The following is a 55,986-nucleotide window of genomic DNA, read 5'->3' as shown; positions in this document are numbered from 1 at the left end:
CCGGCGCGCAGGTAGCCGCCATCCAGCGAATATCCGTCGCGCAGGACGATGTTCAGGGCGCCGGCCACGGCGTCGCCGCTGCGGTTGGCGGACGAGGACCGGACGATCTCGACGCGCTCGATCAGCTCCGCCGGAATGCGGTCCACGAAGAAGGAGCGGTCGACACCTGCGCCAGGCACCCGCTCGCCGTTGATCAGGATCTGGGTGTAGCCGGGGTCCAGGCCGCGCAGCCGCGCGCCGTCCGATTCGAGCACGTCGGAGAGAAACGCGACGCTGGGGACCCGCTTCATCGCGTCGCCCGCCGTCAGCGGTTCGAACCGCTGGAAGTACTCGAGGTCGTAGGACAGGACGGGAGCCGGGGTTTCAACCCGATTGCGGAACACGATCTCGCCGGACACCACCAGCTCGGACACCGCCGGCGCATCGGCCGCGGTCGTCGTGTCGATGGCCGCATCTCCAGCGTAGGCATGCGTTGCGAGAGCCAGCGGCGCAAATGCGACCGCCAGGAAGTGAGCCGTCTTGAACATGTCTATCCCCCAGAACGCAGCAGGATTGACCAAGTAGTCTGCTGCGCATATCGGAGCCGCCGATTAGATTTGCCGATCAACGGGGGCCAGTGATGTTTTCGTGCCGATTTCACTACAGTTTTGTGACGGTCTCGGCGGCCTCGTTGCTTCTGGCGTCTTGTGCTGTATTTGATCCCGAGCTGCGTTCGGACTCTCGCGGCATGACTGTGGGAGCCGGAACGCCGGTTCCGGTGGCGGCGGAGACGCCGACCCTGGGCGTCCGGGGCGAGGATTCGGCCGATGACCCCGAGATCTGGGTCGATGCACGCGACCCTTCGCGTGGCGTGATCCTCGGCACCGACAAGCAGTCTGGGCTCTACGTCTACGACCTGGCGGGCCGGCAGCTCAATTACCTGCCGGGCGGCAAGCCCAACAACGTCGACCTGCGCGAGGGTTTTCCCACACCGGCCGGAGAGCGGGTGCTGGTGGCCGCCAGTGACCGCGGTCGCAACGGCGCGGCGCTGTTTCTGCTGGACCCCGCCAGCCTGAAGGTCACCTTCTGGGCCACCATCCCCGTCGACCTGGTCGAGCCCTATGGCCTGTGCACCGCGCGGGTCGGCGAGGCCTTCTACGTGATCGTCAACGGAACGGACGGTCAGGTGCGTCAGCTGCGGGTGTCAGCCGGCGCCGACAACAAGCCCCGCTGGGTCGAGGAGCGCCGGTTTGGTCTCGCCACCCAGACCGAGGGCTGCGTCGCCGACGAGGCCAAGGGCGCGCTCTACATCGGCGAAGAGAACCGCGGCATCTGGCGCTTTCCGCTCACCGGACCCGCCGGCGCTGGCGAGCTGATCGCCCAGGCGCCCTCCGATATGCTGCAGCCTGACGTGGAAGGGCTTACCATCCTGCGGGACGGCCAGGCCTCATGGCTGATCGCTTCGAGCCAAGGCGACAGCGCCTTTGCGGTTTGGCGGATCGACGGCGACGCCCCAGTCTACCGTGGCCGGTTCTCCGGCGTCGCGGCCAACGGGGTGGACGGCGTGACCGGCACGGACGGTGTGGCGGCGCATGGCGGCGTCGTGGGCGCCTTCCCCGAAGGTCTGGTGGTCGCCCAGGATGACGAGGATCAGGGCGCTGATCAGCCGGGGCGCCAGAACTTCAAGCTGATCGACTGGCGTGAGGTGAAGCGCGCTCTGGGACTCTAGGGCAACGCTTGGTCGGAAAAAGCGTCGCTGGACGGGAACTTTTCGCAGTGCGAGACAGTGCGTCGCAGTTCCCGTCGATTCGGCCCGAGTCCCTGTGGAACAAGCGTATTTTTCCCTCTGGCACAGCTCGACGCCGCTCCGACTCGGAGTATGCGGTTAACTCTCGATTAAGGATGGCGGTCGCTACATAAACCCATCCTTAAGGGGAGCGTGCGGCGGGCGGGTCGTCGTGCGCTCAGACCGTTTTTGGGAAGGACGCAGGGGTCCCATGGCCATTTCGCTTACAGCGCCGCGCGCGACAGAACTGAAGCCGCGCATCGTTGTCTTCGGCGTCGGCGGCGCCGGCGGCAACGCCGTCAACAACATGATCGAGGCGGGGCTGGAAGGCGTCGAGTTCGTCGTCGCCAACACCGATGCTCAACAGCTGCAGTTCGCCAAGACGGACCGGCGGATCCAGCTCGGCGTTCAGGTGACGCAAGGCCTGGGCGCCGGCGCGCATCCGGAAGTCGGCATGAGCGCGGCCGAGGAGTCGATCCCCGAGATCGGCGAACACCTCGACGGCGCCCACATGGTGTTCATCACCGCCGGCATGGGAGGCGGCACCGGCACCGGGGCTGCCCCGATCATCGCAAAGTGCGCCCGCGAGCGTGGCATCCTGACCGTCGGCGTCGTGACCAAGCCCTTCCACTTCGAAGGCCGTCACCGCATGCGTCTGGCCGACGCCGGCATCAATGAACTGCAACGGTATGTCGACACCCTGATCGTCATCCCGAACCAGAACCTCTTCCGCGTCGCCAACGAGCGGACCACCTTCGCCGAAGCCTTCGGCATGGCCGACCAGGTCCTGCACTCGGGCGTGCGCTCCATCACCGACCTGATGGTGCTGCCGGGCCTGATCAACCTCGACTTCGCCGACGTCCGCACCGTCATGACCGAAATGGGCAAGGCGATGATGGGCACGGGCGAAGCCCAGGGCGACGACCGCGCCCTGATGGCCGCCCAGAACGCCATCCAGAACCCGCTGCTGGACGAAGTCTCCCTGAAGGGCGCCAAGGCTGTGCTGGTGAACGTCACCGGCGGCCTCGACATGACCCTGCTGGAAGTCGACGAGGCGGCCAACGCCATCGCCGAGCAGGTCGATCCGGAAGCCAACATCATCTTCGGCGCGGCCTTCGATCCGTCGCTGGACGGCATGATCCGCGTGTCGGTGGTCGCCACCGGCATGGACGGCGCGTCCATCGCCGCCATCGAACCTAAGGTCGAGCGTCGGGCCAACACCACGGCCCAGCCCCTGCGCGCCGACACCGGCCGCACGGCCGAACCCGCGCCGGCTCCGCAACCCGCGCAGCAGGCGATCTATGCCCAGCGCGCAGCTGCGACCCAGGCCGCTCTCGCCCCGCAGCCGCAGCCCGTCGCATACGCGCCGGAGCCCGCGCCTCAGGTCCAGTACGAAGACGAGCAGCCCGACCTCTACGCCGCTCCGGCGCCTGCGCCGCAGCCGCAGGTGGCCGCCCCGCAGGTCTCCCGCATTGTGGACCCGGCGGTGGCCGACGATCAGGACGAGCCGCTGTTCGCCGAGCCCGCTTACGAGGCCCGGCGCCCGCGCGGCGGCTTCCTGAGCCTGTTCGGCGGCCGCCCGCGCTATGACGCCCCCGCGGCGGCTCCTGCGCCGGCTCCGGCGCCTCGCGCCTCGGCCGCTCGCGGCGGCGCCCAGCCGATTGAAGCGCCTGCCCCCATCGAGCAGGCGGACGCTGGCGAGGATCTCGAAATCCCCTCCTTTCTTCGCCGCCTCGCGAACTAAGAGGCCGTTCAAGCAATAGTGTAGCCGGGCGAACGCTGTTTCGCTTAAGCTCCCCTCCCGATGGTCTCCGTCGGGAGGGGTCGGCATGTCTGGTGGGTACAGGATCACTGTGGCGCCGGTGGCGGGCGGATGGTCCGTCCGATGCGACGGCGGCCTGCAGCCGCTCCACTTCCTTTCGGGCGCCCGGGCCGAGCAGCAGGCGAGGGCGCTTGCCGAGCGGCTGAGCCTTTCAGGGCGCGATGCCCAAGTGCTGGTCCACGACCGCACCCTGGCGCTGGTCGGCGCCGCCCGCTACCATGCTGCAGCGCAGCGAGACGCCCCTCCGATCTAAGTCGATCTGGCCAGGTCTGAGTGCTCCGCTCAGGTATGCGCCTCGTTAACCTGTCCCAAACCGAAACATTGCGAAACACCAGTTGTTTTGCTGCGTCGCCGCAAAGCCATTAATCGGCGAGCTGGGGCGACGTCGATTGTCGCCGCCAACACTTGAGTTTCACAGGAAGGTCCGAGCGTGGCCGCAGACGCTTTCCAGCACGGGTCTTTCCAGCACACCGTCCGCACGCCGGCTCTGTTCGCCGGCATCGGCGTGCACACGGGCGCCTACACCCGCGTGGCCGTTCGGCCCGCCCCGGCGGACACCGGCATCGTCTACGTCCGCACCGACGTTCAGGACCGTGACAACCGCGTGCCCGCGACCGGCGAAGCGGTTTGCAAGACTCAGCTGGGCACCGTGATCGGCAACGCCGCCGGCGTCACCGTTTCCACCATCGAGCACCTGATGGCAGCCTTCGCCATGCTGGGCGTGGACAACGCCGTGGTGGAGCTGGACGGGCCCGAGATGCCGATCATGGACGGCTCTTCCCTGCCGTTCGTGCAGATCCTCGACCGCGCCGGTAAGCGGGCGCAGGAGCGGCCCCGCCGGTTCATCCACATCTTGGACGCCGTGGAAGTGGTGGACGGCGACAAGCGCGCCGCCCTGAAGCCGAGCGCGCGCTTCGAGATGGCGTTCGAAATCCGCTTCCCCAGCGCCGTAATCGGCCGCCAGGCGATCGACATGGGCATGGACGAAGCCGCCTTCCGTCGCGAGCTCGCCGACTGCCGCACGTTCGGCTTCCTGCACGAAGTCGAGGCGCTGCGCCGCATGGGCCTGGCGCGCGGCGGCAGCCTGGACAACGCGGTGGTGATCGAGGGCGATCGGATCCTCAACCCGGAAGGTCTGCGCCGCTCCGACGAGTTCGTGCGCCACAAGGCGCTGGACGCCATTGGCGACCTCTATGTGCTCGGCATGCCGATCCTGGGCCGGTTCGAAGGCGAGCTGGCCGGGCACGCCCTGAACAACCAGCTGGTTCGCGCTCTGCTGGCCCGGCCGGACGCCTGGCAGGTGATCACCTTGGTGGACGAGATCGCCGAGGCGGTCTGACCTCGCGCGTCCTCCGCGGCGCTGACTCTTCCTTTCCCCCTACGACCCTGTCGCTGTTGCATACAAGTCGGCGGGCGGCGATGCTTCGCTGTCAATCAGTGAAGGCGGTGCAACGACGCCGCAGGGAAGGAACAGGATGAAGGCCATCTTCAAGCTCGGGGCCGCCGTCGCGGCGCTTCTCACAGCCGGCGCCATGGCGACCGGCGCAGCGGCTCAGTTCACGCCGCAAAAGGAAGACATGCCCACCACGGCGCAATCGATGCCGCAGGAGTACTGGGCGCCCAAGCCGACCACCGCCACCCCCTACCGCGCACCCAACAAGGCGCACTGGAAGCTCTCGGAAATCCTGGCGAGCCACCGGGGCAAGACGGACTGGACGCAGCCGATCATCCGCAACGCCGAGCAGGAGGCGGACTACATCTCCCTGGGCGTGGGCAAGAAGACCAAGGCCCGGATGTATGCAGACGACCGCGTGGTCTGGATCGTCCAGGACGGCGCCATGCGCGTGACGATCGAGGGCATGGAGCCGTTCGTCGCCACCAAGGGCTTCATGGTCAGCGTGCCGTTCCGCCACGCCTACTCCATGGAAACCGTGGGCGATAAGCCGTCCCTGCGCTTCGAGGTGCGCCAGACGGGCTCGATCCCGCTGTATCCCCTGACCGAAACGCCGGATCCCTATCCGGGTCGGACCTACGTCCGCGCCAGGGGTACGCCGGGTCCTGCGGTGCTGACCGAGAACCCGATCGCCGTCGACTTCTTCAAGCAAATCGCCTCAGGCAACGAGCCGTACAATGGCAAGTTCGTGTGGGACGATCACTGGACCACTAACATCCTGCGCGGCAAGGAACAGGCGATGCCGCCGGCCACCAACAAGGGCCACTTCCACGTCGACTGGACCGAGTTCTGGTTCGTGATGGAAGGCCGCATCGGCTACCTGATCGAAGGCGTGCCCTATTTCGAAGCCGAGCCGGGCGACATCGTCACGGCGGCGGAGGGGCGCTGGCATCGCGCGGCGAACGCTCCGGGCGCGCCGATGTCGACCCGCATCCCGTTCAACCCGCGTCCGCCGATCCTGCACAACTGGGAACCGGCGCACTGATAAGAGGCGAGGCGGCCTGATCGTCAGGCCGCCTCCGCCGTCTCCGCTTTCTGAGGCTGCGCGCCTTTTGCGGTCTGGCGCGCGCGCCGTAGCGCCTTCTTCACCGCCTTGGCCGCATGGATCAGCGGCGCGGACGCCTTGGTCAGGGCGCCCACCTCCACGATCGGATCCTGCCGGTCGGAGTAGTGCGAGCCCAGCTGCTTGCGGTGCGTGAACGGGTTGCCGAAGATGCTGTACTGCAGCCCGATCTCGGTCGCGTCCGAGATCTGCCGATGCGGATGGCGCGCGCGCAGCGGCTCGATCGCCAACGCATAGGGAATGGGTCCGCTAAGCCTCAGCACGCCATGCTGGCCGGCCCCGTTCAGCGCCGGGTTGTAGCGGTCGATGTTGCGCAAAACCCGCTGGATCACCGCCCGCAGGAACGGATGGCCGGGCGCGGCCACGATGTGCCACTGTTCGTACTCGCCCCGGGGCATGTGGCTGAGCTCCTTGTGGAAGCCGAAGCCGGCGAAGTCCTCGGTCTCGCCATTGCGCCAGTGGGACAGGATGAAGCGATCGTCGGGCCCCAGCACCTCGTCAAGCGGCAGGGTCGGGCGGCTCTTGCAGTCCAGGTAGACGCCGCCGGCCTGGTACATCAGCAGGTACTTGAACAGGTCGACTTTCACGACCGGATAGGCCGGGCTGATCCGTTCGAAGTAGCGGACCATGCGCTGGCCGTAGTGCTCACGCACAAAGTTCAGGATGGCGGTCTCGTCGTAGAAGCGATGCTCCCAGTGGGGATGCGAGTTGCGCACCCACTCCACGTTTTCGGCCAACTCCTTGGGGAGATTGGCCGCGGGCCAATAAGCCTGATGGAGCACCCGCGGTATGCGCGCGGCTTCCGGAAAGGACGGGACCATCGGGCTTTCTCGTGAACAGGTACGGCACAGGACGAGCCGGATGAACGGCTCGGGCTTTTGGGGCCGCCACCTGAAACTGCTTGAGCGCAGGAAAGTTCGCTGCCCCGCAACAAAAGCCACGCCTGTTAACGCGGCGCCGTCCTAAGCGGCGCTTGGCGCCTTCGGGCGGTCAACGGAGACTCGGCCGGAAGGTTCTGGCCTGACCGTCCGCGGGATCTGATGTTCAGCCCAACCAAGGGTGAGAACCGCTGCCCGGCTGCAATAATCGCGGGCAGGCGGCGCACGCAATCGGTGCCCAGGCTCCGCCATATGCGAGATAACTGAGCATGTCGTTCGCTGAACGACGTGCGGCGTTGCCGACCCCGATCGGTTGAGGAAGCGTATTCGGCAGAGCCTGCGCACTCGTTTGTGCGGCCAATGCAAAAAAGCGGGGTCGAAGCGCCTTGAGGGAAAGAACAGCCATGACCTAACAACTGAACTGGGGATCAGAGATGGGGATTTGTTCCAGGCGAGTCCTGCTGTGCGGGATGTCGGCCGCCGCCCTTCTTGGGCTCGCAGCTGCCGCTTCCGCCCAAACGGCTGCTCCAGGCGGCGCCGAGGCCGAACTCGACACGGTGATCGTCACCGGCACTCGGATGAGCGGCCTGCGCGCGGTCGACAGCCCCGCCCCGGTGCAGGTGCTGGATGCAACCGCGCTTCAGCGGGTCGGCCAGTCCGATCTGATCCAGGCGATCGCCCAGAACGTGCCGTCCTTCAATGCTCAAGCGTTCGGCGGCGACACCGCCAACCTGACGCTTTCCGCCCGTCTTCGCGGTCTGTCTCCCAACCACGCTCTGGTGCTTGTGAACGGCAAGCGTCGCCACGGGACGGCGAACCTGGCGGTGCTGGGCGGGCCCTTCCAGGGCGGCGCGGCCGCCGACCTGAACTTCATCCCGCTGAACGCCATCGACCACGTCGAAGTGCTGCAGGACGGGGCCGCCGCCCAGTACGGCACCGACGCCATCGCCGGCGTGATCAACCTGATCCTCAAGGACAAGGGTGAAGGCGGCAACATCATCGTCACCGGCGGCCAGTACTTCGACAAGGGCGGCAAGACCGGCGACATCACCGCCAGCCTGGGCATGACGCCCGTCGAGAACAGCTACCTCGACTTGTCCTTCGAGAGCCGTTGGCACGGGCACAGCAACCGCGGCGACTTCGATCCGCGCGTTCTGGCGCCCGGCTTCGCCGCCCAATACCCGGCGGTGGCCGCCTTACCCAACTACCCGTACGTGAACCTGATCGCGGGAGACGCGGAGTACCGGCTGAACATCGGCTCCTTCAACTTCGGCTACCAGTTCAGCGAGGCTTTGGAATTCTACAGCTTCGGCACCTACGGGAAGAAGTACGCGGCCGCGTTCGAAAACTATCGGGTTCCGGGGCGCGTGGTGAACGCGGCCGGCGCGCCGCTCTTCCCGGCTGGCTTCAATCCCAAGGAAGCCATCTGGGAGGACGACTACGCGATCAGCGGCGGACTGCGGGGAACGGCCGGCGGGTGGAACTGGGACCTGTCGACCACCTGGGGCAAGGACGACATCAGCATCAACACCTTGGCGTCGGCCAATGCGTCGCTCTACCTCGACACCGGCTTCACCCCCACTGACTTCCATGCGGGTGACTTCATCAACACCCAGTGGACCACCACGCTTGACCTTGCCCACGAGTACGACGTCGGCATGGCCAAGCCGCTGACCCTGGCCCTTGGCGCGGAATACCGGGAAGAGACCTACGAGATCCTGCCTGGCGACCTCGCCTCGCGGTACAAGGAAGGCTCGCAATCCTACCCTGGCTTTGCGCTGACCGACGCGGGCAAGCACGAACGGCGCAACTGGGCTGTCTACGCCGATGTGGCCTTGTCGCCGGTGGAAGCGCTTCAACTCGACTTCGCGGTGCGCCACGAGGACTTCAGCGACTTCGGCGACACCACGGTGGCCAAAGCGACAGGCCGCTACGACTTCAACGACATGCTGGCCATCCGTGGCACCGCGAGCACCGGCTTCCGGGCGCCAACCCTGGCGGAGCAATACTATTCGGCGACCAACGTGGGGCCGAACACCGCCTTCGTGCAGCTGCCGCCCAACTCGCCCGCGGCGCGCCTGGTGGGCGTCAACGGGCTGCAGGCCGAGAAGTCGATCAACTACAGCGTGGGTTTCGTGGCCCACCCCGGCTGGGGCGTCACCGCGACCCTCGATCTCTACCAGATCGAGATCGAGGACCGGATCGTCGGTTCGGGCACGCTGTACGGCTCCGGCGGCACGCCCACGATCCCCGCCGTCGCCGAGGCGATCGTCGCCAATGGCAACGTGCTGGACAGCACCGTAACCTTCACGGGCATCAACATCTTCACCAACGGGCTGGATACCCGCACCCGCGGCGCGGACCTCGTGGTTACAGCCACCACGGGCATGCTCGACAAGGGCTCGGTCCAATGGACCCTCACGGCCAATTGGAATGAGACAGAGGTCACCAAGATCGCCGCTCCGCCTGCGCAGTTGGCCGGCGCCTCGCTGTTCGACCCATCGGCCCTCTACACCCTGGAGAAGGCGTCGCCGAAGTTCCGGCTTGGCGCTGGGGCGGTTTGGACGTGGGACAAGCTGTCGGTGAACCTCAAGGAGTCGCTCTATGGACCGGCCAAGAGCGTCGACAGCTACGATGGGAGCACCTGGTACCAGTCGCGCATCAAGACGGCGCTCATCACCGATCTGGAGGTCGCCTATCAGGTGACGGACAGCGTCCGCGCCGCCGTGGGTGCGAACAATCTGTTCAACACCTACCCGGACCGCCTGAACGGTATTTACCGTCAGCAATTCCTGTCGAACACCGACAACGGCTACGTGGGCCAGTATCCGACCTTCTCTCCGTTCGGCATCAACGGCGGCTACTACTACGGCCGCCTCACCTACACGTTCTAACCTGACCCACGTGTTCTAAACGGTCGCGGGGCGGGCCTGAGCTGAAGGTCCGCCCTCATTCCGCCGCAGGGCTCCGCGCTATTCCGTTCCGTTTGCGCGGGCCCGGGCGTGGTGTAGAAGCATCGCACGCAAGCCGGGGGGCGCGCGTTGGTCCTTTGAGGTGAAGGTGTCCGTGCTTCGCAATACGTGGGCTCGCCCGGTTCTGGTCGCTGGTGTCTGTGCGCTGGCCTTGGCGGGGTGCGCCGGGACCAAGAAGCCGAAGACCCGGCTCGCCTATGAAGAGCGCCCGGTGGAGCTGCTCTACGCCACGGGCGCCGATCGCCTGGACCGTCGCCAATGGGGCACGGCTGTCGACTACTTCCGCGAAGTGGAACGCCAGCACCCCTATTCGGAATGGTCGCGCCGCGCGGTCCTGATGCAGGCCTACGCCCACTACCAGGGCAACGACTATCCCGAAGCCATCGCCGACGCCGACCGGTTCATTCAGCTCTATCCGGGCAACCCGGCGGCCGCCTACGCGCACTACATCAAGGCCGTCTGCTACTTCGAACAGATCGTCGACGTGGGCCGGGATCAGGCCGCCACGGGCCAGGCGCTCGACGCCCTGCGCAATGTCGTCCAGCGCTACCCGAACACCGAATACGCGCAGGACGCCCGCCTGAAGATCGACATGGTCAACGACCAGCTGGCCGGCAAGGAAATGACTATCGGTCGCTGGTACCTGCGCCAGGGCGATACCCTGGCCGCCATCGGCCGCTTCAAGACCGTGGTCGACCGCTATCAAACCACCAGCCACACGCCCGAGGCGCTCTACCGCCTCGTCGAGTCCTATCTGACGCTCGGCCTCATGGAAGAGGCCAAGCGGAACGGGTCGGTGCTCGGCTACAACTACCCGGGCGACGGCTGGTACTCCGACGCCTACAGCCTGCTGACCGACCGCGGTCTGCGCCCGGCCGTGGAGCCCAGCGGCGGCGGCCAGCGTCGCGGCCTGATCCGCATCCCGTTCATGAAGCGCAAGTCGACGACCATCGCTCCGCCGGCGGCCGTCAGCGCGAACGAGGCGCAGCAGCAGACTGCGGCCGCGGAACCTAAGTAGAACTCAGCTCTTTCCGACAGCTCCGATTCCGGGTGATCTTGCGCCGATGCTGATCGGACTGTGGATCCGCGACGTGGTGCTGATCGAGGCCCTGGACCTGTCCATCGGGCCGGGTCTCACCGCGCTTACCGGTGAGACGGGCGCGGGCAAGTCGATCATCCTCGACAGTCTGGGCCTGGCCACCGGCGCGCGCGCCGACGCCGGGCTGGTGCGCCGGGGCGCTGCCCAGGCGGCGGTGTCCGCCGTGTTCGCGCCGCCTCCGCAGCACCCGGTTTGGGATCTGCTGGAAGACAAGGGGCTGTCCTACGCCCGCGACGAGGATCTCGTCCTGCGCCGCACCTTGTCGGCCGATGGGCGGAGCCGCGCCTTCGTGAACGATCAGGCGACCGGCGTCGGCGTCCTCAAGGAGATCGGCGAGCTGCTGCTGGAGGTCCATGGTCAGCACGAGACTGTGGGCCTGCTGGACGCTCGCACCCACCGGCCCCTGCTGGACACCTTCGGCGGCTTGGACGCGCAGAGCGGGAAGGTTGCGGAGCGCTGGCGCACCTGGCGTGAGGCGCGCGAACGCGTCGATGCCTTGCGGGCCGACGTGGATCGCGCCGCCGCGGAAACCGAAGAGCTCACCTTGCGCCTGGCGGAGATCGAACGCCTCGACCCGCGCGAGGGCGAGGAGACGGAGCTGGCGGAACAGCGCGCCATTCTCGGCGCCGCCGAGAAGTCCCTGGCCGACATCGCCTCGGCGCGCGGCGCTTTCGACGGCCTGTCCGCAAAGGTCGCTTCGGCGCTCCGTGCTCTGGAGCGTGCGCGCGAGCGGGCGGTGACCGCGGGCGCTGCTCAGGACGGGCCGACGGTCGCGCGCCTTGTGCAGGCCGCCGAGGCCATGGACCGCGTGCTGATCGAGGCTCAGGAAGCCGAAGCGGCGGTGGACACGGCAGCGGAGGCCTTCGACTTCGAGCCCGACGAACTCGAGAAGACCGAGGAGCGGCTGTTCGACCTGCGAGGTCTCGCCCGCAAGCTGAACGTCAGCGTCGAAGAGCTGCCCCTGCTGCGGGTTCGGTTCGCCGAACGGCTGCGGGCGGTGGAATCGTCCGAGGGCGACCTGAAGGCTGCCGAGACGGCGCTCACCGCCGCCAAGACGGCCTACCTTGCCGAAGCCGCCGCGCTCACCGACGCCCGGAAGGCGGCGGGTGAACGGCTCGCTGCGGCGGTGATGGCCGAGCTTGCCCCTTTGAAACTCGAAAAGGCGCGGTTCCGCGTCGCTGTCGAGCCGCTGTCCGAGGAGCGAGCGGGACCCACCGGCCTCGATCGCGTGGCGTTCGAGATCGCCACCAATCCGGGCGCGCCGTTTGGCGACCTCGGCGCGATCGCTTCCGGCGGCGAACTCGCCCGTTTCGCCCTGGCCTTGAAGGCGTCGCTGGCGGGGCGGGCCAGCGGTCCGCAGCCTTTGATGATCTTCGACGAGGTAGATCAGGGCGTCGGCGGCGCGGTGGCCGACGCCGTGGGCCTTCGGCTCAAGCGCCTGGCGGCCAACGCTCAGGTTCTGGTGGTCACGCACTCGCCCCAGGTGGCAGCTCGCGGCGATGCGCACTGGCGCATCTCCAAGGCTGGCGACGCCGAACGCCTGCGCACCAATGTGGAGATCCTCTCGCCGGCCGAGCGCGAGGAAGAGATCGCCCGCATGCTGGCCGGCGCCCAGATCACCGACGCCGCACGCGCCGCTGCGCGGGCGCTGATCGGCGCTTAAGCCGCGTCCGGCAGCCCCAGCAGCTGCAGGAAACTGGTCACCGCGACGGCTTCCCCGCGCGTGCGCCGCTCCAGCGCGTGAGCTGGCTGGGGGCGCGCCTCGACCTTCAGCGGCAACACCGTCCAGCGGTTCGGAAACCTCAACGGTTCGGGATTGGCGTGCGCCTGCAGGTGCGGGCAGCGCTCCAGCGCCAGGTCGGCGCAAGCGCGATGGGCAGGTGAGATCGCGCCGGCGTCCAGCAGGAGCTCTGTGTCCGGTACAGTGACGGGAAGCAGCGTCGCGAGGCCCTTCTGGCGCAGCGCCCCGGCTGTCACCAACCTTCCGGTCTGGCTCCAGCGATCGTCCTGCGTCGTAGGCTTCCCGCACATCGGACAAAGCATCCTGCGGACGGACCAGCGCTGTCGGACCAGATGGTTCTGCGAGTAGTTCGGCCGCCCGCATCCGGGCTGCTCGGCCTGCACCACCGCAAGGCCGCCGTTGAGGGAAGGGCAGGGGCGCACGCCCAGCACCTGCTCGGCGCTCCAGCTGGTCACCCAGGGCACGTCCAGCCCCACCTTCAGCCGAGAGCGTTGATGCATCCTGCTGCCCCGCCAGGAACGCCAGCTTGGTGGCCAGCCCGGCTTGCCATGCCCCGGCGCCTGATTTGACGCAAGCCGGTCGCGGGCGCACCCTTCGGACATGGACGAGCGCAAAACCGCAGGCGATCGGTACGCCTCCTTCGAGGCCTTCTACCCCTTCTACATCCACGAGCATGCGAACCGCACTTGCCGCCGCATCCATGTGGTCGGCACAGCTCTGGTGATCGCCGCCTTCGTGGCGTTCCTGCTGACGCAGAACCCATGGTGGCTGCTCGCCATGCCTCTGCTCGGCTATGGGTTCGCCTGGGTGGGGCACTTCTTCTTCGAGAAGAACCGGCCCGCTACCTTCAAGTACCCGTTGTGGAGCCTGTTGGGCGACTTCCGGCTGTTCTGGGAAACCGTGACCGGCAAGCGTCGGTTCTAGGCGGCGGGGGCCTGCGAGAGGCCGCGGGATCGGCTAGCTTGCCGGCATGGATTCTGCGCGCACCAAACCGATCGACCAGCTCACCGAAGCCGAAGCGGTGCAGGAGCTCACCGCCCTGGCCGACGAGATCGCGGCGCACGACATCCGCTACTACCAGGAAGACGCGCCGACGGTGTCGGACGCCGACTACGATGCGCTCAAGCAGCGCAACGCCGCCGTCGAACAGCGCTTTCCACATCTGGTGCGGGACAACTCGCCAAGCCTGCGGGTGGGCGCCGCGCGGTCCGAGCAGTTCGCGCCCGTCGAGCACGGCGTGCCCATGCTGTCCCTCGACAATGCCTTCTCCGACGAGGACGCCCTCGAATTCGATGCGCGGGTGAAGCGCTTCCTGCGGCTGGACGGGGAGGTGGCCTATACGGCCGAGCCCAAGATCGACGGCTTGTCGGCCTCGGTGCTCTACCGCGACGGCCGGCTGGTGCGCGCAGCCACGCGCGGCGACGGCCGGGTGGGGGAGGACGTCACCGAGAACATCCGCACCATTGGCGATATCCCGCACAAGCTGTCTGGCTCAGGCTGGCCGTCCGAGATCGAGATCCGCGGCGAAGTCTACCTCGGGGCGGAGGAGTTCGCCGCCTTGAACGCCGCCGCCGAAGCCGCCGGCCAGCGCACTTACGCCAATCCGCGCAACGCCGCCGCGGGGTCTTTGCGCCAGATCGACTCCAAGATCACCGCCCAACGCCCGCTGCGGTTCTTCGCCTATGCCTGGGGCCTGTTCAGCACGCCCTTCGCGGAAACCCAGTGGGAAGCCCTGCAGATGCTGAAGGCCTGGGGCTTCCAGGTGACTCCGCAGAGCCGGCGGGTGGAGGGCGTTGAAGGCCTGCTGGAGGCCTATCGCTACATGGAGGCGGAGCGGCCCAAGCTCGGCTTCGACATCGACGGCGTGGTCTACAAGGTCGATCGCTTGGACTGGCAGCAGCGGCTGGGCTTCGTGTCCCGCGCGCCGCGCTGGGGCATCGCGCGCAAGTTCCCGGCGCAGCAGGCCCGCACCGTGCTGGAGGCGATCGATATTCAGGTCGGTCGCACCGGGGCTCTTACGCCCGTGGCGCGGCTGCAGCCGGTGACGGTCGGCGGTGTTGTGGTGACCAACGCCACTCTGCACAACGCCGACGAGATCGCCCGCCTGGATGTCCGGATCGGCGACACGGTGATCCTGCAGCGCGCCGGCGATGTGATCCCGCAGATCCTCTCCATCATCCCGGAGGAGCGGCCGGCGGACGCCGAGCCCTACGACTTCCCGCACCTGTGCCCTTGCCCGCTGAAGACCGAAGTGGTGCGCGAGACCACCGCGTCGGGCGCCGAGACGGTGGTGCGGCGCTGCTCCGGCGAGTTTGCCTGTCCGTTCCAGAAGCTCGCCCACCTTCGTCATTTCGTCAGCCGCCGCGCCTTCGACATCGAAGGGCTGGGCGAAAAGCAGCTGACCCTGTTCAGCGAGCGCGGCTGGCTGAACTCGCCGGCCGACATCTTCCGCCTGCACGAAAAGCGCGACGAGCTGCTGGCGCTGGACCGCTTCGGCGAAACCAGCGTCCGCAACCTGCTGGATGGCATCGAGGCCCGTCGCGAGATCGCGCTGGAGCGCTTCGTTTACGGCCTGGGCATCCGGCACGTCGGTGAGACGACCTCGCTGGCCCTGGCGCGCCACTTTGAAACGGCCGAGGCTTTCGTCGCCACAGCCCGGGCCGCAGCTGATCAGACGGCGGGCTCCCTCTATGCGGAGCTGTCCGATCTCGAAGGCCTTGGCCCCACCGCCCTGGCCGCCGTCCTCGACTTCGCGCGCAGTCGGCCGGCCCTGCTGATCCCCGCAAGCGCGTCGCTGGAAGAGCACCTGCGTCTGGCGATCCCGCGCCTCAACGCCCGCGCCAGGACCGCTCTGGCGGAGCGGTTCGGAGACTGGGCGAGCTTCGAGGCCGCCGCCGCTCAGGCGCTGGCCCAAACGCCGGGCGAGGCGTTCCAGGAACTGGCGTCCATCGGAACCGTCGGCGTGGTGGCGGCGCGCATGATCGCGGCCTTCTTCGCCGAGGACCACAACCGCGCCATGGTCGACAGCCTGCTGGGCGAACTGCGGGTGATCCCGGCCGAGAAGCCCAAGTCGGACACCGCCGTGGCGGGAAAGACGGTGGTGTTCACCGGAGCGCTCGAGCGCATGACCCGTGACGAAGCCAAGGCGCAAGCCGAGCGGCTGGGCGCCAAGGTCTCTGGATCGGTGTCCAAGAAGACGGACCTGGTCGTCGCCGGCCCGGGCGCCGGTTCCAAGCTCAAGGACGCCGAAAAGCACGGCGTCCAGGTGATCTCCGAAGAGGAATGGCTGGCCCTGATCGGCGGGTGATCCTTGCTCCCCCTCCGGGGAACCCGACCTCTCGGTAAGATCAGCCCTTCGGCTTCCAGCCCAGCGCCTCGCAGGCGTCGGGCTCGGACGTCCACATCAGGTTGGCGATCTTCCAGGTGCCGTCCTTCTGGACGAGGTCGAAGGAGTCGATGCCGCAGTGGCGGTCCTGCGGCGTGTGCACCTCGTAAGGCGCCCACACCACCGCGATCGGCCCGCGGCGCAGCACCGTTGGGCTCCAGTACTGCTCCTCGAAACCGGGCTTGCCCGCCAGGCTGTCGAGCCAGGCGCGGAAGGTGAGGACGCGATGGTGGTTTCCGCCGTCCGGCAGCGTCCGTTGGACGTTGATCGTCCCCTCCGGGATCAGCAGGCCCTCGACCGACGTCCAGTCTCCGGCCTTCAGCCCGGCGAAGAAGCGGTCCACCACCGCGAGCACCTCGGCGTTTGCCGGGTCCGGCTTCGGGGCGGCGAGCGCGGGTCCGGCGACCAGCGCAAGCGCGGCGAGAGTGGCGGCGAGCGGGCGCATCAGATCGGCGCCGTGGCTTCCACCAGCCAGGCGCGGATGTCCGGCTCGACCTGCGGGCCCACCACCTCCAGGACCCGCGCGTGATAGGCGTCGAGCTGGCGGCGCTCTTCCGGTGTCAGCAGCTCGCGGTCGATCAGCCGCCGGTCGATCGGCGCCAGCGTCAGGGTCTCGAAGCCCAGCATCGGCCGCTCGCCGCCGGCCACCGGCTCGGGGGCGGTGACGAACTGCAGGTTCTCGATGCGGATGCCGTAGGCGCCTTCCTTGTAGTAGCCCGGCTCGTTGGACACGATCATGCCCGGTCGCAGCGCGACCATGTTGGGCGCCTTGGAGATCCGTTGCGGACCCTCGTGGACGCCCAGGTACGAGCCCACGCCGTGACCGGTGCCATGGTCAAAGTCGAGCCCTCGCTCCCAAAGGGCGATCCGCGCCAGGGCGTCCAGGGCCGAGCCGGTCGTCCCCGCCGGGAAGCGGACCCGCGCCAGGGCGAGGTTGCCCTTCAGCACCAGGGTGAAGCGCTCGCGCATCTCCTGCGTCGGCTCGCCGATGGCGACGGTGCGGGTGATGTCGGTGGTGCCGTCGAGGTACTGAGCTCCCGAGTCCACCAGCAGAAGCGAGCCGGCCTGGGTGCGCTTGTTCAGGCGCTCCGTCGGCCGGTAGTGCACGATGGCCCCGTTCGAGCCCGCCCCTGCGATGGTGTCGAAGCTGAGATCCTTCAGCGCTCCGGTGGCTTCCCGGAAGCTTTCCAGCTTGCTCACCACCTCGATCTCGTCGGGGAGGCTGGTCTGCGCCTCCGTGGCCAGCCAGTGGAGAAAGCGCGTGACGGCCGCGCCGTCGCGGGCGTGAGCGGTGCGCGCGCCCGCGATCTCAACGGCGTTCTTGCAGGCCCGGGGCAGGGCGCAAGGGTCCTCGCTGCGGACCACCAGGGCGCCGGCGTCCGCCAGCGCCTCGAAGTACCAGGCGGAAGACTGGCCCGGATCGACCACCACGCGCTTGCTGGCGAGATCCTTCAGCGCCGCCGGCAGGTCCTCAGGGGTCTCCAGCCGCACCTCGTTGCCCAGCCAAGCCGGCAGGTCGGGCGTGACCTTCACCGGGTCGAGGAACAGCCGCGCCGAGCCGTCCGCGTTCAGGATCGCCTGTCCCAGCGGCAGGGGCGAGCGGATCACGTCGCCGCCGCGGATGTTGAACAGCCAGGCGATGGACGATGGCGCGGTGAGCACCGCGGCGTCCGCGCCGGACGCGCCCAGCGCCTGGCCGATGCGGGCCCGCTTGGCCGACGACTCCTCGCCCGCATACTGCAGCGGATGCGGGACCACGGGCGCGGTGGGCTGGGATGGACGCGCCATGCCCCAGGCCTCGTCGAGCGGGTTGGGCGTGACCGGCTTCAGCTGCGCACCGGCCCGCGCCGCCGCCACCTTCAGCCGCTCCAGCGCATCGGGGCTGTGCAGGCGCGGATCATAGCCGATGGTCTGGCCGGTGCGCGCGGCGGTCTCGAGATAGGCGGTGACGCCCCCTTCGACGAGGTCGCGGATCTCGAACAGGCCCTGGTCCACCTGGTCACGCACCTGCAGGGTGTAGCGGCCGTCCACGAAGATCGCCGCCTTGTCCTGAAAGATCACCGCCGCCCCGGCCGAGCCGGTGAAGCCGGTGGCCCACCCCAGCCGATCGTTCGCCGCCGGCAGGTATTCGTTCTGGTGCTCGTCCTCATGGGGGACCAGCAGGCCGTCGAGGCCGTGGCGGCTCATGGCCTGGCGGATCAGCGGCACATGCTGGGAGCCGAAGGACGGATCGGTGCTTTCGTCGAAGGTCTGGCGCATGGGTCCGATTTAGTCGCTTCGGCCGTCCGCGGCAAAGGCGCGCTGAGCCTCAATATATACCCGGGTATAATTGACTCCGCTCCCGCGCTTGCTTACCAGCGCACCGGCAAGGAGCTGGATCATGGACAGGCAAAGCCGCCGCGAGGCCGTGCGCGACTATAAGGAACGGAAGATCGAGCCTGGGGTGTTCGCCGTTCGCTGCGCCGCCACGGGCGAGGCCTGGGTGGCGGCCTCGCGCAACCTTGCCCAGCAGCAGAACGGGATCTGGTTCAGCCTGCGGCTCGGCTCGCACATGAACCGCGCGCTGCAGGCCGCCTGGAACGCGCACGGGGCTGAGGCCTTCCGCTACGAAGTGCTGGAGGCGATCGAGGACGAGGACCTCAGCGACTATTCGCGCAACGTCCTGCTGAAGGAGCGGGAGGCCCATTGGCTCGAAGCCATGGGCGCTCGCCGGATGTTCTAGGGCCGCTGAACCACCAGCGTCGCCCAAGCGTCGCGGTGCAGGCGACGCACGAGGCGGAAGCCCTTCGAAGTGTAGGCGGCCAGCACCCGGCGCTCCTGCGTCCGCAGCAGGCCGGACAGGATTGCAAGGCCGCCGGGCTTCAGCGCCATCTTGATGTCCTGCGACAGGAAGACGAGCGGCGGGGCGAGAATGTTGGCGAACACCAGGTCATAGGGCGCCTTGGCCCGCACTTTGGTGTCGTTCAGCCCCCAGGCGTGGACGAACCGCGCCTGCGAGCGGTTGAGCTTGGCGTTCTCGTTGGCGATCCGCACGGAGACACGGTCGATGTCGGTGCCGACGGCGACGTTCGCGCCGGTCTTGCTGGCCGCGATGGCCAGCACGCCCGTGCCGCAGCCCACGTCCAGCACCCTTCGGAAGCTCTTGCGCTTCAGCAGGCGGTCATAGGCGATCAGGCAGCCGACGGTGGTGCCGTGGTGGCCGGTGCCGAAGGCGGCGCCCGCCTCGATGCGCAGGTTCACCGTCGACGGCGGCGCAAGTCCGCGGTCGTGGGCGCCGTAGATGAAGAAGCGGCCGGCGCGCACCGGCGGCAGGCCGGACAGCGCCATGGCCAGCCAGTCGGCGTCGGCCAGCACCTCGGTGGTGACCCGAAGTTCCGGAAAGGCCTTCAACGCCTCCAGCGTCGCGTCACGCTCCTCGTCCGAAGTCGGGAAGGCGTCGATGCGCCAGACGTCGTGGTCCTCGTCTTCTTCCAGGATGGAGTAGGTGAGGGTGTCGGCGCCCGGCGTCTCGTCGATGCGGGCGGCGGCGGCTTCGGCCTCAATGCGCGGGCCGCGGGCGATGATCTGGATGGCCTGTTCGGTCATGGGCCCCTGCTAGCGGGGACCGCTCCGAAAGGCGAGGGGGATCAGCCGGAAACGCTTGTGTCGCCGGTCGCTTCCGGCGGCGCGTCGGGGTCGAACGTCGGCGCCGGTTCATCCAGCACCTGCACGGCCACGGCGTCTTGGGCCACCGGCTGCCCATAGGCGACCCCGCCCGCCATCGACGGATACGACGGCGCCTCGCGGGCTGGCTCTTCCCAGGCAGGCCGGCTGTAGTCGTAGCTCTGAGCGGTGTACTCGGCTTCAGCGTACTCGGGGTAGTCGCTCGCCGGCTCCTCAGGCTGGTAGGCTTCGGCCTGATAGGCCACCGGCATGGCGACCGCCTGGCGCCAGTCGGTGCCCAGCACATAGTCCGGAATCTTGGACGCGTAGGCGGCGAACGCCAGGGCGTCGGTGTCGAAGGGACCGGTCGGTCCGCCCGCCGGCCATTCGCCGAAGATCTGCGGTCCGTTCGGGCGAGCGACGCCGAGGTCCGGCTTCATCGCCGCTCCCATGAGCAGCCCCGCGACCACCGCCAAGCCCGCCCCCGAGTACAGCGCCTTGCCCTTCACGATCCCATGCCTTTGTTGATCGAGTTCCGCGTAACAGCGCACAGCAGGGGAGTTGGTTCAGCCCGCTTGGCGCCATCTTTTCAGCTCAAGCGTTGAGGGGCCGAACAGAGGAGAAGCCCCCCAATGAGCAAGTACGAGCCGCTGTCTGAACAACTGCGCGGTCACTCGGCCGATGAATGGCGGGCGAACTTCTCCGACCTTGAACAGGTGCTGGGCTTTCCGCTGCCCAAGGGTGCGCGAACGGGCCGCAAGTGGTGGGTCAACGATCCGGAGAAGAGCCACAGCCGCGCCTGGGCCGCGCACGGCTGGGAAGTGGGCGACATCGATCCTCAAGCCGAGACAGTCATCTTCCGCCGCAGCGCCGCTTCGGCCGCGGTGATCCAGCAGGTGGCCGAGCTCGAACCCCTTGCGGAAGGCGCGCAGGTGCAGGCGCCGGAGGTCGCGCCGAAGCCCGCGCCGCCCGCCGCCATGGAGAGCGCCGGCGCTCAGCCGACGGTGGAGGAGCCCGCCGCACCCAAGCCGGAGGAAGGCGCCGGCGGCGTTCCGATGCCGGAAGCGCAGACGCCCCAGCCGGCCGTGAGCACCGAAGTGCAGCCTGCGCTCATGAAGGAAGCGGCCGAAGACGCCTCACGCCAGATGCACAACACCCGCATGAAAGGCGTCGGCGCGCTCGTGGCCGGCGGTGCGGCGATCGTCGGAGCGCTCGGCGCCTTCGCCTTCCGCACGCTGCGTCGGAAGTAGCTCAAAACCTTTCCGTCATGGCCGGGCTTGTCCCGGCCACCCATGAACTCCGTTGCGGCTGCTCTTGGCGCTCCGTCGGCCGCAGCGCGATCATCGGCGGATTGGGTGTGCATGGGTGGCCGGGACAAGCCCGGCCATGACGGTCTCATCTCTGAACGTTCGACAGCGGTCCGTCTTCCTGCAGCAGCCCATCGAACAAGTCGTGCCAGTGCGGATTGTCGCGCTCGATCAGGTTGATCTTCCACGCTCGCGGGTACTTCTTCAGGGACTTCTCTCGCCGGATGGCGGGTTCGATCGCGTGGTGCAGCTCGAACCAAACGAGGCGCTTCACCCGGTACCGGCTGGTGAAGCCCTCCCGTAGACCTTCGCGGTGCTCGACGATCCGGTGGAGAAAGCGCCCGCTCACACCTGTGTAGATCGTGCCGTGCTTGCGGCTCGCCAGCATGTAGACGGCGGTGGTGGAGTGGATGAGCTCCGCCACCGCCTCGCCCTCAAGCCTTCTCGACGAAGCTGTCGATCACCTTCTTCTCGCCGGCCTTGTCGAAGGACACGGTGAGCTTGTTGCCCTCGACGCTTTTGACGCCGCCATAGCCGAACTTCACGTGAAAGACCCGGTCGCCGCGCTTGTAGGCGCTGGCGGCCGAGCTTTCTGACACGGCTACGAGCCGGCCTTCGCCCTCGATCACCTGCTGACGGCCCGGATGGCTGCCGCGGTAGCCCGAGGTCTGAGCGCGCTTCCAGCCCGGCGAGGTGTAGCCCGCCCCGAACGAGGGGCTCTCGTCCCAGCGGCTGCCATGCTGCTGCATGCCTGGGCCGCCGCCGTAGTAGCCCGTCTCGGACGACGCCTCGACGTTGGCCAGGGGCAGCTCGTCGACGAAGCGCGACGGCAGCTGGCTGGTCCAGCGGCCATAGACCTGGCGATTGGCCGCGAAGGAGATGCGGGCCTCCTCGCGGGCGCGGGTGATGCCGACGTAGGCCAGCCGGCGCTCCTCCTCGAGTCCCTTCTCGCCCTTCTCGTCCATCGAACGCTGCGACGGAAACACGCCTTCCTCCCAGCCGGGCAGGAAGACCAGCGGGAACTCCAGCCCCTTGGCCGAGTGCAGGGTCATGATCTGCACCGCGTCCTCGCCCGCCCCGCGGTCGAGATCCATCACCAGCGAGACGTGCTCGAGATAGTTCTCCAGCGTCTCGAACGACTGCATCGATTGGACGAGTTCCTTGAGGTTCTCCAGCCGGGTCTGGGCGGTGGGCGTCTTGTCCAGTCGCAGGGCGTCCGTGTAGCCGCTCTCGTCCAGCACGGTCTCCATCAGCCGCGCGTGGTGGATCCGCGCCGCCTCGGCGCGCCAGCGATCAAGGTCGCGCAGGAAGTTGGACAGGGCCGTGCGCGTCTTGGCGGCGAGCTCGTCCGTGCGGACCAGCTCGCGCGCGGCGGTGCTGGCCGGCACGCCGTTCACCCGTGCGATGTGCAGCAGCTTCTGGACGGTGGTGTCGCCGATGCCCCGCTTGGGCGTGTTGACGATCCGCTCGAAAGCCAAGTCGTCGTCGGGCGAGTGGATCAGGCGCAGGTAGGCGTGCGCATCGCGGATCTCCATCCGTTCGAAGAAGCGTGGGCCGCCCACAACCGTGTAGGGGATCTGCAGCAGCACGAACCGCTCTTCGAACGCGCGCATCTGGAACGAGGCGCGGACCAGGATGGCGATGTCGCGGTACTTGCGCGGGTTCTTGTCGGTGGAGCCCTTTCGGGCCCGTTCGATCTCGTCGGCGATTAGCCGGCTTTCGGCCTCGCCGTCCCAGACGCCGCGGACGATGACCTTTTCGCCGCCTTCGCTTTCGGTCCACAGGGTCTTTCCCAGGCGGCTCTTGTTGGCGGCGATCAGGCCGGAGGCCGCGGCCAGGATGTGGCTGGTCGAGCGATAGTTGCGCTCCAGCCGGATCACCTTGGCGCCGGGGAAGTCCCGCTCGAAGCGCAGGATGTTGTCCACCTCTGCACCGCGCCAGCCGTAGATCGACTGGTCGTCGTCACCGACGCAGCAGACGTTCTGCCGCTTCTGGGCCAGCAGGCGCAGCCACAGGTACTGGGCGACGTTGGTGTCCTGATACTCGTCCACCAGCACGTACCGGAACCGGTCGTGGTACTCGGCCAGGACGTCCGGATTGTTCTGGAAGATCGTCAGGTTGTGCAGCAGCAGGTCGCCGAAGTCGCAGGCGTTCAGCACCCGCAGCCGATCCTGGTACATGCGGTAGAGCGCTTGGCCGCGGCCGTTCGCGAAGTGCTGGCTTTCCGCCGGCGGCAGCCGGTCGGGCGTCCAGCCGCGGTTCTTCCAGTGATCGATCAGGCCGCCCAGCGCTTTGGGCGTCCAGCGCTTGGTGTCGATGTTCTCGGCTTCGAGGATCTGTTTGATCAGGCGTTCCTGATCGTCGTCGTCGAGGATGGTGTAGTTCGATTTCAAGCCCACCAGCTCGGCGTGGCGTCGCAGGATCTGGGCGGCCACCGAGTGGAAGGTGCCCAGCCAGCGCAGGCCTTCGGCGGTCGGGCCGATCATGGCCGTGATCCGCTCGCGCATCTCACGCGCGGCCTTGTTGGTGAAGGTGACGGCCAGCAGCTCCCAAGGCCGCGCACGGCCCGTCGACAGGATGTGCGCCAGGCGCGTGGTCAGCACCCGGGTCTTGCCGGTGCCCGCGCCGGCCAGAACCAGCACCGGCCCGTCGGTGGTCTCCACCGCATCGCGTTGTTCAGGGTTCAGGCCGCCCAGCAGGTCGGCCTCGGGCCCGCGCGGCCGCGCCATCTCGCTGATGCGCAAGGCCGGGGCTTCGTACTCGGAATGGGATTCGGGAGGAGACATCGGAACATATGTAGCACGACGGACGCGTCACTTAAGGGGCTAGGCCGCCGCAGGAACTTCGCTGGGAGGGGCCCGTTAGGCTGACGAGACGCTCTGAGGGAGGGTCGACCATGGCGAACGCATCTGAACGACGCACGAGCCCCTGGGTCGCTTTCTTGGCTGGGGTTGTCGCCACCTTGGCGGTGGTGCTGGTCTGGTGGGCCGTGAGCGCGGGCCGTCAGACGGCGAGCGATGTGAACATCGTCTCACCGCTTCCTTCCGACCTGCCGAGCCCCCGCCTGCCAGAGGCGCCCCGGCTGCCTGACGCTCCGGTCCCGACACCCAGATGACCTTGCCCGAACATCCCGAGAAGCCTCGGAGCAACTCGATGCCCCCGTTTGTTTGGGCGATCCTCGGCATCCTGGTGGTGGGACTGTTCGTTCTGGTGGCGAGCCTTCTGCGGGGCTGAACAGACAAGAGGACTTCGAATGAGCGAACGACCCACCCACCCGACCAATCAGCCCGACAGCTACGATCGAGGCGAGCCGCGCAAGCGCACCCGGAACATCCCGCCGTTGGTCTGGATCGTGCTCGCCCTGCTGGTCGGCTGGCTCGTCGTCGCCATGCTCCAGCGTCAGGGCGCGGACCGCACGCCGCAAGGCGGCTCGACCCCGGCGCAGGCCGAGGGCACGTCGATCATGCCCGCCACGCCGCCCAGCGGCGATGCGCCCGGCACCCCGGCCGGCGTGATCAACGGTCCGGCTCAGCCGCCGGCGCAGTAGCGCCGGCCCTATCGGCGCGGGCGTAGGCGAGGGCGGCCACTCGGCAGGCTGAAGCCAAGGCGCGCTCGCCGCGTCCTGCGTCGATCCTCAGGATGAGCGCGGCGAGGCTGGCGCCCTGCGCCTTCGCCATCTCTTCCAGGACCGCCCAGAACTCCGGCTCCAGGGCGATGGAGGTCTGGTGCCCGGCGAGCTGAAGGGAGCGTTTACGCAGTTGAGCCATAAGAGCCTTGTGGCTGGAAACGCCGCTCGGGCAAGCCTCTTGCTAAAAGATGACGCTGGCGTCATCTTTTAGCGGTCAACCTTACGAGGTCGCTTGTTCCATGGCTTTGGCCGCTGACGCTTACGATCCGGAGATGGCGCCCAGCCGAGTGGTCCGCCCCAAGCTCGACTGGCCGCACGCCTTGCGCGCCTTGCGCCGGCTGCTGGCGAACAAGGACGACACTACCCAGGTCTTCGAGATCATGCGGGCCTTGAACGGGCAGGCCACGGCGCGCGGCTATCACCAGCTGCTGGGCACGGTTCAGGGCGGGCGGATCGCCTATGAACGGGAGGAGTTCGCCCAGCGCCTCATGGATGACGCGTGGCTCGACGCCTTCGCCGAAGGCACAGTCGGCGCCGCTTATCGCGAGTTCGTGCGCTCCGAACGCCTCTCCGCGGAAGGCCTCGCGGAAGTGAGCCGCGAGGGCCTCGCTGCGATCGAAGATCCCCATCCCTACGCGTGGTTCGGCCGGCGCACCCGGGACGTCCACGACATCTGGCACATCCTGTCCGGCTATCACCGCGACGCGCTGGGCGAGGCGTGCCTGGTCGCCTTCTCCTACGCTCAGACCAAAGGACTTGGGTGGCTGCTGATCGCGGTCGGGGCTGGCTTCCGCTCGCTCACCGCGCCAAAGCAGCCGTACATCCGGGCGATCTGGCAGGGCTACCGCCGCGGCAAGGCCGCACGCTGGCTGCTAGGCGAGGACTACCACAAGCTGATGGCCGAGCCGCTGGCCAGCGCACGGCGCCGGCTGAACATCACCCCGGCCACCATCTACGACAATATTCCAGCGGATCAGCGCGACCTGGTGGTGACAGGCTGAAGGCCTAGTCCTCCCGGCGAGCTCCATCATGAGTTCGGCGAGCCCGCTCGGCCTCGAGCTTCGACACGGCTTTTTCGGCTTTGGTGCGGCCGAACTTCACCCGGTTCTCCGCAGCCTGGCTCTTGGCGTCGGCTCGCGCCTTGGCCTTCCTGAACTTGTTGAGGTTCACCGGCTCGCTCATGGGCCGGAGGTTAGCCGAGGGACCTCGGGCGCGCCATCGGAGTTGGTGTCCCGTGCTCGACAGCCAGCAGACATTCAGGCAGGTCTCACGGCCCAGGGGCGGAGAGGCTGCGTTTGTGACGAGGGCTCGCGAGCGGCAGGGGCTGGTTGGACGGCTGCGCTCCCCCATGGTCTTGCCGTTGCTCGTCCTGCTGATGGGGCTGCTGGCCAGCGCCCTGGTAGGCGTGCAGCTCGACCGTGTGCTCAGGAACCAGCAGCAGGAGCGCTTCGATAACGCCGTCGACCAGGCGCACGCTGACATCCTGGGGCGCATGGACGCCTACCTGGCTGTTCTTCGCTCGGGCGCCGCCCTTGTCATAGCCGAAGAGGGCCGCATCGATCGACCCACCTTCGATCGTTTCGCTCAGGGACTGAACCTCCCGGTGCGCTATCCGGGGATCCAGGGGCTTGGCTACAGCGCCGTTCTTCCCGCTGTCGAAGGTCCTCGGACGGAGGCGCTGTTGCGCCAGCTGGGCGTGCCCGGGGTTCGAGTGACGCCGGCCGGCGCGCGACCAGACGTCCACGCCATCGTCTTCCTGCAGCCGCTCGACCGGCGCAACGCCGCCGCCCTGGGCTTTGACATGTTCTCCCACCTGGTGCGGCGCGACGCCATGCAGCGGGCGCGCGACACAGGCCGCGCCGCGATGTCGGGCAAGGTCGAGCTGGTGCAGGAGATCTACGGACCCAAGCAGGCTGGCTTCCTGATCTACCGTCCGGTGTACGGCGGGCGTCCGACCCCAGCGGACCTGGAGAGCCGCCGCCAGGCCCTGACCGGCTTCATCTATGCCGCGTTCCGCGCCGACGACCTGCTGAACGGCATCTTCGGCGGACAGACCCGTCCGCGCCTGCACATCGCGGTGTTCGACGACGCGCCGGGCCCGGCCAACCTGCTGCACAAGTCATTCCAGGGCGACCCCGCCGCCTTGGCGAAGCAGGCCTCCGCCTTCACCCAGCGGACATTGGAAGTCGCGGGACGCCGCTGGACCGTCGCCTACTACGCGCGGCCGCATGGCGACCTGAACTCCGGCCGAGGGATTGTCTGGCTGTTCGTGGTCGGCGGGCTGCTCGCCACCCTGCTGCTGACCGGCGCGTCCTGGCGTCAGGTGCAGGCCCATCGCGCGGCGGAGGCTGAGATCGCCGCTCGCAAGGCGGGGGAGGCGCAGCGCGAGCTGCTGCTGGGCGAGCTGAACCACCGGGTGAAGAACACCCTGGCCACCGTTCAGTCCATCGCCAGCCAGACCCTGCGCGAGGGCAAGAGCCTGGCCGAGACGCGCGGGGACTTCGAGGCGCGGCTGCTGGCGCTGAGCCACACCCACAACCTGCTGACGCACACCCACTGGCAGGGCGCCGATCTCAGGCAGATCGTCGAGCTGGAGCTGGCGCCGTTCCGAGGGCAGGGCGCCGGCCGGCTGCACGTCGAGGGTGAGGCGGTGCTGCTGGAGCCGGCCACGGCCGTGGCCGTCGCCATGGCCCTGCACGAGCTCGCCACCAACGCCGCCAAGTATGGCGCCCTGTCGGTTCCCCAAGGGTGTGTTCAGGTCCGCTGGCGCACCCGCGAGGAGCAGTCTCGCCAGCGTCTGCACCTCGAGTGGGTGGAATCCGAAGGCGCGCCGGTGGCGAAACCCTCCCGCCGCGGCTTCGGCACGCGGCTGATCACCCAGGGTTTGAAGCGGCAGCTCGCCGGCGACGTGGACCTCGCTTTTGAGGCCGAAGGGGTGCGCTGCCGGATCGATATCCCGCTTGTTGACGCCCCCGATGCGTCCACCGGCTGGTCATAAGGCTGAAACCCGACACAGCTTGCCCCGTTTGGCAGCAACAACGCTGCGAGGAGACGCAACCATGACCCAGCCGTCCGAGATCTTCGAACACATGGAAGTGGTCGGGTCCGACGGGGGGCATGTGGGCCGCGTGGACCACGTGGTCGGGGACGAGATCGAACTGTCGAAGCTCGACCTCACCGCCGGGCTCAAGCACCACATGATCCCGCGATCCTGGGTGGACCGGGTCGAGGAAGACACCGTCTACCTGAACATCACCAAGGAAGCCGCCAAGGCCGCCTGGAAGACCAAGGTCTGAGCCAAAGAAAAAGGGGCGGCCCGCAAGCCGCCCCTTGATCGGTCAGAGCTCGCCGCCCGTCAGCGGACGGCGGCGCAGAAGCGCTGGATCCGGGTGCAGGCGTCTTCCAGCACCTGGTTGGACGTCGCGTAGCTGATGCGGAAGAAGGGCGACAGGCCGAACGCCGCGCCGTGCACCACCGCCACGCCTTCGCTCTCCAGCAGCTCGTTGGCGAAGTCCTGGTCCGAGTTGATCACGTTGCCGCTCGGCGCGGTCTTGCCGATCAGCCCCTCGCAGGACGGGTAGACGTAGAAGGCGCCTTCCGGCGTCGGGCACTGGATGCCGGTCGCCTGGTTCAGCATCGAGACCACCAGGTCGCGGCGGCCCTGGAACAGCTTCTGGTTCGGCTTGATGAACTCCTGCGTGCCGTTCAGAGCCTCGACCGCCGCCCATTGCGAGATGGAGGTCGGGTTCGACGTCGACTGGCTCATCACCTTGCGCATCAGGTTGATCAGCGGCTCGGGGCCGCCGGCGTAGCCGATCCGCCAGCCGGTCATGGCGTAGGCCTTGGAGACCCCGTTCATGGTCAGGGTGCGGTCGAACAGGCCGGGCTCGACCTGGGCGATGGTGGTGAACTCGAAGTCGTCGAACACCAGGTGCTCGTACATGTCGTCCGTCAGGATCCACACCTGCGGGTGGCGCAGCAGCACGTCGGCCAGCGCGCGCAGCTCGGCGCGGGTGTAAGCCGCGCCCGAAGGGTTGGACGGGGAGTTCAGCAGCACCCAGCGGGTCTTGGGCGTGATCGCCGCTTCCAGTTGCTCGGGCTGCAGCTTGAAGCCAGTCTCGGCGCTGGTCGCCAAGGCCTTGGGCTCGCCGCCGGCCAGCAGGACGATGTCCCAGTAGCTAACCCAGTACGGCGTCGGCACGATCACCTCGTCGCCCGGGTTCAGGGTGGCGACCATGGCGTTGTAGATCACCGGCTTGCCGCCCGGCGAGACGTTGATCTGGCTGGGCTTGTAGGTCAGGCCGTTCTCGCGCTGGAACTTCGCGCAGATGGCTTCCTTCAGCTCCGGGATGCCGTCGACGTTGGTGTACTTGGTCTTGCCGTCGCGGATGGCCTTGATGGCCGCTTCCTTGATGTTCTCCGGCGTGTCGAAGTCCGGCTCGCCGGCGGCCAGGCCGATGACGTCGCGTCCCTGGGCTTTCAGCTCCCGGGCTTTCTGGTCGGCCGCGAGCGTGGCGGAAGGCTTCACGCGGGACAGGGCGGCGGACTGCAGCGACATCTTGGGGAAACTCCCGGTCAGGTTCGAGGAAGACGGCGCCCGTTTAGCCGATGCCGCCGTTCGGGCAAACCCGCCGGGAGCGCCATTTTCCCTTAGGTGAAGTTCAGCAGAGATATATCCGACAGGGTGCGGCCCACGAGCACCACGCCCAGGTCCGCGCCGTTCGCCGCATCGCCGTCGGTGTCGGCGAACACATAAACGTTCGAGCCCACCTGCGCGGCCACGTACTGCGCGCCGGTGTGCGTGATGTGTTCGTTGGCGATGGAGCGCGCCTCGTCGTAGCTGCCCGCCACGAACTCCGAGTACTGGCGGGGCAGGATCGAATAGATGCTGACCTGACCGAAGCTGAAGCTGTCCTCGGCGCTCCAGTCGCGGATCTCGTCGTCCAGCGTTTGGTCGGGACGGTTCTTGGCCACGAATTCGAAGGTGTCGCGCCCTTCGCCGCCGAACAGGATGTCCTTGCCCACGGACGCCGCCACGATGACGTCGGCGCCGGCGCCGCCGTATGCTGTCGCGCCCCCGCCGTAGAACAGCGCCAGGTGATCGTCGCCTTCACCGCCTTGCAGCAGGTCCTGGCCGCCGCCGGACGCCAGGGTGTCGTCGCCCAGGCCGCCGATCAGCGTGTCGTTTCCTTCGCCGCCGAACAGCTCGTCATCGCCCGCGTCGCCGCTCAGGAAGTCGTTTCCGTCCGACCCGCCGAGCAGGTCGTTGTCCTGCCCCCCGAACAGGGTGTCGTCGCCCGCGCCGCCCAGCAGGTCGTCGGCGCCCTTGTTGCCGTGCGCCCACGAGCCGCGCGTCTCGCCCAGCACGCTGAGATTGATCGTGTCGTCGCCCAGCCCGCCGTAGAGGGTGTTGGAGCCCGCGCCGCCGTTCAGGGTGTCGTTTCCGGCGTTGCCATGGAGGAAGTCGTCGCCGGCTTCCCCGTAGAGCACGTCGTCCCCGCCGCCGCCGTAGAGGCCGTCGCGTCCCGCCGTGCCGGTCAGGGCGTCACGCCCTTCGCCGCCGATCAGCAGGCGCGAGCCGTCCGTCCCCGTCAGAGCGCCGCGCTGGCTCAGCGCAGACAGCTCCGCGCCGAACTGCACCGTGCGGCCGCCGGCGGACAGCGTGATGTTCGCCGGGATCGGCAGTTCGCTGGGGCTGTAGCTCACGCCCACGCCGCTCGCGGAAAGCCCGCCCAGGGTGAGCCAGTCCTCGGCATGGATGTTGAGCGCCTCGAAGGCGGTGATGGTGTCGAACCTGTAGGCGGTCACGGGTCTGTCCGATCTCTGATGCGTCGTTGCGAAACCTGATACCGTCGTGTTGCGTAAAAACGCAACTTACAATCACGCAAGGTTCGGGCGACCGCCGCGACGGCCGGGCGTCTTGACCGCGCGGCTGGAACACGCGACCCAGCGGCCCATGCGCCGCCTCTTCCAGTTCCTGCTCGAGATGGACGCCAAGGCGTGGCGAACGCTTCTGGTCTCCTTCGTCCTGTTCGGCGGCGTCGGCTTCGTCTTCCTGTTCGGCGCCCAGGTGCTCGGCTTCAATGGCGAGGCGACGGTGGAGCATTGGCTGGGCGCCGCCAGCGGCCCCTGGGCGCTGCCTGTGGCGGTCGCCGCCTTCGCCATCCTGGCCTTCGTCGGCGTGCCGCAATTCATGCTGATCGCCGCGGCGGTGGTGGCGTTCGGCGCCTGGACTGGGTTCGCCTACAGCTGGATCGGCACGATGGTCTCGTCCCTGGTCGGCTTCTACATCGGCCGGCTTGCCGGCGCGCGGACTCTGCGGACCTTCTCCAGCGAAGGCATGCGCCAGTTCATGGAGCTGGTGGGGCGCAACGGCTTCCTGGCCAGCATGATCGTGCGCCTGGTGCCCTCCGCCCCCTTCATCGTCGTCAACATGGCGGCGGGGGTCACGCCCATGCGCGTGCGCCACTTCACGGCAGGCACCGCGCTGGGGATCGTGCCGAAGATCGCGCTCACCGCCTTTGCGGGCAATTCCATCTTCCAGGTGATGCGCGGGCAGGGCGGTGTGCGTCACGTCTTCGTGGTGGTCGGCCTGGGCGCGCTTTGGCTGATCATCGCCTGGGTCGCCCGCAAGTGGCTGAAGGCCCGTGAGGCCGCCGTCGCCCAGGATCGCGACGCGGCCCTCTGAGGAAAGTTATTTCTCAACAGCCCTCCACGGCTCTGCTTTGCGCAAGACTGTTGCGGCGGAAGGCCGATTCCGGTACTTGCACCGCCATGCGTACGCGCTCCCAAAGCCAGCTTCTTCTTTCGCTGGGGCTTAGCGGCCCCTGGGCGCTTAGCTAGGCTGCGCGTCTTCGCGGCCGGGCGCTCAGGGGAGTTCATCTTCCGCCCGCCTGACCCGACAAACTCCGCGAAGAGACCTGTTCCATGACCGCTCCGGTATCCCCCGTCGCTCCGAAATCCGAGCGCGACCGCGTCATCGTTTTCGACACCACCATGCGTGACGGCGAGCAATCGCCCGGCGCCTCCATGTCGCTCCAGGAGAAGCTGGAGCTGGCCAAGATCCTGGAGGAGATGCGCGTCGACGTGATCGAGGCGGGCTTCCCGATCGCCTCCAACGGCGACTTCGAAGCGGTCCGTCAGGTCTCCGAGATCGTCACCGAAAGCACCATCTGCGGCCTGGCTAGGGCGGGCATGGCCGACATCGACCGCTGCGCCGAGGCCATCAAGAAGGCCAAGCGCGGCCGGATCCACACCTTCCTGTCCACCAGCCCGTCCCACCGGGACCACATCCTGCGCGCCAGCCAGGACGACATCCTGGAGATGATCACCAAGTCCGTCGGCTACGCACGCAACCTGTGCGGCGACGTGGAGTGGTCCGCCCAGGACGCCACCCGCACCGAGCAGGACTTCCTGCGCCGCTGCGTCGAGGCCGCGATCCGCGCCGGCGCCACCACGATCAACATCCCGGACACCGTCGGCTACACCTATCCCTCGGAATACGCCGAGATCTTCGTCGACCTGATCGCCAACGTGCCTGGCGCGGACGAGGTGATCTTCTCCACCCACTGCCACAACGACCTGGGCTTGGCCGTCGCCAACAGCCTGGCCGGCGTGCAGGGCGGGGCCCGTCAGGTGGAAGTGGCCATCAACGGCATCGGCGAGCGCGCGGGCAACGCGGCGCTGGAAGAGATCGTCATGGCGCTGAAGGTGCGCGGTGACCGCCTGCCTCAGTGGACGGGCATCGAGACCCAGCACATCACCCGCGCCAGCCGCTACGTATCGGCGATCACCGGCTTCCCGGTGCAGTTCAACAAGGCGATCGTCGGCAAGAACGCCTTCGCTCACGAGAGCGGCATCCACCAGGACGGGATGCTGAAGGACCGCGGCACCTACGAGATCATGACCCCTGAATCGGTGGGGCAGGGCGCCTCCAACCTGGTCATGGGCAAGCACTCCGGCCGGCACGCCTTCCGCGAGAAGCTGAAGTCCCTGGGCTACGAGTTGGGCCAGAACGCGCTGAACGAAGCCTTCCAGCGCTTCAAGGATCTGGCCGACAAGAAGAAGCACGTCTTCGACGACGACATCGTCGCCCTGGTCGACGACGCCCTGGCCAGCCAGGAAGACCGCATCCAGGTGAAGCACCTGCGCGTGATCGCCGGCACCGAGGGCCCGCAGGAAGCCTTCCTGACCGTCACGGTCGAAGGCGAGGAGCGCTCGGCCAACGCCACCGGCGACGGGCCGGTGGACGCGGTGTTCAACGCCATCCACGAGGTCGCGCCGCACAACGCCATCCTGCGCCTGTTCCAGGTTCATGCGGTGACGGAGGGCACCGACGCCCAGGCCCAGGTTTCCGTCCGCCTCGAAGAGGACGGCAGCATCGCCACCGGCCAGGCGGCCGACACCGACACCCTGACCGCGTCGGCCAAGGCCTACATCAACGCCCTGAACAATCTCTTCGCCCGCAAGGAGAAGAGCGCGCCGGCCAAGGTCGCCAGCGGCTTCTGACTATTCACCGCTCGTCCCCGCGCAGGCGGGGACCCATGCGGCGTCTCCTTACAAGCTGAAGCTCAGCTTGGATCCCCGCCTGCGCGGGGATGAGCGGGTATTTGCACATGCTCTGGTTCTTCCTCGCCGCAGCGGCCGCGCCGCTGCAGACGGCGCGCAACGCCATGCAAAGAGGGTTGGTGGGCGAGGCGGGGCCGTGGGGCGCCACCCTGGTCCGCTTCCTGTTCGGCCTGCCGTTCTCGATCCTCATCTGCGCCGTAGCCGCGCTTCTCGCCGGTCGGCTGGAGCCGCACCTGTCCTGGCGCTTTGTCGGCGCGGTGGTGATCGGCGCGACCAGCCAGATCCTCGCCACCGCAGCCCTGCTGGTCGCCATGCGGCGGTCGGGCTTTGCCGTCGCCACTGTCATGCAGCAGTCTTCGCTGCCTTTCGCCGCCCTGTTCGGCCTGCTGGTCGGCGACATGCTGGGCCCCCACGCCTGGGCCGGCGTCGCCCTGACCACGGTGGGTTTGGCGATCGTCTCGTGGCCAAGGGGCGATCAGATGAAGGGCGCCGGCCTCGGCGCCGCGCTGGGCCTCGGGTCCGGCGCGGCCTTCGCGATCGCCTTAAACGGCTTTCGCGCCGCGGGCCTTTCGCTGGAGCCGCACCACCCGATCTGGTCTGCGACCGCCACCGTTTGCATGGCCCAGGCTCTGCAGTCCCTGGTGATGGTGGCGGCCCTGGCCGCATGGCGCCCCGCCGCGCTCCGGGCGGTGGCGCAATCCTGGCGGCAATCTCTGGGCGCCGGCTTCTTCGGCGCGGCGGCGTCCGCCTGTTGGTGCGGCGCCCTCGCACTGGCTCCGGCGGGACCTGTGCGCGCGGTCGGCGTCATCGAGGCGCCCGTAGCCGCCGCGGTCGGCCGGCGCCTCTTCAAGGAGCGCCTCAGCAGTCGACAGATCTTCGGAGGCGCTCTTGCGGCCGTGGGTGTGGCTTTGGCCGCCCTGAGCCGCGCTTGAGGATGGCCCAGCCCTCGTCGATAGTCCGCCTCCAGTTTGAGGGATTCCAGTGGCGGACGCGCTTTCCATCCGGGGCCTAGGCAAGGCCTTCGGGGCCAAACGAGCGGTCGACGACCTCTCCCTCGAAGTTCGCGCAGGCGAGCTTTACGCGCTGCTGGGGCCCAACGGCGCCGGCAAGACCACCACCTTGCGAATGGTGGCGGGCCTGCTGAAGCCGGACGCGGGCGCGATCTCGGTCTTTGGCGTGGACGCCCTGGCCGACCCCGCCGGCGCCAAGCGGATCATCGCCTGGGCGCCGGACGAGCCGATGCTCTACGACCGGCTCAATCCCATGGAGTATCTGGAGTTCGTGGCGGGGCTCTGGGGCGTGGAGTCGAAGCATGCGCGCCAGCGTGCGCAGGACCTGCTGCAATGGCTCGGCCTGTGGGAGAACCGCGCCGAGCGCTGCGAGGGCTTTTCGCGCGGCATGAAGCAGAAGACGGCTCTGGCCGGCGCTCTGATCCATGAACCCCGCCTGCTGATCCTCGATGAACCGCTCACCGGCCTGGACGCGGCGGTCGCCCGCCAGGTGAAGGATCTCCTGCAGGAGCGTGTGCGCGGCGGCGCCACCGTGATCCTCACCACCCACATCCTGGATGTGGCCGAGCGGATGGCGGACCGCATCGGCATCATCCAGAACGGCCGGCTGATGGCGCAGGGCACCTTGGCGGAGCTGCAGGCGGCAGCCGGGGACGGTCGCGGAACCCTTGAGGACGTATTCCTCGAACTCACCGCCCGTGACGGAGCCGGCGCGTGATCGCAGGCCCCGGCTCCACCCTGTGGCTGCTGCGGCATGAGATCCGCCTCACGCTGCGGGGCATGACCGGCAAGGGCGGCAAGCGCAGCCGGCTGGGGCTCTGGTTCACGATCGGGTCCGCCGCCTTCCTGATGCTCGCCGTCGGCATCCCGCTCGGGCTGGTGCTGCGCGACGTCGAGGTGCCTATCCGCACCGAGTTCGCGCTGGGCGCCGTGGCCATGCTGACGGTGGTCTTCACCCTGATGCTGTCGCAGACCCTCTCGGCGGCGGTGGAAGCTCTCTATCAACGGGCCGATCTGGACCTGCTGTTCTCCTCACCCATCGCGCCCGACAGGGTGATGACGGTGCGCTTCCTGGGCCTGGCGTTCAGCGTCACCCTGATCTTCCTCTACTTCATCGCCCCGCCGCTGATCCCTATCGCGATCCTCGGCCATCCGGAGTGGCTGGCCTTGCTGGCGGTGCTCTGCGGCCTGGGGCTTGCGGCCAGCGGGGCAGGCTTGCTTCTGGCCATGGGCTTGTTCCGGCTGATCGGCCCGCGTCGGACCCGAACGGTGGCCCAGTTGCTCGCCGCGTTCATCGGCGCGGCGTTCTTTCTGCTGACCCAGCTCCGCAACATCCTGGGGGGCGAGCGGTCCGAAAGCGTCTTCGAACAGACGGTCAACCTGGCCAAGAACCCCAGCTTCCATCCGCCCCCGGGCCTCACCTGGCCGCTTCGGGCCCTGGTGGGCGAGCCTCTGCCCCTGGCGGCCCTGTTGCTCATCTGTGTGGCCGTTTTCGCCGGCGCGACCCGCATCGTCGGACGCCGCTTTGCAGCGGATGCAGCCGCTGCGGCCGGCGCTTCCAGGACTGCGCGCGGGCGCAAGCCAGCCGCGGTGCACGCCTTCGCAGCCGGTCCCTTCCAGGCGACCTTGCGCAAAGAGATGCGGCTGCTTCTGCGCGATCCGGCCCTGATCACCCAGGTTCTGCTGCGCGTCCTCTACATGCTTCCCTTGGGCTTCCTGCTTCTGCGGCAGGCGGCGCGAGGCGAGGATCTTCTGCTTCCCGGCGCGGCGGCGGGCCTGAGCCTAATGGCCTCGCAGGTGGCGGGAAGCCTCGCCTGGATCACCGTTTCGGCCGAAGACGCGCCGGACCTCATCGCCTGCTCGCCCGCACCCGTCCGGATGGTCTGGCGCGCCAAGCTGGCGGCCGCCGTGCTGCCGGTGGCAGTTCTTCTGGCGCTCGTGCTGATTCCCCTGACGGTGCTCTCGCCTTGGATCGGCCTAGTGGCCGTCGTCGGTTGCGCGGCCAACGTGATCAAGGCGGCGCTCCTGAACCTGTGGTGGCAGCGCCCGGGAAAACGCAGCGAGTTCCAGGCCCGCCGCAAGGGCGGCTTCTTCGTCAGCCTGGCCGAGTTCCTGCTCAGCCTGCTGGTCGCGGCCGGGACCGGGCTGCTAGCGGCGCATTTCGTCTGGGGGCTCCTTCCGCTGGGGCTCGCAGCTTGCGCGCTGCTGCTTCTGCGGCGAAGCGAGGCCCAGATCGGCGCCGCCTTGCGCGCCGCATCCTGAGCTTGTCTTGGCGCTGCGCTGGGTGTGGGCTTATGTGACCCCGATGCGGTGGACCAAGCGCCAGTTCATGGCCGTGGCGGCGGCGGCCTTCTCGAACTCGACCGCCTGGGCGGCCGAGCGGCCGCCCATCGCCGCCGCTTCGGACCTGTCCGCGGCCCTTCCCGAGGTGGTCCGCGCCTTTGAGCGCAAAACCGGCCAGCAGGTGAGGGTGACCTTCGGATCGTCGGGGAACTTCACCCAGCAGATCCGCAACGCCGCGCCCTTCGAGCTCTTCCTGTCCGCGGACGAGGCCTATGTCCAGCAGCTCCAGGCCGCCGGACGCACGCGAGACGGTGGCGCCCTCTACGCCGTTGGGCGCATCGGGCTCTTCGTGCCTCGTGGGTCGCGACTGAAGCTCGACCCCAGCCTGCGCGACGTCGGCGCCGCCGCGCGCGACGGCCGGCTCATGAAGTTCGCCATCGCCAACCCCGAGCACGCGCCCTATGGCCGCGCCGCGCGGGAAGCCCTCCACGCTTCGGGCGTGTGGCCGGCGGTCGAACCCAAGCTCGTGCTGGGCGAGAACGTGTCCCAGGCCACGCAGTTCGCCACCTCAGGCTCCGCCCAGGGCGGGATCATCCCTCTGTCCCTGGCCTCGACGCCGCAGGTGAAGGCGGCAGGTCGCTTCGTGCTGATTCCCGCCGATCGCCACAGGCCGCTGCGCCAGCGGATGGTTCTGATGAAGGGCGCAGGCCCTACGGCTGAGCGCTTCTATGCCTTCCTCCAGGGCCAGGAAGCCAAGGCCATCCTCCGGCGCTACGGCTTCTCCGCCTGATGGATTGGGACGCCTTCGCCGTCTCGCTGAAGCTCGCCGCCTGGACGGCGGCCGTGCTGCTTCCCGCGGGCCTGCTTCTCGCCCGCACCCTGGCGTTCCGACGCGTGCCGGCGCGGGGCCTCGTCGAAGCGCTGGTCGCAGCGCCCCTGGTGCTGCCGCCCACGGTGCTGGGCTTCTATCTGCTTACGCTGATGGGCGGCGCCTCGCCCCTAGGTGCGGTCTGGACGCGCCTGTTCGGCCATCCCCTGGCCTTTAGTTTCGAAGGGCTGCTCGCCGCTTCGGTGATCTTCAACCTGCCGTTCGCCGTGCAGCCGATGCAGCGGGCCTTCGAGGCCCTTCCGACCGACGTGCGGCCGGCCGCGTGGGTCAGCGGCCTGTCTCCCTGGCGCACCTTCTGGGCGGTGGAGTTGCCCCTTGCCTGGCCCGGCGTGCTGTCCGCCTTCGCCCTGACCTTCGCCCACACCATGGGTGAGTTCGGCGTCGTGCTGATGGTCGGCGGCTCCATTCCGGGTGAGACCCGCACCCTGGCGCTGTCCGTCTACGATCGCACCCAGGCCTTCGACACCCAGGCTGCCGGGGTGATGAGCGCCGTACTGCTGGGCGTCTCCGTCGTGGCCATCGCCGCCGCCTACGGCGCAACGGGTCGGGTCGGCCGCCGCCATGGCTGACGGTCTCGACGTCCAGCTGCGGGAGACCGCGCCCATTCCGCTCGAGCTCGAGCTCTCCTGCGCGCCGGGGGAACTGCTGGGCGTGGTCGGCCCGTCGGGCGCGGGCAAGACGACGCTGCTGCGCGCCATCGCCGGCCTTCATCCGCTGGGCGCCGGCCATGTCCGCTGCGGCGACTCGACCTGGTTCGACAAGGCCTCAGGCGTGAACCTCGCCCCGCACCGCCGGCGCGTCGGCCTGGTGTTCCAGGAACACGCCCTGTTCCCCCACCTCACGGCCCTGCAGAATGTCGCCCTGGCCATGGGCCACCATCCGAAAGCCGAGCGCGCCGCCCGCGCGGCCGAGCTCCTGACCCGCGTGCATCTGCAGGGACTCGAAGGGCGCAAGCCGTCCGCGCTGTCCGGCGGCCAGCGGCAAAGGGTGGCCATCGCCCGGGCCCTGGCGCGCGAGCCGCAGGTGCTTTTGTTGGACGAGCCCTTCTCGGCGGTGGATCGTCGCACCCGCGCAAGCCTGCAGGCGCAGATCGCCGAGCTTCACCAGGGCCTCGCGATCCCCATGCTGCTGGTGACCCACGACGTCGAGGAAGTTGAGCGGCTCGCCGACAGTATCGCCTTGTTGGACAACGGAGTTGTGCGTCTCGCCGGCGCCCCTTCGCAGGTGCTGCGCGACCCCCTCGCGCAAAGGTTGGTATTCGGCGAGGGCTGATGGGCGCCGAGTCGCGGCGATCCTAAGGCGCAGCTCAAGCTTAATTCTCGCGCGCGACGCGAAAGCGCAGCGGGCCGATTGGTCCTTGAATTCGCCCGTGGGGCAGGGCAGAGGGACAGTCACGCCCGCCAGCAAGAACGTAGCGACTCGACGCAATATATGGCGTCAATCAGTTCGCTTCCGACCGACGGCGGACACATGGTTTCCGCCCCCACGCATCAGGGCTTTGCATGATCTCTTCCCTCTTCGGCGCGATCTCCAACGACATCGCCATCGACCTCGGAACCGCGAACACCCTGATCTACATGAAGGGCAAGGGGATCGTGCTGAACGAGCCCTCGGTGGTCGCGCTCCGCAACGTCGGCGGCCGCAAGGTGGTCCACGCCGTGGGCATCGAGGCCAAGCAGATGCTGGGCCGCACCCCCGGGCACATGGAAGCCATCCGCCCGATGCGTGACGGCGTCATCGCCGACTTCGAAGTCGCCGAAGAGATGATCAAGTACTTCATCCGCAAGGTTCACAACCGCAAGGGCTTCGTGAACCCCAAGGTGATCGTGTGCGTGCCGTCCGGCGCCACCGCCGTCGAGCGCCGCGCCATCAACGACAGCTGCCTGAACGCCGGCGGCCGCCGCGTCGGCCTGATCGACGAGCCCATGGCCGCCGCCATCGGCGCGGGCCTGCCGATCCACGAGCCCACCGGCTCCATGGTCGTCGACATCGGCGGCGGCACCACCGAGGTGGCCGTCCTGTCGCTGTCGGGCATCGTCTACTCGCGCTCCGTCCGCGTCGGCGGCGACAAGATGGACGAGGCGATCATCAGCTACATGCGCCGCAACCATAACCTGCTGATCGGCGAAACCACCGCCGAGCGCATCAAGAAGGAAATCGGCACCGCCCGGGCTCCGGCCGACGGCGAGGGCCTGTCCATCGAGGTCAAGGGCCGCGACCTGATGCAGGGCGTGCCGCGCGAAGTGCGCATCAGCGAGAAGCAGGCCTCCGACGCCCTCTCCGAGCCGGTCGGCCAGATCGTCGACGCGGTGAAGATGGCGCTGGAAGCCACGCCGCCGGAACTGGCCTCCGACATCGCCGACAAGGGCATCATGCTGACCGGCGGCGGCGCGCTGCTCCGCGGCCTGGACGCCGAGATCCGCGACCACACCGGCCTGCCGGTCACCGTGGCCGACGATCCGCTGTCCTGCGTGGCCCTGGGCTGCGGCAAGGTGCTCGAGCATCCGAAGTGGATGAAGGGCGTCCTGGAATCCACCCTGGCCTAGAAACCCCGGCGCAAGCGCGCGGGTTCGGGGCGGCGGGGGCTGTTCGATGCCGCGGGGGGCGGTGAGTTAGATGTCCTTACGGGACAGCCAGTTCGGTGAGCTCAAGGTCCCGCTGACCTGGACGGCGGCTGTGGCGCTGGTCGTGGCTGCGATCGTGGCCATTGCGCTGGTCGTCTCGGACCGGCGCGAGACCTTCCGGGCGGAAGCCTATGGCGCGACCCGCTCGATGAGCGACGGCGTGCTGGCGCCGGTGGGCGACGTGCTGTCCGCCCCCGGCCGCTGGACGGGCGCCGGCGTGCAGAGCATCGGCGGCTACTTCTTCGCCGTCTCCGAGAACCGCCGCCTCAAGGCGGAGCTCAAGGAGATGCGCCAGTGGCGGGACGTCGCCACCGCGCTCAAGGACGAGAACGAGCGCTATCGCACCCTGCTGGGGCTGAAGACCGACCCGCCGATCCCCATGGTCGCGGCGCGCATCGTCACCGACAGCCGCGGACCGTTCGCCAACACCCGCCTGGCCAACGCCGGTCGAGAAAAGGGCGTCAAGGTCGGCCACCCGGTGATGAGCGAGAACGGCCTCGTGGGCCGGGTGATCGGCATCAGCAACGGCGCCAGCCGCGTGCTCATGCTCACCGACGTCGCGTCGCGCACCCCGGTGATGATCGACCGCACCAACGCCCGCGCCATCCTGACGGGCGACGGCGGACCGAACCCGCGCCTGGAGTACCTGCGCGGCCAGGATCCGGTGAAGGAAGGCGACCGCGTCCTCACCTCCGGCGACGGCGGCGTCATGCCTCGCGGCCTGCCGGTGGGCGTGGTGGTCAAGGGGCTCGACAACAAGTGGCGGGTGGTGCTCGCCGCCGACCGCGCCGCCATCGACTTCGTGCGCATCCTGCTGTTCGACGACTTCACCACCATCGTGAACCGCGCCGAGCTGGACCAGATGCCGGTTCCCCCGCCGACGCCTGGCGCGCCGACCATCATCGCGCCCACCGTCGTGGGTCCCACCGCGGCCCAGCCGGGAACGGCCCCCGGCGCGGTTCCGCCCGCGGCGGCCGGATCGGCCGCGCCCGCTGCCGGCGCCGCAACGCCTGCGCCGCGCCCTCCGGCCGCCGCAGGCGCCCAGCCCGCCCCGCGCACCGCTGCGCCGGCGCCGACCCGTCCGGCGGCAGGCGCGGCCTCCGGCTCGGCCGCCACGGCCCGTCCTGCCGCCCCGCGTCCAGCTGCGACCACATCCGGCGCCCCGCGCCCCGCCGCCTCGCGTCCGCCGGCCGCAAGCACCGGCGCCGCCGCGCGTCCCGCAACGCCGAGGCCCGCCGCCGCTCCGGCTGAGGAGCCGCCCCATTGAGCGCCGCCCGTTCGCTCGAGCCCTGGCGCTGGTTAGGCATCCCGCTGCTGCAGGTCCTCGGAGCGACGGTCCTGTTCGGCGTGCCGCTGCGGGTTTTCGGGCTTCAGCTGCCTGAGCCCTTGTTCGCCATGCCGGTGGTGTTCGCCTGGGCGGTGATCCGCCCCTCGGTCCTGGCGCCGATGAGCGTGCTGCTGATCGGCCTGTTCTGCGACATCTTCTGGGGCGGTCGCATGGGCCTGTGGGCCATGTGCTTCCTGCTGGCCTACGGCATGGTCCTGGGCGGCCGGAACATGATGGCCGGCCAGAGCCGCGTCATGCTCTGGGCCTGGTACGCCATCGTCACCGGCGCTGCGATGGCCGCGGGCTACCTGTTCGTGATGATGCACGCCAAGGCCGCCCCCAGCCTCGTTTCCGTGGCCTGGCAGTTCCTGGCCACCATCATCCTCTATCCGTTCGCGCACCGCCTGATCGACATGTACGAGGATGCGGACGTGAGGTTCCGTTAGGCGCACAGCCATGGCCGAGCCGGCAATCTTCTTCGAAGAGGTCAACCAGCGGCAGGGCGAGTTCCACCGCCGCGCCTTCATGATGGGCGGCGTCGCAGGGCTGGGCGTCCTGGGCCTGGCCGGGCGGCTGGCCTACCTCCAGCTTCTGGAGACGGCGCGGTTCGAAAAGCTTGCCGTATCCAACCAGTTCAACTTCAAGCTGGTGCCCCCGCCGCGCGGGCTGATCCTCGACCGCAACGGCGTGGTTCTGGCGTCCAATCGTCCGAACTTCCGCCTGCTGGTGGCCCGCGACAAGGGCGTTGATCCCCAGGCCACTCTTCACACCCTCGCCGAGTTCGTGCCCCTCGACGACAGCCGCCAGGCGCGCCTGCTCCGGGACATCTCCAACGCCCCCAAGCGCAGCCCCGTCCAGGTGATGGAGGACATGAGCTGGGAGCAGTTCTCGGCCATCAACCTGCGCATTCCGGAACTGCCGGGCGTCACCGCCGACATGGGCGAGGTGCGGGTCTATCCGCACGGCGGCGCCTTCGCCCACGTCATCGGCTACGTGGCCAAGGTCAACAAGGAAGACTTGGCGCCCGTCGGGCCGAACGCCGATCCCATCCTCCTCAATCCCGGCTTCCGCATCGGCCGCCAGGGCGTGGAGAAAGCCTTCGACCTGCAGCTGCGCGGCAAGCCCGGCGCGCACAAGGTCGAGGTCGACGCCAACGGCCGCGAAGTGCGCGAGGACACCCAGGGCGACATCCCCGCCGTTCCGGGCCAGGAGATCCAGCTCACCCTGGACGCCGACATCCAGAACCGCGCCATGGAGGTGTTCGGGGACGAGAGCGGGGCGGCCGTGGTCATGGACTGCCGCTCGGGCGACATCCTGTGCATGTTCTCGGGGCCGAGCTTTGACGCCAACCGCTTCGTCCGCGGCCTGTCGGGCGCCGAGTACCGCCAGCTCGCCAACTACGAACGCAAGCCGCTGTTCAACAAGGCGCTGACCGCGACCTATCCGCCGGGCTCGACCTTCAAGACCATGGTCGCCCTCGCGGCGCTGGAGGCGGGCTACGATCCCAAGACGGTTCACGTCTGCAACAAGGCCTGGGCCTGGGGCGGACGGGTCTGGCACTGCGACGAGCACCACGGCGCCCAGGACCTTCACACGGCCATCGCCACCTCCTGCGACATCTACTTCTACCAGTGCGCCCTGTTCGTCGGGCCGGACAAGATCGCCGACATGGCCCGCCGCTTCGGCCTGGGCGATCTGTTCGACATCGGCATCCCCGGCCAGAAGAAGGGCCTCGTGCCCGACACCGCCTACAAGAAGCGGGTCTTCAAGAAGGACCCGAAGTGGCATCCGGGCGAGACGCCGTCCTTCGGCATCGGGCAGGGCTACACCCATCTCAACCCGCTGCAGCTGTGCGTCATGGCCGCGCGGCTGGCCAACGGCGAAAAGGCGCTTCATCCGCGCCTCGTCAAATCGATCGGCGGCAAGGAGCTGCCCGTCGGCTCGGCTTTTGGCGACCTGCCGGTGGACAAGGCGCATATCCAGTTCGTGCGCGATGCCATGAAGGCGGTCACCACCATCGGCACGGCCAAGGCCACGGCCGACATGGGGCTTGGCGACATCAAGATGGCCGGCAAGACCGGCACGGCCCAGGGCTTCAACTACAACGGCGGGCGCGGCGTGCACGGAACCGCCGGACCCTGGCATCTGCGCGACCACGCCTGGTTCGTCGCCTATGCGCCCTATGACGATCCCCGCTACGCCATCAGCGTGCTGATCGAGCACGGCGGCTTTGGCGGCGCGGCGGCCGCGCCCCGCGCCCGCGAGATCATGCGCACCACCCTGCTCAAGGATCCGGAGATCCGGGCGCGCGTCGAAAAACCCATGCCGATGCCGCAGATCCCCGACGATCCCAGCGACAGTGATCGCATTCCCGAGCCGCCCACGGTGATCGCGCCTGGCCCGACGGGAGGGCTCGCATGATCGCCGCCTTCATGCCGCATTGGCTCGGGACGGCTTCTTCGCCAGGGTTGGGGCGCAATGGCTGAACCGGCAATCTTCTTCGCAGAGGTCAACGAGCGGCAGGGCGAGTTCCACCGCCGCGCCTTCATGCTGGGCGGTTTCGCCGGCCTTGGGCTGACGGCCCTGGCCGGGCGGCTCGCCTATCTGCAGCTGGCGCAGACCCAGCGCTACGAGAAGATGGCGGTCTCCAACCAGTTCAACTTCAAGCTGGTGCCGCCGCCGCGCGGCCTGATCCTCGACCGCAACGGCGCGGTGCTGGCGGCCAATCGACCGAACTTCCGGCTGCTGGTCCACCGGGACAAGGATCTCGACACCGACGGCACGCTCAAGACGCTCGCCAACTTCGTGCCCATCGACCAGGACCGCCACGAGCGGCTGCTGCGGGAGATCTCCCGCGCGCCCAAGCGCGCTCCGGTGTCGATCATGGAGGACATGAGCTGGGAACAGTTCTCGGCCATCCACGTCCGCGCGCCGGCCATGCCCGGAGTGACCGCCGACATGGGCGAGGTTCGCGTCTATCCGCACGGCGGCGCCTTCGCCCACGTCATCGGCTACGTGGCCAAGGTCAACAAGGAAGACATCAAGCCGGAAGGCCCGAACGCCGACCCGATCATGCTCCATCCGGGTTTCCGGATCGGCAAGCAAGGCATCGAAAAGGCCTTCGATCTCGACCTGCGCGGTCGTCCCGGCGCCCAGAAGGTCGAAGTGGACGCCAACGGGCGAGAGGTGCGCCACCACACCGAGGGCGACATCCCGGCCATCCCTGGCAAGGAGATCCAGCTCACCCTCGACGTGGACGTGCAGAACCGCGCCCTGGAGGTCTTCGGGGAGGAGAGCGGCGCGGCCGTGATGATGGACTGCCGCACGGGCGACATCATCTGCATGGCCTCGGCCCCCAGCTTCGACGCCAACCGGTTCGTGCGCGGCTTGACCGGAGCGGAGTACCGCCAGCTCGCCAACTACGAGCGCAAGCCGCTGCTCGATAAGGCGCTGTCGGGGCTCTATCCGCCCGGCTCCACCTTCAAGACCATGACGGCTCTGGCCGCGCTGGAAGCCGGCATCGACCCGGAAGGGCGCGTGGGCTGCGGCGGCGGCATGTACTTCGGCGGGCGGTATTTCCACTGCCACAAGAAGGGCGGCCACGGCATGCAGAACATGCGGGACGCCATCAAGAACTCCTGCGACGTCTACTTCTACTCCGTGGCCCTGCGGATCGGGCCCGACCGGATCGCCAAGGTGGCCCGCGAGTTCGGCTTGGGCCAGCTCTTCGACATCGGCATCAGCGGCCAGAAGAAGGGCACGGTTCCCGATCAGGCGTGGAAGGCCAGATACTTCCGTAAGCGCCCGCGCGCCGAGCAGATCTGGTATCCCGGCGAAAACCTCAGCTACGGCATCGGCCAGGGTTATCTGCAGACCAACTGCCTGCAGCTCGCCGTCATGACTGCGCGCTTGGCCAACGGGCGCAAGGCCCTGAACCCGCGTCTAATCAAGTCGATCGGCGGCCAGGAACTGCCCTCCGGCGCCGCCGTGCCGGACCTGCCGTTCGCGGCCGAACACATCGAATACGTCCGCGGGGGCATGGCCGCGGTGACCGAAGCCGGCGGCACCGCCTTCCGCGCCAGTCAGCTCGGCCTCGGCGACATCCTGATGGCCGGCAAGACCGGTACGGCGCAGGTGCGCAACTACGACAAGGGCGGCAATCGCGGTAAGGGCGGTCCGTGGCGGCTGCGCGACCACGGCCTGTTCGTCGCCTTCGCCCCCCTCGATCAGCCGCGCTACGCCCTGGCCGTGGTGGTTCAGCACGGCATGGGCGGCTCCACCGCCGCCGCGCCCCGGGCGCGCGAGATCATGCGCACGGCGCTGCTCAAGGATCCGGAGATCCGCGCGCGTATCGAAAAGCCGATGCCCATGCCGGAGATCGCGCCAGAGATCGGCGAAAGCGTGCCGGACGAGACCATCAACGCGCCGGGTCCGCCCCAGCTTACGCCGGCCGCCGCGCCGGCCTCCAACACGCCTCCAGGTGTTCCCACATGACCGTTTCGGCGCTCACTCGCCCCGGCGAACGCGACCGGCTTATCGTCAAGTTCGGCGAAGTGGATTGGGTCTTCGGCCTGACCCTCTTTCTGATCGCCGGCTCCGGCGCCCTGATGCTGTTCTCCATCGCGGGCTCATCTTGGGATCCGTGGGCGGCCAAGCACCTGGCTCGCTTCGGCCTGTGCTTCGCCATGATGATCATGCTGGCGATGGTCGACCTGCGTGTCTGGTTCGCCCTGGCTTACCCGATCTATGGGCTCGGGCTCCTGCTGCTGCTGGCCGTGGAAGCCGTCGGGGACGTGCGCCTCGGCGCCCAACGCTGGCTCTCGGTGGGCGGCTTCAGCTTCCAGCCGTCCGAGGTGATGAAGCTCGGGATCGTGCTGGCTCTGGCCCGCTACTACCATGGCGCTTCGGCCGACCGGGCGCGGCTGTCCTGGTGGCTGCTCGTGCCGGCCGCCATGATCGGGGTGCCGGTGCTGCTGGTGGCGCACCAACCTGACCTGGGCACCGCCATGCTGATCGCCATGACCGGCGCGGCGATCGTCGTCCTGGCGGGCCTGTCCTGGCGGATCATCATCGCCGGCATCACGGCCGCCCTGGTGGCCATCCCGCCCTTCGTGATGTTCGTGATGCACGACTATCAGCGCAAGCGCGTGCTGACCTTCCTGGACCCGGAAAACGACCCGTCCGGCTCCGGCTACCACATCCTTCAATCCATGATCGCGCTGGGGTCGGGCGGCCTGCTGGGCAAGGGCTATGGTCTCGGCTCGCAGAGCCAGCTCAACTTCCTGCCGGAAAAGCAAACCGACTTCATCTTCGCCACCCTGGCGGAGGAGTTCGGCTTCGTCGGCTGCGTGACGGTGCTGGCCTTCTACGCCGCCGTCATCTTCATGGGGCTGCGCACCGCCTACGTGAGCCACAGCCACTTCGGCCGGCTGGCGGCCGCCGGGGTCATGGCGACCTTCACCCTCTACGTGCTGATCAACGGCGCGATGGTCATGGGCCTGGCGCCCGTCGTGGGCGTGCCCATGCCGATGCTGTCCTATGGCGGCACCGTCATGCTGACCGTGATGATCGGCTTCGGCCTCGTCCAATCCGTGCGGGTGCACCGCTACTCGGAAGTTACCAGCGGCAAAGGCTCGCTGGTCTAGCCCGAACGGAAAAGGCCGCCCGCTTGTGGCGGGCGGCCTCTTTACGCTTACAGACTGGAACTCTCGGTCAGGCTGCGGCCTGACCGATATCTGCCGGCTCGTTGGCCTCTTGCGGCGCGGGCTGGCGGATCAGGTAGTCGAAGGCCGATAGCGAGGCCTTCGCGCCTTCGCCCATGGCGATGACGATCTGCTTGTAGGGCGTGGTGGTGGCGTCACCCGCGGCGAACACGCCGGGGATGCTGGTGCCGCCGCGATAATCCACCTCGATCTCGCCGCGTGGGGTCAGGGCCACGGAGTCCTTCAGCCACTCGGTGTTGGGCACCAGGCCGATCTGGACGAACACGCCTTCCAGGTCGACGTTGTGCACCTCGCCGGTGTTGCGGTCCTTGTAGACCAGCCCGTTCACCTTTGAGCCGTCGCCCTTCACCTCGGTGGTCAGCGCCGAGGTGACGATCCGAACGTTCGGCAGGCTGGCCAGCTTGCGCTGAAGCACGGCGTCCGCGCGCAGCTGGCTGTCGAACTCGACCAGCGTCACGTGAGCCACGATGCCGGCCAGGTCGATGGCCGCTTCCACGCCGGAGTTGCCGCCGCCGATCACCGCCACGCGCTTGCCCTTGAACAGGGGGCCGTCGCAGTGCGGGCAATAGGCCACGCCCTTGTTGCGGTACTCGTCCTCGCCCGGAACGTTCATCTGCCGCCAGCGGGCGCCGGTGGACAGGATGACGGTCCGCGACTTCAGCACCGCGCCGTTCTCGAGCTCGACGCCGATCAGGTCGCCCGGCGTGCGGGCCGGGATCAGCTTGGCGGCCTTTTGCAGGTTCATCACGTCGACGTCGTAGTCCTTGACGTGCTGCTCAAGGCCGGTGGCGAGCTTCGGGCCTTCGGTGTGCGGCACCGAGATGAAGTTCTCGATGGCCATGGTGTCGAGCACCTGGCCGCCGAAGCGTTCGGCCGCCAGGCCGGTGCGGATGCCCTTGCGGGCGGCGTAGATGGCCGCCGCGGCGCCGGCCGGGCCGCCGCCGATCACCAGGACGTCGAAGGCGTCCTTCGTCTTGATCTTCTCGGCTTCGCGGGCGAGGGCGCCCACGTCGATCTTGGCCAGGATCTGTTCCAGCGACATGCGGCCTTGGCCGAAGGCTTCGCCATTCAGCATCACCGTCGGCACCGCCATGATCTGGCGCTGCTCGACTTCGGCCTGGAACAGGGCGCCGTCGATGGAGACGTGCCGGATGCGCGGGTTGATGACGCTCATCAGGTTGAGCGCCTGCACCACGTCCGGGCAGTTCTGGCAGGACAGCGAGAAATAGGTCTCGAACTGGAAGTCGCCTTCAAGCGCCTTCACCTGTTCGATGACGTCGGCTTCCACCTTCGGCGGATGGCCGCCGACCCACAGCAGGGTCAGCACCAGCGAGGTGAACTCGTGGCCGAGGGGCAGGCCCGCGAAACGGACCGAGATGTCGGTGCCGGGGCGGACGATGGCGAAGGACGGCTTGCGCGCGTCATCGTCCTTGCGAACGACGGAAACCTTGTCCGACTGGGCGGCGATGTCCTCGAGCAGCTCGAGGAGCTCGCGGGACTTGGGGCCGTCGTCCAGCGACGCCACCAGCTCGATCGGCTGGCGGAGGTTCTCGAGGTAGGTCTTCAACTGACCCTTGAGATTGGCGTCCAACATGGGCGGCTCCGGTTGAATGTGGGGCAAAGAACCGGCGCCGCCGGCCTCCGGTTGCGGAGGCGGCGACGCCGATCGGTCGTGCGGAAAGCTTAGATCTTGCCGACGAGGTCGAGGGACGGAGCGAGGGTCTTCTCGCCTTCTTCCCACTTGGCCGGGCAGACTTCGCCCGGGTGGTTACGGACGTACTGGGCGGCCTTGACCTTGCGCAGCAGCTCGGCGGCATTGCGGCCGATGCCTTCGGCGGTCACTTCGGTGAACTGGATGACGCCGTCCGGGTCGACCAGGAAGGTGCCGCGGTCGGCCAGACCTTGGCCCGCGCGCATCACGCCGAAGTTGTTGGTCACCACGCCGGCCGGGTCGCCGATCATGGTGTACTTGATCTTGCCGATGGCCGGGGAGGTGTCGGCCCAGGCCTTGTGCGAGAAGTGGGTGTCGGTGGAGACCGAGTAGATCTCGACGCCCAGCTTCTGGAACTCTTCGTAGTTGTCAGCCAGGTCTTCCAGCTCCGTCGGGCAGACGAAGGTGAAGTCGGCGGGATAGAAGAAGACGACGGACCACTTGCCCTTCAGGTCGGCGTCGCTGACGGCGACGAACTTGCCTTCTTTGTAGGCCTGAGCCGTGAACGGCAACACAGTGGTGTTGATCAGAGACATGCATGCACTCCCGATTGAGGAAGGCATCATTTAGGGGCGCATCTCGCATCAGCAAAATTGATTTTGCTGCGCCGCATCCATCGAAATTATCTATGACCTATATGCCGCGGAGGTTTGTCTTTTAGATCCAGCACCTAACGGCCAAACGCCTGCTCCGTCGCCCGAACCAAGGCGTCGATGATCCCCGGCTCCGTCGAGGCATGTCCAGCGTCCCAGACGATCTCGAACCGCGCCGCCGGCCAGGCCTTCTGCAGCTTCCAGGCGCTCTCCAGCGGCGTCACTACGTCGAACCGCCCCTGGACGATCCAGCCCGGGATGTCCTTCAGCTTGTCGGCGTTCTTCAGCAGCCAGCCCTCTTCGGGGAAGAAGCCGCCGTTGGCGAAGAAGTGGCACTCGATCCGTGCGAAGGCGATCGCGAAGTCGATCTCGTTGAACTTCGAAGGCCGCGCCTCCGGGCCGCGGATGGAGATCGTGTCGCCTTCCCACTGGCTCCAGGCCGCGGCCGCCTCCGCCTGAACGGCGCGATCCGGGTGCGTCAGCCGCTTGTGGTAGGCGGCGATCATGTCGCCGCGCTCCGCCGCAGGGATCGGCGCGCAGAACCGCTCCCAGGCGTCGGGGAATAGGAAGGACGCGCCGTCCTGGTAGAACCAGCGCAGCTCGCGCTCGGTCAGCAGGAAGATCCCGCGCAGCACCAGGCCCTCGACCCGCTCCGGGTGGGTGATGGCGTAGGCCAGCGCGAGGGTGGAGCCCCAGGACCCGCCGAACACCGTCCACTTCTCGATGCCCAGGTGCTCCCGCAGCCGCTCGATGTCCTCGATCAGCGACCAGGTGGTGTTGTCGTCCAGCGATGCGTTCGGCCGGCTGCGGCCGCAGCCGCGCTGGTCGAACAGCGCCATGCGCCACTTTTTCGGATCGAAAAAGCGCCGCATCGTCGGATTGACCGCGCCGCCCGGTCCGCCGTGCAGGATCACGCAGGGCTTCCCGTCCGGCCGGCCGCACTCCTCGTAGTAGATCTCGTGCGGACCGCCCGTGGAGAGCCAGCCGGAGCTGAACGGGTCGTTGTCCGGGAACAGCCCGCGGCGGTTGTTGGTCGCGGAAACCGCGGGCAGGGGCATGTTGCGTTCCATCCCAGCAATCTACTTCGGGAAGCGGCGGTCCATCCAGTCGAGGATCAGCCGGTTTACGTCCTCAGGCTTCTCCTGCTGGGTCCAGTGGCCGCTGTCGTGGATCATGTGCGTCTCGAGGTCCGAAACGAGCAGGGGCATGCCCAGCGCCATGGCCGGCCGAAGCACCGGATCGTTCTCAGCCGTGATCATCAGGCAGGGTGTCCCCTTGATGTGGTTGGGAAGCCCGGCTGACCGCTCCCAGTTCCGCGTGAGGTTCCGGTACCAGTTGATGCCGCCGGTGAAGCCGGTTCGCTGGAACGCCTCGACGAACACCGCCAGCTCTTCTGGCGAAAGGAACTGACCTTGGGTGTTCGCCGAATCGAACTTCTCGATCAACGGACGGAACGCGAACCTGGAGCGTCCGTGCTCGGCCTTCATCCCTTCTTTGAGGGCGGCGGGCCGGCGCATGAAGAAGCGCATGGTCTTCTCCACGTCCGCGGCTAGCACCGCGTCCGGCTCATCCGGCGTCTGGAACCAGACGATGTACATGTCGGGACCCATGGTCGTGCGCATGACTGCGATCGGGTCGATGGGGCTGCGCGGCAGGAACGGGGTGTTCAGCCCGATCACGCCGGCGACGCGGCCCGGATGCATCAGCGGCATCTGCCAGGTCAGCAGCCCACCCCAGTCGTGGCCGCAGAAGATCGCCTTCTCAACGCCCAAATGGTCCAGAAGCCCAACGAGATCACCCGTTAGGTGCTCCATGTCATAGGCTTCGGCTGAGGCCGGTCGTGAGCTGAGCCCGTAGCCGCGCTGGTCCGGTGCGACCACCCAACGGCCGGCCGCGCTCAGCGCCTTGATCTGGTGGCGCCAGGAAAAGGCGAGCTCGGGAAAGCCGTGACACAGGATGAGCGGAACGCCCCTCCGCGGTCCCGACTCGTAGTAGGCCAGCTCGATCCCGTTCACCGGCGCATAGGCGACCGGCGGCATCTCAGTTCCGAGTGCTGACATCGAGAGTGGCTCCCTTTGGTCTCATGTTGGCAGGAAAACGCCTGCCAACGGAACGCTGGTGGAGACAGAACGCGCTCCGCGGGTTGTAAGGAGCCCATGACCGCCGCCGCACGATCCGATCGCACCCCTTGGGGCCTTGTCGTCCTGCTGGGTTCGCTCACCGCAATGGGCCCGCTCGCGATCGACATGTACCTGCCCAGCGTGCCGGCCATCGGCGCAGACCTGCGGGCGTCGGCCAGCGCCACCCAGTCGACGGTGTCGGCGTTTCTGGCCGGGATGGCGGTGGGCCAGTTCCTCTACGGTCCGGCGTCTGACCGCTTCGGGCGACGGGCGCCCATTCTCATCGGCGCCGTGATCTTCATCATCGCCTCCGCCGCCTGCGCAATGGCCACCTCGGTCGAAGCTCTGATCGCCAGCCGCTTCATCCAGGCGTGCGGCGCCTGCGCCGGCCAGGTGGTCTCGCGGGCCATCGTGCGCGACCGGTTCGATCACACCGAAACGGCGCGCATGCTCAGCCTGCTGATGCTGATCATGGGCCTGGCGCCCATCCTAGCGCCCCTAGGCGGCGGCTTGTTGCTGACGTTCGGCGGCTGGCGGACCATCTTCTGGTTCATCACCGCCTTCGGCGTGCTGGTGTCCCTGGCCGCTTTCTTCCGACTTCAGGAAAGCCGGTCAGAGGAGACAGCGGCGCACGCCCGTTCCGAGAACCCGCTGAAGGCCTATGCCGCCCTGCTCAAGCAGCGCCGTCTCGTCGGCTACGGCTTGGCGGGCGCGCTGAACGGGGCGACCCTTTTCACCTACATCGCCGCCTCGCCCGAACTGTTGATCGAGACCTACCGGATCCCGCCCGCCGCATTCGGCATCGTGTTCGGCCTGAACTCCATCGCGATCATCGGGGCCAACCAGCTGAACCGTCTGCTGCTGCGCCGACGCACGCCGGATCAGGTGCTGGCCACGTCCAGCCTGGTGGCGGTGGGCGCGGCCGTCCTGCTGGCGATCGCCTCCTTCAGCGGCCTGGGCGGGATGTGGAGCGTGCTGCCCCTGCTGTTCCTTGTGCTGGGCAGCTACGGTTTCATGGGCGGCAACACCATGGCCGGCGCGCTGAGCGTGGATCCCCGCCGCGCCGGTTCGATTTCGGCCCTGCTGGGCGGCGTCTCGTTTGGCGCAGGCGCCGTGGCCTCCTGGGCTGCGGGCGTCCTGCATGACGGAACGCCCCGTCCAATGGCGGCGGTGATGCTGATCTGCCTGGCGGGATCGGCGGCGGCGCTGCGCTTCCTGGCTTTGCCGAAGCGGGCTTAAGCTCGCCGATCTATGTCGCGCGCGGCCCAAGCCAGCACCGCCCAGCCGATCAGGAACAGCAGGCCCCCCAGAGGCGTGATCGCTCCGAACCAGCGCGGGGCGCCGAACGCCATGGCGTAAAGGCTGCCCGAGAAGAACACGGTTCCCGAGAGGAAGAAGGCGGGCGCCAGGCGGGCTCGGCGCCCGCCGATCTCCATGAACAGGGCGCAGGCGAAGGTGGCCGCTGCATGCATGAACCCGTATTGCGCGCCGAGCCTCAGCCAGTCGGCGGCTTTCGGGTCCTGCACGCCATGCGCGGCGAACGCGCCGACCGCCACCGAGACGAACCCGCTGAGCGCCGCCAGCGTCATCCAGTTGCGTCGGGACCAAGGTCCGCCATGGGCGGCGGTGTCGATGCGGCTCATGCACCGCGTCTAACCCGGCGCGGTTCGGCGGGCGACTCCCTATAAGGCCGGGCCATGCCGCTTCCTGTTCGCCTGGGCCTGTTCTACGCGACCCTTTACGTCGGTCTGGGCGTCAGCTCGCCCTACATGCCGGTGTGGTTCGCCCACCGGGGTCTTTCGGGGGCGCAGATCGGCCTGATCCTGTCGCTGCCAATGCTCGCGAGAACTTTCACCGCGCCCTTGATGGCGGTCTGGGCGGACAGCTTCCGGCTGCGTCGGACGGCCTTGATCCTGCTAGGGGCGGCAGTTGCAGGCGCCTACGCGTTGATGGCCCTGCCGCTCGGCCTCGCCGGCTGGATGGTGGTCTGGTTCGCCGCGTCCTCCATGTTCACGACCATAGCCCCGCTCACTGACGTGATCGTGGTTCGGCGAGCCAGACGAGACGGCTTCAACTATGGCCTGCCGCGCGGCATGGGGTCGGCTGCGTTCGTCGTCGGAAACGTGGTCATGGGCGCTATCCTGGCCCGCGGCTATGCCGAGATGGTGCTGGTCTGGATGTTCGCCGCCATCTCGCTGTTGTCGATCGGCGCCCGCTTCCTCTTGCCGGCCGACCCGGTGCGGGAGGAGGGTGGCGCCCATGGGTTGCGCGAGCGGTTGGCGGGCGTGGGCGGCCTGCTGCGCGATCCGGTGTTCATGACTGCGGCCGTGTCGGCCGGACTGATCCAGTCGGCCCACGCCTTCTACTACGGCTTCTCCGCTCTGACCTGGAAGCAGCAAGGAGTGCCCGAGGATCTGACCGGCTGGCTGTGGGGCTGCGGCGTCATCGCCGAGGTGCTGTTCATGTGGTTCCTGGAGCCCTGGCGGCGGGCGATCGGGCCTCGCAATCTCCTGGTGCTTGGCGGGGCGGCTTCCGTTCTGCGCTGGACGGTGTTGGCCTTCTCGCCGCCGCTATGGCTGGTGATCCCGATGCAGCTGCTCCACACCTTGACCTATGCCGCGACCTTCCTTGCGGCGCTCCAGCTGGTCGACAAGCTTTCCACCTCACGGACTGCATCAGCCGCTCAAACCATCAACTCCACCCTGGCGAGCGGCATCCTCAGCGGCTTGGCGACGCTGGCCTCCGGCTGGCTCTTCGATCACCACGGCGCGCTCGGCTACCTGCTGATGGCTGGGATGTCGGCGGCAGGCCTGATTGGCGCGATGCGCCTTTACGGCATGCGGCGGCTGGACGATGTGCACCCACAAGCGGATGCGGGCGGTGGCTTGCGCTAGGCGCCGCACAGCCCCAATTCAGCGGCCCATTCACCGGAGCTGATCCATGCGCGCCTTGAACGTGGCCGAACCCTGGGGCATCGACGCCCTTCAGCTCGTCGAGACGCCAGATCCCCAACCCGGTGCCGGCGAGGTTCTGGTCCGGATCCGCGCGGCGTCGCTGAACTACCGCGATCTGAAGATGATCGGGGGCAGCTACGGCCAGCCGCAGGGGGTGGTCGTGCCACTTTCGGACGGCTGCGGCGTCGTTGAAGCTGTCGGCGAGGGCGTGACGCGTGTCGCAGTCGGCGACCGGGTGGTCAGCAACTTCTTTCCCAACTGGATCGCCGGCCCCCCGACGCCGGAGAAGATCGGTGTGGCCCTGGGCGGCCCGATCCCCGGTGTCGGACGAGAGCTCGCGGTGCTCAAGGAGCAGGGCGTATCCAGGGTCCCGGACTTCCTGACGGATCAACAGGCCGCCACCTTGCCCTGCGCCGCGCTGACCGCTTGGCGCGCGATGTTCGTGGATGCCAACCTTCAACCGGGCGACACCGTGGTCCTCCTGGGCACCGGCGGCGTGTCCATCTTCGGCCTCCAGTTCGCCCGCGCGGCAGGCTTGCGGACCGTGGTGACCTCCTCCTCGGACGAGAAGCTGGAGCGGGCGAAGGCTCTCGGCGCGGACCACCTGGTCAACTATCGGACGACCGCGGAGTGGTCGCGTGCGGTGCGTCAGGCGACAGGCGGCCGCGGCGCGGATCTGATCCTGGAGGTGGGTGGACCTGGCACGATCGAGCAGAGCCTGCAGGCGGTGCGCGTCGCCGGCCACATCGCGGTGATCGGCGGCGTTGCGGCCGGCGGCGGCGGCATCGTCCCCGGTTCCCTGATCGGCAACTCGGCGCGGGTGCAGGGTGTCTACGTCGGCTCGCGCGAGATGTTCGAGGCGATGTGCCGAGCAATCGAGCTGCATCGCATCGAGCCGGTGGTCGACAAGGTCTTCCACTGGACCGAGGCCCAACAAGCCTTCGCCGCTATGCGTGACGGCCAGCACTTCGGGAAGATCGTTCTGGAATTCTAGCGGGTACTGACCCGGCGGCCGGAATGCAGGGCCGCCGGGCCTCACTCGAGGGGCTTCGTCTGTGTGTCGCAGACCCAGACTTAACAGTGTCCGGACCTTACGGTTCCGCTTGCTGTGTAGATGGGCCGACTCTGACCTGCCGCCCTCTAGATGCCGGGGTCGAAGCCGCCTTCCAGCCGCGCCACGATCAGCTCGGCCGCCGCTTCCGGCGTAAGCTGGGTGGTGTCGATGCGGATCTCGGGGTTCTCCGGGGGCTCGTAGGGGCTGTCGACGCCGGTGAAGTTCTTCAGCTCGCCGGCCCGGGCCTTCTTGTAGAGGCCTTTGACGTCGCGCTCTTCGGCGACCTGCAGCGGGGTGTCGATGAACACCTCCACGAACTCGCCCTCGCCCAGCAGCTCGCGGGCCATCCGCCGCTCGGCGCGGAACGGCGAGATG

The 55,986-nt window shown here is 68.2% G+C and carries 52 protein-coding genes and 1 pseudogene (1 of these 53 only partly in view); 34 read left to right on the top strand and 19 right to left on the bottom strand.

What is annotated here, in order from left to right:
* Positions 1-527, bottom strand: partial view of a TonB-dependent receptor plug domain-containing protein gene (locus DJ018_RS15135; RefSeq protein ID WP_111515815.1) — the beginning only. The gene continues 1,753 nt to the left of window position 1, outside the view; the window shows 527 of its 2,280 coding nt (coding positions 1-527); the start codon lies at positions 525-527; its stop codon lies off the left edge, out of view.
* A gap of 92 nt (positions 528-619) precedes the next feature.
* On the opposite strand from DJ018_RS15135, the gene DJ018_RS15130 reads away from it, so the two are divergent.
* From DJ018_RS15130 to DJ018_RS15110, 5 genes are all read left to right on the top strand, one after another.
* Complete coding sequence (locus DJ018_RS15130; RefSeq protein WP_111515814.1) at positions 620-1,708, top strand: phytase; 1,089 nt, start codon at positions 620-622, stop codon at positions 1,706-1,708.
* 268 nt (positions 1,709-1,976) lie between these two features.
* A complete protein-coding gene (ftsZ, locus tag DJ018_RS15125) occupies positions 1,977-3,509 on the top strand; it encodes a cell division protein FtsZ (RefSeq protein WP_111515813.1) in 1,533 nt (510 codons plus the stop codon).
* 85 nt (positions 3,510-3,594) lie between these two features.
* The gene (locus tag DJ018_RS15120) at positions 3,595-3,840 is read left to right on the top strand and encodes a hypothetical protein (protein WP_111515812.1); all 246 of its coding nucleotides are present in this window, start codon (positions 3,595-3,597) and stop codon (positions 3,838-3,840) included.
* 177 nt (positions 3,841-4,017) lie between these two features.
* Entirely contained in the window at positions 4,018-4,926 is a 909-nt protein-coding gene (gene lpxC, locus DJ018_RS15115; protein ID WP_111515811.1) for a UDP-3-O-acyl-N-acetylglucosamine deacetylase, read from the top strand.
* Positions 4,927-5,062: 136 nt separating this feature from the next.
* A complete protein-coding gene (locus tag DJ018_RS15110; RefSeq protein WP_111515810.1) occupies positions 5,063-6,025 on the top strand; it encodes a cupin domain-containing protein in 963 nt (320 codons plus the stop codon).
* Between the two features lie 23 nt (positions 6,026-6,048).
* Here the strand turns inward: DJ018_RS15110 and DJ018_RS15105 are convergent, their stop codons facing one another.
* Positions 6,049-6,924, bottom strand: a complete 876-nt coding sequence (locus DJ018_RS15105; protein WP_111515809.1) for a glycosyltransferase family 32 protein — start codon at positions 6,922-6,924, stop codon at positions 6,049-6,051.
* Positions 6,925-7,451: 527 nt separating this feature from the next.
* On the opposite strand from DJ018_RS15105, the gene DJ018_RS15100 reads away from it, so the two are divergent.
* The 3 genes from DJ018_RS15100 (at position 7,452) to recN (ending at position 12,715) form a co-directional block, all read left to right on the top strand.
* A complete protein-coding gene (locus DJ018_RS15100) occupies positions 7,452-9,875 on the top strand; it encodes a TonB-dependent receptor plug domain-containing protein (RefSeq protein WP_240609576.1) in 2,424 nt (807 codons plus the stop codon).
* A gap of 172 nt (positions 9,876-10,047) precedes the next feature.
* On the top strand, positions 10,048-10,971 hold the full coding sequence (locus DJ018_RS15095; RefSeq protein ID WP_420849527.1) for an outer membrane protein assembly factor BamD: 924 nt from the start codon (positions 10,048-10,050) through the stop codon (positions 10,969-10,971).
* Positions 10,972-11,017: 46 nt separating this feature from the next.
* On the top strand, positions 11,018-12,715 hold the full coding sequence (gene recN / locus DJ018_RS15090; RefSeq protein ID WP_111515806.1) for a DNA repair protein RecN: 1,698 nt from the start codon (positions 11,018-11,020) through the stop codon (positions 12,713-12,715).
* On the opposite strand, the gene DJ018_RS15085 is transcribed toward recN, so the two are convergent.
* The gene (locus tag DJ018_RS15085) at positions 12,712-13,293 is read right to left on the bottom strand and encodes a hypothetical protein (RefSeq protein ID WP_111515805.1); all 582 of its coding nucleotides are present in this window, start codon (positions 13,291-13,293) and stop codon (positions 12,712-12,714) included. The genes recN and DJ018_RS15085 overlap by 4 nt on opposite strands.
* Positions 13,294-13,393: 100 nt before the next feature.
* Between DJ018_RS15085 and DJ018_RS15080 the strand changes: the two genes are divergently transcribed.
* A complete protein-coding gene (locus tag DJ018_RS15080; RefSeq protein ID WP_111515804.1) occupies positions 13,394-13,717 on the top strand; it encodes an Mpo1-like protein in 324 nt (107 codons plus the stop codon).
* A 46-nt stretch (positions 13,718-13,763) separates the two neighbouring features.
* Complete coding sequence (gene ligA, locus DJ018_RS15075; RefSeq protein WP_111515803.1) at positions 13,764-16,100, top strand: NAD-dependent DNA ligase LigA; 2,337 nt, start codon at positions 13,764-13,766, stop codon at positions 16,098-16,100.
* 40 nt (positions 16,101-16,140) lie between these two features.
* Here ligA and DJ018_RS15070 read toward each other — a convergent pair whose 3' ends face one another.
* Both DJ018_RS15070 and DJ018_RS15065 read right to left on the bottom strand, forming a co-directional pair.
* Complete coding sequence (locus tag DJ018_RS15070) at positions 16,141-16,623, bottom strand: nuclear transport factor 2 family protein (protein ID WP_111515802.1); 483 nt, start codon at positions 16,621-16,623, stop codon at positions 16,141-16,143.
* Entirely contained in the window at positions 16,623-18,437 is a 1,815-nt protein-coding gene (locus tag DJ018_RS15065; protein ID WP_111515801.1) for an aminopeptidase P family protein, read from the bottom strand. Before DJ018_RS15065 ends, DJ018_RS15070 begins: the two co-directional genes overlap by 1 nt.
* A gap of 121 nt (positions 18,438-18,558) precedes the next feature.
* Between DJ018_RS15065 and DJ018_RS15060 the strand changes: the two genes are divergently transcribed.
* Positions 18,559-18,900: a GIY-YIG nuclease family protein gene (locus DJ018_RS15060; protein WP_111515800.1), complete on the top strand. Its 342-nt coding sequence runs from the start codon at positions 18,559-18,561 to the stop codon at positions 18,898-18,900.
* Here the strand turns inward: DJ018_RS15060 and DJ018_RS15055 are convergent.
* Positions 18,897-19,763 (bottom strand): 50S ribosomal protein L11 methyltransferase, encoded by an 867-nt coding sequence (locus tag DJ018_RS15055; protein WP_111515799.1) that lies wholly within the window; start codon positions 19,761-19,763, stop codon positions 18,897-18,899. The genes DJ018_RS15060 and DJ018_RS15055 overlap by 4 nt on opposite strands.
* A gap of 41 nt (positions 19,764-19,804) precedes the next feature.
* A complete protein-coding gene (locus DJ018_RS15050; protein WP_111515798.1) occupies positions 19,805-20,329 on the bottom strand; it encodes a hypothetical protein in 525 nt (174 codons plus the stop codon).
* A 123-nt stretch (positions 20,330-20,452) separates the two neighbouring features.
* On the opposite strand from DJ018_RS15050, the gene DJ018_RS15045 reads away from it, so the two are divergent.
* Positions 20,453-21,070, top strand: a complete 618-nt coding sequence (locus tag DJ018_RS15045) for a DUF7662 domain-containing protein (protein WP_111515797.1) — start codon at positions 20,453-20,455, stop codon at positions 21,068-21,070.
* Between the two features lie 145 nt (positions 21,071-21,215).
* On the opposite strand, the gene DJ018_RS15040 is transcribed toward DJ018_RS15045, so the two are convergent.
* Positions 21,216-21,551: a GIY-YIG nuclease family protein gene (locus tag DJ018_RS15040; protein WP_240609575.1), complete on the bottom strand. Its 336-nt coding sequence runs from the start codon at positions 21,549-21,551 to the stop codon at positions 21,216-21,218.
* Positions 21,552-21,561: 10 nt separating this feature from the next.
* Positions 21,562-23,913 carry an ATP-dependent helicase gene (locus DJ018_RS15035; protein WP_111515796.1) on the bottom strand — a complete coding sequence of 784 codons (2,352 nt, stop codon included), beginning with the start codon at positions 23,911-23,913 and terminating at the stop codon, positions 21,562-21,564.
* 325 nt (positions 23,914-24,238) lie between these two features.
* Between DJ018_RS15035 and DJ018_RS19580 the strand changes: the two genes are divergently transcribed.
* Together DJ018_RS19580 and DJ018_RS15030 are read left to right on the top strand one after the other, a co-directional pair.
* Entirely contained in the window at positions 24,239-24,361 is a 123-nt protein-coding gene (locus tag DJ018_RS19580) for a hypothetical protein (RefSeq protein WP_276309833.1), read from the top strand.
* 19 nt (positions 24,362-24,380) lie between these two features.
* Positions 24,381-24,674, top strand: coding sequence for a hypothetical protein (locus tag DJ018_RS15030; RefSeq protein WP_111515795.1), 294 nt, complete (start codon positions 24,381-24,383; stop codon positions 24,672-24,674).
* Here DJ018_RS15030 and DJ018_RS15025 read toward each other — a convergent pair.
* Positions 24,643-24,894, bottom strand: a complete 252-nt coding sequence (locus DJ018_RS15025) for a ribbon-helix-helix domain-containing protein (protein WP_111515794.1) — start codon at positions 24,892-24,894, stop codon at positions 24,643-24,645. The genes DJ018_RS15030 and DJ018_RS15025 overlap by 32 nt on opposite strands.
* Before the next feature lie 100 nt (positions 24,895-24,994).
* Between DJ018_RS15025 and DJ018_RS15020 the strand changes: the two genes are divergently transcribed.
* Complete coding sequence (locus DJ018_RS15020; RefSeq protein ID WP_111515793.1) at positions 24,995-25,756, top strand: Coq4 family protein; 762 nt, start codon at positions 24,995-24,997, stop codon at positions 25,754-25,756.
* A 4-nt stretch (positions 25,757-25,760) separates the two neighbouring features.
* On the opposite strand, the gene DJ018_RS15015 is transcribed toward DJ018_RS15020, so the two are convergent.
* Positions 25,761-25,937 (bottom strand): DUF4169 family protein, encoded by a 177-nt coding sequence (locus DJ018_RS15015; RefSeq protein WP_111515792.1) that lies wholly within the window; start codon positions 25,935-25,937, stop codon positions 25,761-25,763.
* A gap of 166 nt (positions 25,938-26,103) precedes the next feature.
* On the opposite strand from DJ018_RS15015, the gene DJ018_RS15010 reads away from it, so the two are divergent.
* Both DJ018_RS15010 and DJ018_RS15005 read left to right on the top strand, forming a co-directional pair.
* Positions 26,104-27,753 (top strand): CHASE domain-containing protein, encoded by a 1,650-nt coding sequence (locus tag DJ018_RS15010; RefSeq protein WP_165842938.1) that lies wholly within the window; start codon positions 26,104-26,106, stop codon positions 27,751-27,753.
* A 61-nt stretch (positions 27,754-27,814) separates the two neighbouring features.
* Positions 27,815-28,051: a DUF2171 domain-containing protein gene (locus DJ018_RS15005; RefSeq protein WP_111515790.1), complete on the top strand. Its 237-nt coding sequence runs from the start codon at positions 27,815-27,817 to the stop codon at positions 28,049-28,051.
* A 59-nt stretch (positions 28,052-28,110) separates the two neighbouring features.
* On the opposite strand, the gene DJ018_RS15000 is transcribed toward DJ018_RS15005, so the two are convergent.
* Positions 28,111-29,313, bottom strand: a complete 1,203-nt coding sequence (locus DJ018_RS15000; RefSeq protein ID WP_111515789.1) for a pyridoxal phosphate-dependent aminotransferase — start codon at positions 29,311-29,313, stop codon at positions 28,111-28,113.
* A gap of 92 nt (positions 29,314-29,405) precedes the next feature.
* Entirely contained in the window at positions 29,406-30,563 is a 1,158-nt protein-coding gene (locus tag DJ018_RS19575; RefSeq protein WP_111515788.1) for a calcium-binding protein, read from the bottom strand.
* A 148-nt stretch (positions 30,564-30,711) separates the two neighbouring features.
* Between DJ018_RS19575 and DJ018_RS14990 the strand changes: the two genes are divergently transcribed.
* The 14 genes and pseudogenes from DJ018_RS14990 to rodA all read left to right on the top strand — a co-directional run bounded on the left by DJ018_RS14990 (position 30,712) and on the right by rodA (position 47,101).
* Positions 30,712-31,443 carry a TVP38/TMEM64 family protein gene (locus tag DJ018_RS14990; RefSeq protein WP_111515787.1) on the top strand — a complete coding sequence of 244 codons (732 nt, stop codon included), beginning with the start codon at positions 30,712-30,714 and terminating at the stop codon, positions 31,441-31,443.
* Between the two features lie 239 nt (positions 31,444-31,682).
* Positions 31,683-33,263 (top strand): 2-isopropylmalate synthase, encoded by a 1,581-nt coding sequence (locus DJ018_RS14985; protein WP_111515786.1) that lies wholly within the window; start codon positions 31,683-31,685, stop codon positions 33,261-33,263.
* 107 nt (positions 33,264-33,370) lie between these two features.
* Positions 33,371-34,255, top strand: a complete 885-nt coding sequence (locus DJ018_RS14980; RefSeq protein ID WP_111515785.1) for an EamA/RhaT family transporter — start codon at positions 33,371-33,373, stop codon at positions 34,253-34,255.
* A gap of 49 nt (positions 34,256-34,304) precedes the next feature.
* Positions 34,305-35,051, top strand: coding sequence for an ABC transporter ATP-binding protein (locus DJ018_RS14975; protein WP_111515784.1), 747 nt, complete (start codon positions 34,305-34,307; stop codon positions 35,049-35,051).
* Positions 35,048-36,595 (top strand): putative ABC transporter permease subunit, encoded by a 1,548-nt coding sequence (locus DJ018_RS14970; RefSeq protein ID WP_240609574.1) that lies wholly within the window; start codon positions 35,048-35,050, stop codon positions 36,593-36,595. The genes DJ018_RS14975 and DJ018_RS14970 overlap by 4 nt, the downstream gene beginning before the upstream one ends.
* A gap of 7 nt (positions 36,596-36,602) precedes the next feature.
* Positions 36,603-37,406: a molybdate ABC transporter substrate-binding protein gene (gene modA / locus DJ018_RS14965; RefSeq protein ID WP_205853783.1), complete on the top strand. Its 804-nt coding sequence runs from the start codon at positions 36,603-36,605 to the stop codon at positions 37,404-37,406.
* A complete protein-coding gene (modB, locus tag DJ018_RS14960) occupies positions 37,406-38,074 on the top strand; it encodes a molybdate ABC transporter permease subunit (RefSeq protein ID WP_111515783.1) in 669 nt (222 codons plus the stop codon). Before modA ends, modB begins: the two co-directional genes overlap by 1 nt.
* A complete protein-coding gene (locus DJ018_RS14955; RefSeq protein ID WP_111515782.1) occupies positions 38,067-38,777 on the top strand; it encodes an ATP-binding cassette domain-containing protein in 711 nt (236 codons plus the stop codon). Before modB ends, DJ018_RS14955 begins: the two co-directional genes overlap by 8 nt.
* Before the next feature lie 230 nt (positions 38,778-39,007).
* Positions 39,008-40,051 carry a rod shape-determining protein gene (locus tag DJ018_RS14950; RefSeq protein WP_012522835.1) on the top strand — a complete coding sequence of 348 codons (1,044 nt, stop codon included), beginning with the start codon at positions 39,008-39,010 and terminating at the stop codon, positions 40,049-40,051.
* 70 nt (positions 40,052-40,121) lie between these two features.
* Positions 40,122-41,150: pseudogene (gene mreC / locus DJ018_RS14945) on the top strand (rod shape-determining protein MreC); the annotation flags it as partial.
* Between the two features lie 242 nt (positions 41,151-41,392).
* Positions 41,393-41,902 (top strand): hypothetical protein, encoded by a 510-nt coding sequence (locus DJ018_RS14940; protein WP_111515780.1) that lies wholly within the window; start codon positions 41,393-41,395, stop codon positions 41,900-41,902.
* Positions 41,903-41,912: 10 nt separating this feature from the next.
* A complete protein-coding gene (gene mrdA / locus DJ018_RS14935) occupies positions 41,913-43,877 on the top strand; it encodes a penicillin-binding protein 2 (RefSeq protein ID WP_111515779.1) in 1,965 nt (654 codons plus the stop codon).
* Positions 43,878-43,934: 57 nt separating this feature from the next.
* Positions 43,935-45,950 (top strand): penicillin-binding protein 2, encoded by a 2,016-nt coding sequence (gene mrdA / locus DJ018_RS14930; protein ID WP_111515778.1) that lies wholly within the window; start codon positions 43,935-43,937, stop codon positions 45,948-45,950.
* Complete coding sequence (gene rodA, locus DJ018_RS14925; protein ID WP_111515777.1) at positions 45,947-47,101, top strand: rod shape-determining protein RodA; 1,155 nt, start codon at positions 45,947-45,949, stop codon at positions 47,099-47,101. Before mrdA (DJ018_RS14930) ends, rodA begins: the two co-directional genes overlap by 4 nt.
* A gap of 67 nt (positions 47,102-47,168) precedes the next feature.
* Here the strand turns inward: rodA and ahpF are convergent, their stop codons facing one another.
* From ahpF to DJ018_RS14905, 4 genes are all read right to left on the bottom strand, one after another.
* Complete coding sequence (ahpF, locus tag DJ018_RS14920) at positions 47,169-48,773, bottom strand: alkyl hydroperoxide reductase subunit F (protein ID WP_111515776.1); 1,605 nt, start codon at positions 48,771-48,773, stop codon at positions 47,169-47,171.
* An 89-nt stretch (positions 48,774-48,862) separates the two neighbouring features.
* A complete protein-coding gene (gene ahpC, locus DJ018_RS14915; RefSeq protein ID WP_111515775.1) occupies positions 48,863-49,426 on the bottom strand; it encodes an alkyl hydroperoxide reductase subunit C in 564 nt (187 codons plus the stop codon).
* 134 nt (positions 49,427-49,560) lie between these two features.
* On the bottom strand, positions 49,561-50,541 hold the full coding sequence (gene pip, locus DJ018_RS14910; protein ID WP_420849526.1) for a prolyl aminopeptidase: 981 nt from the start codon (positions 50,539-50,541) through the stop codon (positions 49,561-49,563).
* 21 nt (positions 50,542-50,562) lie between these two features.
* Positions 50,563-51,543, bottom strand: a complete 981-nt coding sequence (locus tag DJ018_RS14905; protein WP_205853782.1) for an alpha/beta fold hydrolase — start codon at positions 51,541-51,543, stop codon at positions 50,563-50,565.
* Between the two features lie 96 nt (positions 51,544-51,639).
* Here DJ018_RS14905 and DJ018_RS14900 point away from each other — a divergent pair, with 96 nt between their 5' ends.
* Positions 51,640-52,842, top strand: coding sequence for a multidrug effflux MFS transporter (locus DJ018_RS14900; protein WP_111515772.1), 1,203 nt, complete (start codon positions 51,640-51,642; stop codon positions 52,840-52,842).
* Here the strand turns inward: DJ018_RS14900 and DJ018_RS14895 are convergent.
* Positions 52,839-53,246: a DUF423 domain-containing protein gene (locus tag DJ018_RS14895; RefSeq protein ID WP_111515771.1), complete on the bottom strand. Its 408-nt coding sequence runs from the start codon at positions 53,244-53,246 to the stop codon at positions 52,839-52,841. The two genes, DJ018_RS14900 and DJ018_RS14895, sit on opposite strands and share 4 nt — an antisense overlap.
* Before the next feature lie 54 nt (positions 53,247-53,300).
* Here DJ018_RS14895 and DJ018_RS14890 point away from each other — a divergent pair, with 54 nt between their 5' ends.
* Entirely contained in the window at positions 53,301-54,497 is a 1,197-nt protein-coding gene (locus tag DJ018_RS14890) for an MFS transporter (protein ID WP_111515770.1), read from the top strand.
* A 46-nt stretch (positions 54,498-54,543) separates the two neighbouring features.
* A complete protein-coding gene (locus DJ018_RS14885) occupies positions 54,544-55,551 on the top strand; it encodes a zinc-dependent alcohol dehydrogenase family protein (protein ID WP_111515769.1) in 1,008 nt (335 codons plus the stop codon).
* Positions 55,552-55,697: 146 nt separating this feature from the next.
* Here DJ018_RS14885 and DJ018_RS14880 read toward each other — a convergent pair.
* Positions 55,698-55,986: adenylyl-sulfate kinase (locus DJ018_RS14880; RefSeq protein ID WP_133254305.1), on the bottom strand; the 289-nt coding region annotated here is incomplete at its 5' end.

Source organism: Phenylobacterium deserti (assembly GCF_003254705.1).
GTDB classification, from domain to species: domain Bacteria; phylum Pseudomonadota; class Alphaproteobacteria; order Caulobacterales; family Caulobacteraceae; genus Phenylobacterium; species Phenylobacterium deserti.
The sequence above is the reverse complement of the archived record's forward strand: the minus strand, read 5'-3'. Positions and strand labels throughout refer to the sequence as shown.

Excerpts from the sequence above, each read along its gene's own strand:
- DJ018_RS15060 (WP_111515800.1), top strand. The coding sequence starts at position 18,559 with ATGGACAGGCAAAGCCGCCGCGAGGCCGTGCGCGACTATAAGGAACGG.
- DJ018_RS14890 (WP_111515770.1), top strand. The coding sequence starts at position 53,301 with ATGCCGCTTCCTGTTCGCCTGGGCCTGTTCTACGCGACCCTTTACGTC.
- DJ018_RS15020 (WP_111515793.1), top strand. The coding sequence starts at position 24,995 with ATGGCTTTGGCCGCTGACGCTTACGATCCGGAGATGGCGCCCAGCCGA.
- DJ018_RS14985 (WP_111515786.1), top strand. The coding sequence starts at position 31,683 with ATGACCGCTCCGGTATCCCCCGTCGCTCCGAAATCCGAGCGCGACCGC.
- ligA (WP_111515803.1), top strand. The coding sequence starts at position 13,764 with ATGGATTCTGCGCGCACCAAACCGATCGACCAGCTCACCGAAGCCGAA.
- DJ018_RS15015 (WP_111515792.1), bottom strand. The coding sequence starts at position 25,937 with ATGAGCGAGCCGGTGAACCTCAACAAGTTCAGGAAGGCCAAGGCGCGA.
- DJ018_RS14895 (WP_111515771.1), bottom strand. The coding sequence starts at position 53,246 with ATGAGCCGCATCGACACCGCCGCCCATGGCGGACCTTGGTCCCGACGC.
- mrdA (WP_111515779.1), top strand. The coding sequence starts at position 41,913 with ATGGCCGAGCCGGCAATCTTCTTCGAAGAGGTCAACCAGCGGCAGGGC.
- DJ018_RS15110 (WP_111515810.1), top strand. The coding sequence starts at position 5,063 with ATGAAGGCCATCTTCAAGCTCGGGGCCGCCGTCGCGGCGCTTCTCACA.
- DJ018_RS15065 (WP_111515801.1), bottom strand. The coding sequence starts at position 18,437 with ATGCGCCAGACCTTCGACGAAAGCACCGATCCGTCCTTCGGCTCCCAG.
- DJ018_RS15000 (WP_111515789.1), bottom strand. The coding sequence starts at position 29,313 with ATGTCGCTGCAGTCCGCCGCCCTGTCCCGCGTGAAGCCTTCCGCCACG.
- DJ018_RS14905 (WP_205853782.1), bottom strand. The coding sequence starts at position 51,543 with ATGTCAGCACTCGGAACTGAGATGCCGCCGGTCGCCTATGCGCCGGTG.
- DJ018_RS14990 (WP_111515787.1), top strand. The coding sequence starts at position 30,712 with ATGCGCCGCCTCTTCCAGTTCCTGCTCGAGATGGACGCCAAGGCGTGG.
- DJ018_RS15085 (WP_111515805.1), bottom strand. The coding sequence starts at position 13,293 with ATGCATCAACGCTCTCGGCTGAAGGTGGGGCTGGACGTGCCCTGGGTG.
- ahpF (WP_111515776.1), bottom strand. The coding sequence starts at position 48,773 with ATGTTGGACGCCAATCTCAAGGGTCAGTTGAAGACCTACCTCGAGAAC.
- DJ018_RS19580 (WP_276309833.1), top strand. The coding sequence starts at position 24,239 with ATGACCTTGCCCGAACATCCCGAGAAGCCTCGGAGCAACTCGATGCCC.
- DJ018_RS15100 (WP_240609576.1), top strand. The coding sequence starts at position 7,452 with ATGTCGGCCGCCGCCCTTCTTGGGCTCGCAGCTGCCGCTTCCGCCCAA.
- DJ018_RS15010 (WP_165842938.1), top strand. The coding sequence starts at position 26,104 with ATGGTCTTGCCGTTGCTCGTCCTGCTGATGGGGCTGCTGGCCAGCGCC.
- ahpC (WP_111515775.1), bottom strand. The coding sequence starts at position 49,426 with ATGTCTCTGATCAACACCACTGTGTTGCCGTTCACGGCTCAGGCCTAC.
- DJ018_RS15045 (WP_111515797.1), top strand. The coding sequence starts at position 20,453 with ATGAGCAAGTACGAGCCGCTGTCTGAACAACTGCGCGGTCACTCGGCC.
- DJ018_RS14980 (WP_111515785.1), top strand. The coding sequence starts at position 33,371 with ATGCTCTGGTTCTTCCTCGCCGCAGCGGCCGCGCCGCTGCAGACGGCG.
- DJ018_RS15120 (WP_111515812.1), top strand. The coding sequence starts at position 3,595 with ATGTCTGGTGGGTACAGGATCACTGTGGCGCCGGTGGCGGGCGGATGG.
- DJ018_RS14900 (WP_111515772.1), top strand. The coding sequence starts at position 51,640 with ATGACCGCCGCCGCACGATCCGATCGCACCCCTTGGGGCCTTGTCGTC.
- DJ018_RS15005 (WP_111515790.1), top strand. The coding sequence starts at position 27,815 with ATGACCCAGCCGTCCGAGATCTTCGAACACATGGAAGTGGTCGGGTCC.
- modB (WP_111515783.1), top strand. The coding sequence starts at position 37,406 with ATGGATTGGGACGCCTTCGCCGTCTCGCTGAAGCTCGCCGCCTGGACG.
- pip (WP_420849526.1), bottom strand. The coding sequence starts at position 50,541 with ATGCCCCTGCCCGCGGTTTCCGCGACCAACAACCGCCGCGGGCTGTTC.
- DJ018_RS14955 (WP_111515782.1), top strand. The coding sequence starts at position 38,067 with ATGGCTGACGGTCTCGACGTCCAGCTGCGGGAGACCGCGCCCATTCCG.
- recN (WP_111515806.1), top strand. The coding sequence starts at position 11,018 with ATGCTGATCGGACTGTGGATCCGCGACGTGGTGCTGATCGAGGCCCTG.
- DJ018_RS15035 (WP_111515796.1), bottom strand. The coding sequence starts at position 23,913 with ATGTCTCCTCCCGAATCCCATTCCGAGTACGAAGCCCCGGCCTTGCGC.
- rodA (WP_111515777.1), top strand. The coding sequence starts at position 45,947 with ATGACCGTTTCGGCGCTCACTCGCCCCGGCGAACGCGACCGGCTTATC.
- DJ018_RS15025 (WP_111515794.1), bottom strand. The coding sequence starts at position 24,894 with ATGGCTCAACTGCGTAAACGCTCCCTTCAGCTCGCCGGGCACCAGACC.
- DJ018_RS15105 (WP_111515809.1), bottom strand. The coding sequence starts at position 6,924 with ATGGTCCCGTCCTTTCCGGAAGCCGCGCGCATACCGCGGGTGCTCCAT.
- DJ018_RS14950 (WP_012522835.1), top strand. The coding sequence starts at position 39,008 with ATGATCTCTTCCCTCTTCGGCGCGATCTCCAACGACATCGCCATCGAC.
- DJ018_RS14885 (WP_111515769.1), top strand. The coding sequence starts at position 54,544 with ATGCGCGCCTTGAACGTGGCCGAACCCTGGGGCATCGACGCCCTTCAG.
- mrdA (WP_111515778.1), top strand. The coding sequence starts at position 43,935 with ATGGCTGAACCGGCAATCTTCTTCGCAGAGGTCAACGAGCGGCAGGGC.
- DJ018_RS15030 (WP_111515795.1), top strand. The coding sequence starts at position 24,381 with ATGAGCGAACGACCCACCCACCCGACCAATCAGCCCGACAGCTACGAT.
- DJ018_RS15070 (WP_111515802.1), bottom strand. The coding sequence starts at position 16,623 with ATGCGCCCGCTCGCCGCCACTCTCGCCGCGCTTGCGCTGGTCGCCGGA.
- ftsZ (WP_111515813.1), top strand. The coding sequence starts at position 1,977 with ATGGCCATTTCGCTTACAGCGCCGCGCGCGACAGAACTGAAGCCGCGC.
- DJ018_RS15080 (WP_111515804.1), top strand. The coding sequence starts at position 13,394 with ATGGACGAGCGCAAAACCGCAGGCGATCGGTACGCCTCCTTCGAGGCC.
- DJ018_RS15055 (WP_111515799.1), bottom strand. The coding sequence starts at position 19,763 with ATGACCGAACAGGCCATCCAGATCATCGCCCGCGGCCCGCGCATTGAG.
- DJ018_RS15130 (WP_111515814.1), top strand. The coding sequence starts at position 620 with ATGTTTTCGTGCCGATTTCACTACAGTTTTGTGACGGTCTCGGCGGCC.